The following is a 55,843-nucleotide window of genomic DNA, read 5'->3' on the forward strand; positions in this document are numbered from 1 at the left end:
CCTTCTCGACCAGGCGCTGGTGCGGCGCGAAGATCAGGTTGTAGCGCCCGTCCGCCAGGATCGCGTCGATCGTCCGGGGGCCCCAGCGCCACCAGGACGATCGATGCTTCTGCCAGTGCGGGGTGTAGAGGATCGTCGGTCGCCGCGTGCCAAAGGTGAGGCCAGCGCCGCGGCGCTGACGAAAGCTCGCCTTGACATAACCGGTCACGCGGATGCGGGCCGGGTCGACGCCGTGCGCGGCCAGCGCGTCGCGCTCCCGCTCGGCGGCGACCAGGGTCAGCCACGGCGCGCGGCGACGGCGATCGTCGCGGTTCATCATCGACCCCGCGCCGTGGAGCTGGTTGACGAAGCGCGTGCGCATCGGAAGCAGCGTCGGCAGCCACAGGCTGGTCTGCTCGGCGCTGACCACAACGGGTCGCCGCGCGAGAAGCGGGGCGAGGCGCGCGAGAAGCGGCAGCTTCGGCGGTAGCGGCGGATTGCGGCCATCGGCGTGATCGGGGCCGAGCCGGCGAAAGCCGGGGGCACGGCGAATCCGCACGCCGGGCGCGTCGAGCGCGGCCAGCCATTCGCCCAGCAGCGCCTCGTGTACCGAGGTCGCGACCCATAGCTCGATCGGCTGGCCCGGTGCCTGCGCGATCACGGCCTCGACGATCGGCCACAGATGCGGGATCAGCAGCGTTTCGCCCAGGAACAGGAACGCGATCGGGCGGCGCGTCCGTGCGTCAGGTGCAGCCATGGCCTGCGTCCCAGCGCGCGATATCCTCCGGCCGGTCGATTTCCTGCCAGCATCCCGCCGTCCGCTCGATCGCGCCGACCCGGTCGTCGCGCGCCAGCCGGTCGACGATCGCGTGGTGAAAGGCCCCGGTGCCGCCGGGCGCGCAAATCACTGAATCAAGCGCATCGGCATAATGCCGGTCGGGCGCGGGGGCGATGACGACGCCCAGCGAGCGGTGCGTCGCGGCCTGCGGCGCCAGCGTCTTGGCCACCGCACGCACCCGCCCGCCGGCCGCAGTGACGAGCATGTCGTCCAGCTCGGGCGCGGCGATCGGTTCGACGAGCAGGTCGATGCTCTCCGCGCGGGCGATCGCGTCGGCGATGACGTCGGCATCGAACACCGTGTCACCGTTCATCAGGCAGAACGGGCGGTCGACCAGGTCGCGCGCGGCCCAGACGCTGCCGATGCTGCTCGCCACCGCCCAGAACGGATTGTGGCGCAGCTCGACCGCCAGCGGCGGCGGCGATGCGGCAAGATGCGCGGCCAGTTGCTCGTGGCGATAGCCGCCGATGACGACCGCCTCGCGCACCCCGGCCTGCGCGAGCGCGGCAAGCTGGAGGTCGATGATCGCGCGCCCGCCCAGTTCGACCAGGCATTTGGGCACGCGTTCGGTCAGCGGCAGCAGTCGCGAGCCGCTGCCCGCGCTCAACAGGATGCCGCGCATCACCGCGCCTGCCAGTCGAGCTGCGGCCAGCCCCGCGCGGTCGCCAGCGCGGCGAGGGGCGGGTGCGCGTTGACCGCATAGGCCTCGTCCGCCCAGGCCAGCGTCGGCGCATCGGAAACATGGTCGGAATAAAAGCGGATATGCGCCGCGTCGCGCGCGATGCCTTCACCGGCCAGCCACGCCTCGACCATGGCGAGCTTTGCCTCGCCATAACAATTGGCACCGAGGATTTTCGGCAGGATCGCGCCGCTTGCATCCACCACGGCTTCGGTGCCGATGACGTCGACAATGCCGAGCCGGCGCGCCAGCGCCTCGACATAGAAGCGATAGGACGCCGTCGCGATCACGATCCGATAGCCGGCGCGACGATCCGCCTCGATGCGCTGGACGGCGCGCGGGTGGATGCGGCCCGGCACCATCCAGCCGGCGAAGTCGCGCGCGATATCGTCAATCGTGGCGGGTGCCAGCCGGGTGCCCAGCATCAGCCTGTGCATCCGTTCCTTAAGCCGGCCGCGCGACATCAGGCGGAGCAGATACCCCGCCGCCAGCACCATGCCCAACGGCATCAGCGCCAGTCGCCACGGCGCCCGCGCCCGCGCGGTGTGGATCAGGAACGGAGTCCAGGTCGGTATCCGCGTGATCGTGCGGTCCAGATCATAGATGGCAAGCCGGTGCATCGCGCGCCCTTACGCGCGACGCTGCCGGTGATCCAGTGCGATCAGCCCTTCAGGTCTTCGAGGAAATAGCCCCAGTTGTCCGCATTGGTCAGCGCGCGGACGTCGTTGTTGGTTGCGAGTTGGGTGCATTTGGTTTCGCCATAGCAGCGCGGCTTGTCCGCTGGCGGATTCCAGCGTTCGTCGCGCGTGCCGAGCAGCAAATGGCTCAGTTCGTGCGCGATCGTCTGAAACGCGCTGTCGCGGTCGGTCAACGTCTTGTGCAGCGCGACCCCGATATTCCATCGCCCGTCGAGCTCAAGCGTCAGCTGGGGCTGCGTCGCCGGGTCGAAATTGATGATCGGTGCAAAGCCGCCTGCACCGTTGTTGTGATAGGCCGCACCGAAGGTATCGATGTCGCGCTCGTCGAGCGGCGAACAGGTGATCGTGACCGTGCACAGGTTCATGCACGACCGGAACTTGCGCAGGACCCGCGGCATGGCGGTACGAAACGCCGCAGCGCAGGCGGTGCCGAACCACCGATCGATGTGCTGCTGCAGGTTCTTCTGCTTGTCCAGCGTCTCCATCAACTCGCCCCAGACCTGCGTCACCGTCGTCTGGTCGCTTGGCGCAAGGCCACCGAACACGATCGTCATGATTTCCATCCCCCCGGCTGGCGACTCGGATGAGCCGCTGGCCGGTAGCGTAGGTGGGTGCCGGGACCGGGGTCAACGCGACCGCACGATCACCGCGCGCGGCCGGCCCGGATCCACTCGACGCGGCGCTCCGGCGTTCAACCGGATGTGTCGAGCGGCGCGGTTGCGAGGCCGTAACCTCGCACAACGATGCGCTGGCGCAGATGCGTTGCATCGAGTGCGGCCGCAATGACCCGTGCGGCGGCCTCGGCATCGCAGCGGTGACCGCAGACGAAGATGTCCACCGCCGCATGGCCATGCTCCGGCCAGCTGTGGATCGAGATGTGCGATTCAGCAAGCAGCGCGATGCCGGTGACGCCGTGCCCGGGCCCGAAATGATGCAGCCGCAGGTCGACCAATGTCGCGCCGGCGGCCGCCGTGGCGTCGCGCAGCGCCGTCTCGATCCGCGCCGCGTCGTCGAGCCCGCTGCAGCCATCAAGGTCGAGCAGCACGTGGCGACCGTCATAGGGCGGGGGCGCGACAACGCTCATGCCAGCGCCACGTGCGGATGGCCCAGCTGCGCCATCACCTGCTCGGCGGCACGGGTGCCGTGATAATGCGCCTCCTCGAACAGCGATGCGCCGCTCAGGTCGGCATGGGCGAGGTAGAGCGGCGGATCGACGCGGAAGCCCGGCGCCGTCGTCCAGATATAGCCCGGCACGGGCCGTACCATCGCATGGCCCCAGCGCCACAGCTCGATCGCGCGGATGTCGGGCGCCAGGTCCGGGTGCATCGCCAGCAGGTCGTCGCGGACGATGCGCTTCCAGTCGTCGGCGGGCCGTTCGATCAGCAGCCGGCGGGCATTGGCGGGCGACTGGGTCGACAGCGGCAGGTACCAGGTGAGCACGCTGGGCCCGCCCGCCGAGCGCGATTGATGCGTCGCGACGACATAGCCGAGCGAGTCGCTGGTCGTCGACACATTGTCCCAGGCGATCGGCACGCCCTCCCCGCCGGGCAGCCGGTCGACGGTCACATTGGCGACCAGCCACGGCGCGTAGCTCGCCTGCCGGACGTCGCCGATTTCGGGGCAAAGCCGCGCGGCGACGAACATCGGCACGGCAAGGATGACCGTCGCCGCCTCGACGCGCGTCGTGATGTCGGTCGCCGGGTCGTAGACATCGACGCTGACTCCGCGGCCCGTGCGCTCGACGCGGTGCGCGACCACGCCGGCGGTGAAGCGGTCGCCGATCGGCTGGGCCAGCGCCCGGACCAGGCGATGGTTCCCCTCGGGCCAGGTCAGCACATTGTCGCCGGCGTCGTCGGCGGCAAAGGCGCGGCGGCCGGCGAAATAGTGAATGCCGGCCCAGGCGGAGACGTGATCGGGCTCGGTCCCGTAATCGTCGCGCATCGCATAGCGGACATGCGCGCGCAGGATCTGCGACGCAAAGCCCTGCGCCGCCAGCCAGTCGGTGAAGGTCAGGCGGTCGAGCGCGCGCAGGTCGGGATCGGCCGAGCTGTAGGCGATCGGCACCGCAAAGGCAGGGCGGCCGTCGCGTCCCGTCATCGCGGAATAGTCAGTCATCCGCGCCGCGAAGCGCGCCAGATCGTCGCTGTCCCGATCGCCGAGCCCGATGCGCGGCACCAGCCCTTCCTGCCAGCGGCCACGCCAGAACAACCGCTCCTGAAGGTCGGCGCACAGCTGGGCGGGATCATAGACGGGCAGGCCGTCACGCTCGCCCGTGATGATCCCCGAACGCGTCAGGAAATGGCGCAACGCCACCGCCTCGCGGTTGGCGAGCGGCAAATAATGCGCGCCGAGCGGGTAGGCGGTGACGGCGTTGCGCCCGGAACGCGCGTTGCCGCCGACCGCGTCCTCCAGCTCGAACAGCCGGAAGTCGTCATAGCCTGCCTCCGCAAGCGTCCAGCCCGCCGTCAGGCCGGCGACGCCGCCGCCGATGATCGCTACACCGACCTGTTTGGTGCGGCTGGGCTTCGGGAAATTGCCCCGGCGCAACAAATGACCGCGGCCGAGATCGGCACCACGCAACGCGCCGGGCGGCGGGGGCGGGGGCATCAGCGCGGCGGCGGCACCGGCACTGGCGATCGCCGCGCCACCGAGCCCCAGCACCACGCGCCGATCAACCTTCATAACGGCTCCACGCGCGATCGAACTCGCGCACCAGCACCTGGTTGTCGAGCCGGTTCACCAGCGTCGGCCGCCGCGCCATGTCGGGCGGAAAATCGAACAGCAGCCGCTCGGTCGCGGGGGTCAGGAAGCGGCCGGCGGGAAACTGCGCGCGCCCGGGAATGGGGCGGCCGGCGGCGAGGATAAAGCCCCATTCGCCGAAACTCGGCACATAGGCATGATAGCCACGCGTCGCGAAACCGGCGGCTTCCAGCGTGGTCGCGACGGTCCAATAGGCTGCGGGGGCGATCAGCGGCGACGTGCTCTGCACGACCATCATTCCGCCGGGCGCGAGCAGGCGACGCAGCTCGGCATAGAAGCTCTGGGTGTAAAGCTTGCCGATCGAATAATCGACCGGGTCGGGCAGGTCGACGATGATCGCGTCATAGCGCCCGCGCGCGCTGCGTGCCCACAGGAACGCGTCGGTATTGACGATGGCCAGCCGCGGGTCGGACAGCGATCCCCGATTGAGGCGCGCGAGCGCGGCGGTGTTGCGGAACAGGCCAGTGACCGCCCCGTCCAGGTCGACCAGCGTCACGCGCTCGACGCTGGGATGGCGGAACACTTCGCGCGCAGCCAGCCCGTCGCCGCCGCCCAGGATCAGTACCTCGCGCGGATGAGCGACCCGGCCGAGCGCGGGATGCACGAGGGCTTCGTGATAGCGATATTCGTCGCGCGCGGCGAATTGCAGGTTGCCGTTGAGGTAGAGGCGCAGATCGTCGCCCGACTGGGTCAGCACGATGCGCTGATAGCGGCTCGACCTGGCATAGATCACCGGTTCGCCATAGCCGGCTACTTCGCCGATGCGCTGCAGCCGCTCGGCCGCGACGAAGCCGGCGGCGAGGGCGACCAGGATCGCGACCGCCGTCACCTTCTCCATCGTCATCCGCGCCGCGCGCGGCAGCCATAGCAGGAGCGCGAGCGCCACCGCCGCATTGGCGAAGCCGAACAGGAATCCGGTGCGGATCATCCCCAGCTGCGGCATCAGCACCAGCGGGAACAGGATCGATGCCGCGAGCGCGCCGACATAGTCGAAGGTCAGCACGCTCGACACCGTCTCGCGAAAGTCGAAGTCGCGCAGGATGCGGATCAGCAGCGGGATCTCCAGCCCCACCAGAAAACCGATCGCCAGCACGATGCCATAGAGCACGATGCGGAAATGATCGGTCAGCGGGAACAGCATGAACAGCGCCGCCGCCGAACAGCCGCCGATCATCGCGATCAACAGCTCGACCCGTACGAACAGCCGCAACTCGCCGCGCGTGACATAGCGCGAGCACCAGCTGCCGATGCCCATCGCGAACAGATAGCTGCCGATGACGGTCGAAAACTGGGTGACGCTGTCCCCCAGCAGGTAGCTGGCGATGGTGCTGGCCAGCAGTTCGTAGATCAGCCCGCAGGTCGCGACCACGAACGCCGACACGAGCAGCGCACCGGCGGGCGCGCTGACATGCCGGACCGCCGTGGCCGGATCGGCGTCAGCCATGAATGGCGGCGGCGATGATGATCGACAGGCCGATCGCAACCGCGCCGGCAAAGATCGCCACGGCGCTGTTCTGCTTCTTCTCGATCTCGTCCCACAATTTGCCGGGCGTCAGCACGTCGAGGATGACGAAGCCAACCACGAAGACGACGATGCCGATCACTGCATAGAGCACGGTGTTGAGCACCACCGGGAGTGTCGTGACCATGTGAATTCCCCTTATTTGTGTGTCGGACCGGAAAAGACGACGGGGCGCGGTCCCGCGCGGCCACCATCGGCGAAGGGCGACCAAGCATAGCCGGTCGCGAGCATGAACAGGCCGATCACGGCCATGCACCAAAGGGCGAAGATGAAAGTGCCCGCGCGCATCAGTCGTCGTCCTCCTCGTCATCGCCGGTCGGCGCGAAGTCGCTTTCGGCGCGGCGGCGGGTCTCGAACGACGCGTGACGCAGCACGCCGATCAGCACGGGTATTGCGATCAGGATCAGTGCCAGGATGACGTTGCCGACCGACCCCGACTGCCTGCTCACGACAAACTCGATCTGCGGGTCCTGGGAATCGAGCCGCCAGTCGCCCGCGGACTGCGCGCCCAGCCAGCGTTCGGCGCGATAGTCGACGATCAGGTCATAGGTGCCCGCCGGAACGGCGGCGAAGCTGGCCGATTTGCGCCGGGAGCCTTCGCTCCAGTCGCCGTCGGAATCGCGGCCGGAATAACGCTCCGCGGTCTTGCTGGCCCCATAGCCGCGCTGATCGGCGCGGTTGACCAGCGCAAAGTCCAGCTCGACCCAGCCGTTCGACAGATCAGGCACGATTGCGCGCACGTTCACGCGCTGGCGCGCGCGGGTCAGGACGATCGGGCCGATCACCGCTTGTTGATCGGACCCGTCCGACGCGATCGGCGCGCGCTGTGCCGCCAGCCGGCTGCTGCCGCTGGTAAACAGCGCAGCCGCCACGATCACCCCGATCGCGAGCGCGGCGACCACCAATGCCTGTTTGAGCCAGGGCAGGACGGGCGACGGCTGGTGCGGCAGCGGCGGCCAGATGCGGCCGCTGCGCTCGACGCCGAACGCGTCGGGCACTTCGTCGCGATCGAGCAGTTCGGACAGCGACCAATTGACTTCGCTGGCATCGGCTTCGCGCGACAGCATGAAGCCGGGTGCGACCCAGTCGTCGGTGCGCACCGTATCGCCGCGCTTCACTCGCCAGTAGAATTCGCCGACCACGTCGTCGACCTGCGCCTCGCCATCGGCGAAGAACGGCTCCATCGGACGGCCATCGATCTCGGGCGCGCGGTAGCCGGTCGGCGCGACGTTCAGCTGGCGCCCCAGGCTCCAGCCCCCGCGATTGTAGATCAGCCAGCGATAGCCGTGATACGGGTTGAACAGCAGATATTCTTCCCACGGATAGGCGCCGCGCTCGCTGCGCCGCATATAGCCGATCATTTCCCACTCGACGCCGCGCAGCGTGCCGCGCGTGCCGATCGGGATGCGCAGGCGTTCGCTGGCGCGCTTCCACTCGGTAACCAGCTTTACCTGCGGCTGCGACACATCGAGGATGCTGCCGCAATATTGGCAGGCCACCGTCACGGTATAGCCTGCCGCGCGCAAGGTGACGGTGCCGCCGCAGGAGGGACATGTCAGCGCGGCGGCGGCGGGGGCCGGCGCGTCAGTCATAGCGCGGCATCGTCCAGCCCTGAATGGCGCGCAGGTTGCGTGGCGACAGTTCGGCCAGCGTCACATAGCGCCCGTCATAGAAGGAGGTCGTGTCGCCATCGCGCTGGAGCGTGACGAGCCGCCCTGTGGCGGATTTGAGGTCGATCGACAGGATGCGCCAGCCCGGCGGCGCGCGGAACGGCAGCTCGCCTTCGGCCGCGATGCACTGCACGTCGCGCACGTCGGCGATCGTCATTTCCTCGCCATCGATCTCGGCTGACCCGCCGACGATTGGCGCCGCTCCTGAAACGACGCTGCGCAGCATGGGCGAGCGCAGGTCACCGACCGGGCGCTCGAAGGTCATCATGAAATCGCCCATCGCTTCGCCCAGCCATCCGGTGCGACCGTCGCCGAACAGGCAAAGCCACTCGTTCCACGATCCGTCGCTCCACGCCCAGCGCACCCGGCCGATCACGTCGAAGGACCGGCCTTCGAACCGGCCGGCGGTGCCGATCCGGATCGGGCTGACGTCGAAGGGCAACGCGGCCTGCAAGCCCGCGATCGCCACGCCGTCGTCGCTGCGCACCAGCATCGACTTGCAATTGTCGCATACCCGCGACGGCAACGCCGCCGACCGAAAGGTCACCGGCGCGCCGCAATTGGGGCAATCGATCGTCAGCACTGCGGCAGGATCAGCGGATGCGGCCCAGCAGCTCGGCCTTCTTCGTGTCGAACTCCGCCTGGGTGATCGCGCCCGCGGTCATCAACCGGTGGAGCTTTTCGATCTGGGCATAGGGGTCGTCGCTGGCCGATCCGCCCGCGCCAGCCGCCGCGCCGCCGCCCAGCGCGCCCGCCATCGCCTGGCCCAGCGCCATACCGGCACCCGCGCCGACGCCCAGCCCGGCAATGCCGCCTTCCTGCGCCGCCGCCGTGCCGATCGCATCGGCCGACTGGAACTTCACGAAGCGGTCGAGATCGCCGACCACCCGCATCGACGACGCCTTGTCGAGATATTTCTGCACTTCCTCGGGCAGCGACAGGCTTTCGACGAAGAAGGTCTGGCACGACAGACCCCATTGCGCGAACGCGGGCTGGACGAGATCGCGCAGCCGCGCCGACATCGCTGCCTGGTCCGCCGCCATGTCGACGAAGGCGAATTCCGACTGGCCGAGCGCGCTGGCGAGCTGGGTCGAGATCGCCGAGCGCAGCTGATCCTCGATGTCCTCGACGCGGACCTGCGCCAGCGTGCCCATCAGCTTGGCCTGAAAGGTCGGCACGTCCTCGATCCGGAACGAATAGCCGCCGAACGCGCGGATGCGCAGCGGGCCGAATTCCTTGTCGCGCACCGTCACCGGCTGGGCGGTGCCCCATTTCAGCCCGGTCTGCTCCTTCTGGGTAAAGAACAGCACATCGGCCTTGAACGGCGATTTGAAGCCCTTGTCCCAGTTGAGCAGGGCGGTGAGCAGCGGCAGGTTGGCGGTTTCCAGCGTGTGCTGGCCCGGCCCGAACGCATCGGCGATCTGCCCCTCGTTATAGAAAAACGCGACCTGCCCCTCGCGCACCGTCAGCTGGCCGCCATTCTGGATCTCGCGATCCTGCATCGGATAGCGGATCGCCAGGACGCCGGGCTCCTCGACCCAGTCGATGACGTCGACAAACTGCTTCGACAGGAAATCGAAAATACCCATCACACCCCTCCCGGATCGGAATATGCAGGGTAGCGGCATCGTCACGCCGTTCAAAGTCGAAAGCGCGCCGCATGGCGCGATTTCGGCGGGCGCCCCGGCTGTACGGTATGTCGTCGGGTTGTCGACGCCGCGATGATCCGTGCGCGGCCACCCCGGCGCGCGTCCGGTGCCCAAAGGCGGCGTTGAAAACGCCTGCCGGCAGGAACAGGCGTTCAGCGCGCTTGTCGGTGGAATGGTGGAGCCGAGGGGGATCGAACCCCTGACCTTCGCAATGCCATTGCGACGCTCTCCCAGCTGAGCTACGGCCCCATCGTCCCGGCTGGTGCAGCCCGGGAAGGCGTCGCCCACTAATCGAGCGACGCGGTTTTGGCAAGCGCCTGCTGACGCCTGCAATTCAGTCCCGATCAGCTTTCGTCGTCGTCCTCGGGTGCCTCGACCCCCAGATCGTCGTCGCCGCCCAGGTCGACATCGTCGTCTGCGGGCGTGTCGTCGTCGGCCTCGATGTCCAGTTCGTCGTCACCCAGGTCCGCATCCTCGGTCTTCGCGACCGCGGCCGGGTTCTTCGCCGCTTCATAGGGCAGCGGCTGCTTCGACTTCAGGATCGGCTCGGGTTCCCAGGCATAGCCGCAATTGATGCAGGTGACCGGATCGTCCTTCGTCAGATCATAGAAACGCGTCGCACATTTCGGGCACGTGCGCTTCGTGCCCCATTCCGGCTTCACCATGTGTCGCCTCTACCTTTCAAGAATGCGATGATCGCAGGGCGGGCCCCGCAAAGTGGGGCGCGCCTTGCCATAGCGCAACGCCGCTGTCAAAAGCCCGCTGCCCATGTCCGCTTCCCCCCATTCCCGCCCGATGACGATCGCCGCGCGCGGCGCGCTGAAGGGCGCGTTCCATGTGCCGGGCGACAAGTCGATCAGCCACCGTGCCCTGATGTTTTCCGCGCTCGCGGTGGGCACCAGTCGCATCCGCGGCCTGCTGGAGGGCGAGGACGTGCTGGCGACCGCCGCGGCGCTGCGCGCGATGGGCGCGCGGATCGAACGCCGCGACGACGGCGAATGGGTGGTCGATGGCGTCGGTGTCGGCGGGCTGCTCCAGCCGGCCGGTGCGCTCGACATGGGCAATTCGGGAACGTCGACCCGGCTGCTGATGGGGCTGGTCGCCGCGCACCCGATCACCGCGACCTTTATCGGCGACGCATCGCTGTCGGCGCGGCCGATGGCGCGCGTCATCGATCCGCTGACCCGAATGGGCGCCGACATCGCCGCATCGCCGGGCGGCCGGCTGCCGCTGATGGTGCGGGGCATCTGTCCCGCGGTGCCGATCGAATACCGGCTGCCCGTCGCCTCCGCCCAGGTCAAGTCGGCGGTGCTGCTTGCCGGGCTCAACACGCCGGGCATCACGCGCGTGATCGAACCCGTGGCGACGCGTGACCATAGCGAGCGGATGCTCGCCGGCTTCGGCGCGCAGGTGACGATCGAGCCGGGTCCGGCGGGCCGAATCATCTCGATCACCGGCGAGGCCGAACTGGCCCCCCAGACAATCACCGTGCCGGGCGATCCGTCCTCGGCGGCATTCTGGCTGGTCGCGGGTTCGATCGTGCCCGGGTCCGACATCGTCATCGGCAATGTCGGCATGAACGCGACGCGCACCGGCATCGTGACCGCGCTCCGCGCGATGGGGGCGTCGATCGACGCGCAGGACGCGCGGGTCGTCGGTGGCGAGCCGGTCGCGGACCTGCGCGTCCGCCATGCGCCGCTGCGCGCGATCGAGGTGCCGCCCGAACTCGCGCCCAGCATGATCGACGAATATCCGGTGCTGTTCGTCGCCGCCGCCCTTGCCGCGGGGCGGACGGTCGCGCGCGGGGCGGAGGAGCTGCGCGTCAAGGAATCGGATCGCATTGCCGCCATGGCGACGGCGCTGACCGCGGCGGGCGCGCGAATCGAGGAGTTTCCCGATGGCCTGGCGATCACCGGCACGGGTGGCGATCCGCTGCCCGGGGGCGGTACGATCGAATCGAAACTGGATCATCGCATCGCGATGGCGATGACGGTCGCGGGGCTGGCGTGCCGCGCGCCGCTGACGATCGACGACGTGGCACCCGTCGCCACCAGCTATCCGGCGTTTTTCGACACGCTTGACCTGCTGGCCGGTTGAGTGTTCGCTGCCGTCGACATGACAACCGGACCTATCGTCGCATGATCATCGCCGTCGATGGCCCGGCTGCGTCGGGCAAGGGGACGATCGCCCGCGCGCTCGCGCGGCACTATGGCTTGCCGCATCTCGACACCGGGCTGCTGTATCGCGCGGTCGCGGCCACCGTTTTGCGTGAGGAGCTCGACCCGGAGAAGGAGGCCGACGCGGTCGCCGCCTGCGATTTCGACGATCGGCTGTTCGACGACCCGGCGCTGCGCGGTGAGGAGGTCGGACGCGCGGCCTCGATCGTGTCGGCGCATCCGCTGGTGCGCTCGGCACTGCTCCAGCGCCAGCGGCGGTTTGCCGCGCAACCGGGCGGCGCGGTGCTCGACGGGCGCGACATCGGAACGGTGATCGCGCCGGATGCCGACGCCAAGCTGTTCGTGCGGGCGACGCCGATGATCCGCGCCCAGCGTCGCCTGGGCGACCTGCGCGCTATGGGATCGAGCGTCAGCCTGGACCGCGTGCTCGCCGACATCCGCGCGCGCGACGAACGTGACAGCCGCCGTGCGACCGCCCCGCTGGTCGCGGCCGCGGACGCGGTCGTCCTCGACACCAGCTTTCTAGCGATCGATGCGGCGATCCAGCGCGCCATCGCCATCGTCGAGGCGAAGCGGGTCGGCGCCAGCGTCGCGCCCACCGGGTCAGGGCAGCGGCCGGCGTCCTGAAGCGGCGTTCAGTAGGGCGAACGCAGGTCGGCCACCCATCCCGTACGGACCGCCGGGGTGGCATTGCGCGGTTTGCGCGCTTGTTCGATATCGACCTGCTGATCGAACTGGACGCCCGCCTGGCGTGCATTGGCCCACATCACCGTGGCGGTAAGGCCGGTCACCTGTCCCATGTCGATCGCTAGGCGATCGCCCGGCTTCAAAGCGTCCTCATGGTCAAGGCAGGCACCGTGCGCGGACAGGTTGCGCACCCGCAGATCGCCGATCATTCCGCGCCCCGCGACCACGGTCACGGCACGCAGGATCACCGAGGCACGCGGTTCCCGCTCGCTAGGCTCATCTACGCTCGCCATGCGGGAAGCTTAGCGACTTAGGGTTAACCGGCCGTTTCCATCCGTGACATTTTCGTTATGTTTCGGCAGGATGGATGGCGCGCAGCGGGAGTTGCCCGCATCACCTTGCCTTTGCGCGGCGGTTGCGTTATGCGCCGCGCGTCTGACGAGCGGGTGCTCGCGGTCGGGGAGGCGCGGAGAACATGATTCTCTCGCGCCCTTTTTCGCTTTTTCGGGCGCAAATCTCCTTCGGCACGCCCGGTCGCGCGGATGCCGTATCGGCATGGGGCCGGTGGGGCAAATCGGCCACCAAGACCGCCGGAGACAACCGGCCGGCCGGAAACGAACGAACAGGATCTCACGCTCTATGGCCACTTCGGCAAATCCCAGCCGCGATGATTTCGCAGCACTTCTCGAACAGACGCTCGGCACCGCCGACAGCTTTGAAGGCCGCGTCGTCATCGGCACCGTCACCGGCATCGAAAACGACCTGGCGGTCATCGACGTCGGGCTGAAGTCCGAAGGCCGCGTGCCGCTGCGCGAATTCGCCGCGCCCGGCCAGAAGGCCGAACTGAAGGTCGGCGACGAAGTCGAGGTCTATGTCGACCGCGTCGAGAATGCGAACGGCGAAGCGATGCTGAGCCGCGACCGCGCCCGCCGCGAAGCCGCGTGGGACAAGCTGGAAACCGAATTCGCCAAGACCGCCCGCGTCGAGGGTGTCATCTTCGGCCGCGTCAAGGGCGGCTTCACCGTCGACCTGAACGGCGCCGTCGCCTTCCTGCCCGGCAGCCAGGTCGACATCCGCCCCGTGCGCGACGTCACCCCGCTGATGGACATTCCGCAGCCGTTCCAGATCCTGAAGATGGATCGCAAGCGCGGCAACATCGTCGTCTCGCGCCGCGCGGTGCTCGAGGAAACCCGCGCCGAGCAGCGTTCGGGCCTGATCCTCAGCCTGACCGAAGGCCAGGTGATCGATGGCGTGGTCAAGAACATCACCGATTACGGTGCGTTCGTCGACCTGGGTGGCATCGACGGCCTGCTGCACGTCACCGACCTGTCCTACAAGCGCGTCAACCACCCCTCCGAGGCCCTGGAAATCGGCCAGACCGTCCGTGTCCAGATCATCCGCATCAACCGCGACACCCAGCGCATCTCGCTGGGCATGAAGCAGCTGGAAAGCGATCCCTGGGACGGCGCGATCGCCAAGTATCCGGTCGGCGCCAAGCTGTCGGGCCGCGTCACCAACATCACCGAATATGGTGCGTTCGTCGAGCTGGAGGCCGGCATCGAGGGCCTGGTCCATGTCAGCGAAATGAGCTGGACCAAGAAGAACGTCCATCCCGGCAAGATCGTGTCGACCAGCCAGGAAGTCGATGTCGTCGTGCTCGAGGTCGACGAGGACAAGCGCCGCATCTCGCTGGGCCTCAAGCAGGCTCAGGCGAATCCGTGGGAAAAGTTCGCGGAGGAGCATCCGGTCGGTTCGACCGTCGAGGGCGAAGTCAAAAACGCGACCGAATTCGGCCTGTTCATCGGCCTGGACGGCGACGTCGACGGCATGGTGCACATGTCGGACATCGCCTGGGGCATCTCGGGCGAGGACGCGCTCAACCTGCATCGCAAGGGCGAGACCGTCCAGGCGGTCGTGCTGGCGATCGAGCCCGACAAGGAGCGCATCTCGCTTGGCATGAAGCAGCTCGAGCGCGGCGGTCCGTCGGTCGGCGGCGCGGCGGCGACCGGCGAGCGGCTCAACAAGAACGCCATCGTCACCGTCACCGTACTTGAAGTCCGCGACGCCGGGCTTGAGGTTCAGGCGGGCGAAGACGGCGCGACCGGCTTCATCAAGCGCACCGATCTGGGCCGCGACCGTGACGAGCAGCGCCCCGAGCGCTTCCAAGTTGGCCAGAAGTTCGACGCGATGGTCACCGGGGTCGATCGCTCGAAGAAGCCGACCTTCTCGATCAAGGCGATGCAGATCGCCGAAGAGAAGCAGGCGGTCGCCCAGTACGGCTCGTCCGACTCGGGCGCGTCGCTCGGCGACATTCTGGGCGAGGCCCTGAAGGCGCGCAACGAACAGCGTTGATTCGAGACCGCGGCGGGGCCTTCGGGTCCCGCCGCGCCTCGATTTTGGTCACCTGCCCCGAAAGCCAGCTTGATTCAGATCAAGAAACCAGCTTATCATGCGACAGCCCGAGAAGAATGACGGCGATGTTGTTTTCGCGTACATTTTTTCACCGCATGGCCGTGGGGCATAACATGATCCGTTCGGAACTCGTTCAGATGCTCGCCAACGACAATCCTGAATTGTCGTTGCGTGAGGTCGAGCAGGTCGTCACGATCTTTTTCGATGAAATCACCAGCCGGCTGACCGCCGAAGGGCGCGTCGAACTGCGCGGCTTCGGCGCGTTCTCCACCCGCGCGCGCGATGCGCGGGTCGGCCGCAATCCGCGCACCGGTGAGACGGTGTCGGTCGACGCCAAGCGCGTCCCCTATTTCAAGCCCGGCAAGGAAATGCGCCTGCGCCTCAACATGTGAGGCGCCGACCGTTTCGCGTGACCGCGAAACCCGCTCGCGCAACGCCGCCCGCTATGGCATCGCAGCGCGCGCGGCACGCGGACGTGGCGAAATCGGTAGACGCAGCGGACTTAAAATCCGCTTGGGCAACCAGTGCGGGTTCAAGTCCCGCCGTCCGCACCAGTCGCCTGATCGAGCTGTCGCGGCGCGGCAGGCACAGCGGATGATGGCAAATCATCGAACGCGCACCCCGAGCGACTGACCGGCATGGATACCGGCGCAAAATACAGCCAGCGTGCCACCGCCACCCCGGCCTTGTGCCGGGGTTTCGCTGCCTCATGCGGTGCGCGAAGAAACGTGACCCCGGATCAGACCCGGGGCGACGGCAAATCGGGGGCCAAGGTCGGTCGATCGCTCCGGTCAGGCCCCGCGTAGCGCGTGGACGCGCGTGAGACTATTCCGCGGCCACCAGATCGACGTCGGCGCGATCGGCCAGCGGATATTCCAGCCGGGTCAGCATTTCCTTCGGCACCACCTGCCAGAACTGGCCGATCACCCGGTCCCAGTCCTCGAGCAGTCCGCCCGACCATTTGCTGTCCGTCGCGCGATGATGCTGCTCGATCAGGTCGCGCAATATCCCTGCCCAGTGCGCCGACGCGATGCGTTGCCACGTGATGCTTTCGGGATTGGCGAGACGCGCAAAGCTGTCGTCGCTGTCGAGGACGAACGCCATGCCGCCGGTCATCCCCGCGCCGAAATTGACGCCGACCCGTCCGAGCACGACCGCGATCCCGCCGGTCATGTACTCGCAGCCATTGGCGCCGCACCCTTCGACCACGACCTGGGCACCCGAATTGCGCACGGCGAAACGCTCGCCCGCCTGACCGGCGGCGAACAGCCGGCCGGTGGTCGCGCCATAAAGCACGGTGTTGCCGACGATCGTGTTGTCCTGGCTAGCGAGCGGCGAGGACACCATCGGCCGCACCACGATCGTGCCGCCCGACAGCCCCTTGCCGACATAATCATTGGCATCGCCGAACACCTCGAGCGTGATGCCGCGGCACAGGAACGCGCCGAGCGACTGGCCAGCGCTGCCGCGCAGCCGGACATGGATGTGCCCGTCGGCAAGCTTGTCCATGCCGAAGGTGCGCGTCACCTCGCTCGACAGTCGCGTGCCGACCGCGCGATGCGTGTTGCGCACCGAATAGGTGAGCTGCATCTTTTCCCCGCGCGAGAACACCGCGGCGGCATCGCGGATCATCTGCGCGTCCAGGCTGTCGGGCACCTCGTTCCGGAAGGTCGACAGGCTGAACTTGCGCTCGACATCGGGTGCGTCGACCTTGGCCAGGATCGGGTTGAGATCGAGATCGTCGAGATGCTCGGCCCCGCGCGAGACTTGCTTCAACAGCTCGGTCCGCCCGATCACCTCGTCGAGCGAGCGCACGCCCAGCCGCGCGAGGATCTCACGCACTTCCTCGGCGATGAAGGTCATCAGGTTGATTACCTTTTCGGGCGTGCCGACGAATTTCTGGCGGAGCTTGTCGTCCTGCGTGCACACGCCGACCGGGCAGGTGTTGGAATGGCACTGGCGCACCATGATACAGCCCATCGCCACCAGGCTGAGCGTGCCGATGCCGAACTCCTCCGCGCCCAGGATCGCGGCGATGACGATGTCGCGCCCGGTCTTCAAGCCGCCATCGGTGCGCAGCTTCACCCGCCCGCGCAGGCCGTTGAGCGTCAGCGTCTGATTGACTTCGCTCAGCCCCATTTCCCACGGCGTGCCGGCATATTTGATGCTCGTCTGGGGGCTGGCCCCGGTACCGCCGACATGGCCGGAGACCAGGATGACGTCGGCATGCGCCTTGGCGACGCCCGCCGCGACCGTGCCGATGCCCGCCGAGCTGACCAGCTTCACGCACACCCGTGCGCGCGGGTTGATCTGCTTCAGATCGTAGATGAGCTGCGCCAGGTCCTCGATCGAATAGATGTCGTGATGGGGCGGGGGGGAGATCAGCGTGACGCCCGGCGTCGAATGCCTCAGTCGCGCGATGAACTCGGTGACCTTGAACCCGGGCAGCTGCCCGCCTTCGCCGGGCTTCGCGCCCTGCGCCACCTTGATCTCGATCTCCTCGCACGCGTTGAGATATTCGGCGGTGACGCCGAACCGCCCCGATGCGACCTGCTTGATGACCGAATTGGCGTTGTCGCCGTTTTCGTACGGCTGGTAACGGATGCGGTCCTCGCCGCCCTCGCCCGACACCGCCTTCGCCCCGATCCGGTTCATTGCGATCGCCAGCGTCTCGTGCGCCTCCGGGCTCAGCGCGCCCAGGCTCATGCCCGGCGTCACGAAACGCTTGCGGATCTCGGTGATCGCCTCGACCTGGTCGATCGCCATCCCCTCCGCGGGGAAGTTGAACTCAAGCAGATCGCGCAGATAGATGGGCGGCAGCTCGCGCACCCCGCGCGAAAACTGCAGATAGGTCGAATAGCTGTCGGTGCCGACCGCGGTCTGCAGCAGGTGCATCAGCTGTGCCGAATAGGCGTGCGCCTCCCCGCCCGCGCGCTGGCGATAGAAGCCGCCGATCGGCAACGTCACCACCGATTTGTCGAACGCCGCCTCGTGGCGCTCGCTGGCATTGACGTAGAGCGAGGCATAGCCCTCGCCCGAGATCTTTGCCGGCATGCCGGGAAACAGGTCGTTGACCAGGGCGCGGCTGAGGCCCACCGCCTCAAAATTATAGCCGCCGCGATAGCTGGAGATCACCGCGATCCCCATCTTCGACATGATCTTGAGCAGCCCTTCCTTGATCGCGGTGCGATGCCGTTCCAGGCATTGTTCGATCGACAGGTCGCCGAACAGCCCGCGTGCCTGGCGGTCGACGATCGCGGCTTCGGACAGATAGGCGTTGACCGTCGTCGCGCCGACCCCGATCAGCACCGCATAGTAATGCGTGTCGAGGCATTCGGCGGCGCGAACGTTGACGCTGGCATAGGAGCGCAGCCCCTTGCGCACGAGGTGCGTGTGCACCGCCGCCGCGGCGAGCACGCCGGGAATGCCGACCTGCTCCGCACAGATCGCCTCGTCGGTCAGGAACAGCTCGCTGCGGCCCTCGCGCACCGCCTGTTCGGCCTGGGCGCGGATGCGGGCGATCGCGGCGCGCAGCCCTTCGGGTCCGCTGCCGGCGGGGAAGGTGCAGTCGATGTCAGCGGCGGTCGCGCCGAAATAGCCTTTCAACCGATGCCATTCCCGGTTGGTCAGCACCGGGCTGTCGAGCACCAGCACCGGATTGGCGCGCGGTTCGTCGTCCAGGATGTTGGCCAGATTGCCGAAGCGGGTCTTGAGCGACATGACGTGGCGCTCGCGCAGGCTGTCGATCGGCGGGTTCGTCACCTGGCTGAAATTCTGGCGAAAGAACTGGCTGATGATCCGCGGCTTGTCGCTGATGACGGCGAGCGGCGTGTCGTCGCCCATCGAGCCCACCGCTTCCTTGGCGCTTTCGACCATCGGCGAGAGGATCAGCTCCATGTCCTCCAGCGTCTGGCCCGCCGCGACCTGCCGCCGCGCCAGGTCGGCACGGTCATAGCCGCCATCAGCGTCGCCCGCCACATCGGGCAGGTCAGCGATCGTCAGGAACTTTCCGATCATGGCCGGATAATCGGCCTCGCCCGCCAGCTTGTCCTTGATCGCGCGATCGGCGAACAGCACGCCCTGATCCAGATCGACCGCGATCATCTGGCCGGGGCCGAGCCTGCCCTTCTCGATCACGCTCGCCTCGGGCACGACGACCATGCCGGCTTCCGAACCGACGATCAGCAGCCCGTCGCTCGTCCGCGTGTAGCGCAGCGGGCGCAGCGCGTTGCGGTCGGTGCCGGCGACCGCCCAGCGGCCATCGGTCATCGCAAGCGCGGCCGGGCCGTCCCATGGCTCCATCACGCTCGCCAGATATTCGTACATCGCGCGATGATCGGGCGGCAGGTCGCTGCGCCCCTGCCATGCTTCGGGCACCAGCATCAGCTTGGCGGTCGGCGCGTCGCGACCCGAACGACAGATCGCCTCGAACACCGCGTCCAGCGCGGCGGTGTCGCTCGCGCCCGCGGGAATCACCGGCTTGATGTCCTCGCTGCGTTCACCGAACGCGATCGAGGCCATCTTGATCTCGTGGCTCTTCATCCAGTTCTTGTTGCCGCGGATCGTATTGATTTCGCCATTATGCGCCAGGCATCGGAACGGCTGGGCCAGCCACCATTGCGGAAAGGTGTTGGTCGAATAACGCTGGTGAAAGATCGCGACGCGGCTTTCGAAACGGTCGTCGTTCAGGTCGGGATAGAAATCCGACAGGCTCTCGGCCAGGAACAGTCCCTTGTAGATGATCGAGCGGCACGACAGCGAGCAGACATAAAAGCCGCTGATCTGCGCGGCGATCACCTGGCGCTCGATGCGCCGGCGGACAAGGTAGAGGTTCTTCTCGAACTCCGCCGCGCTCACCTCGTCGGGCATCGGGCCGGCGATCATGATCTGCTCGATCTCGGGCCGGGTCGCCTGCGCCTTCTGGCCGATCACCGAGACATCGACCGGCACCTGGCGCCAGCCGTAGATGGTGTAGCCCGCGTCGATGATCTCGCTCTCGACGATCGTCCGGCACGTCTCCTGCGCGCCAAGGTCGGTGCGTGGCAGGAACACCATGCCGACTGCCAGCCGGTTGGGCAGCACCTTGTGCCCCGAATTGACGATCGCATCGTCGAAGAAGCGCAACGGCAGATCGACATGCAGCCCCGCGCCGTCGCCGGTGCGGCCGTCCGCGTCGACGGCGCCGCGATGCCACACCGCGCGCAACGCATCGATGGCGGATCGCACGACGCGCCGCGACGCCCGGCCATCGGTGGCCGCGACCAGGCCGACGCCGCACGCATCGCCTTCGAACTCGGGACGATACATGCCCTCGCGCGCCAGACGGGCACGTTCAAAGCCAAGATGATTGACTACTTCGGTCATAACTTCCTGCTGCTAAGCCGCTTCATGTAGTTCACTTTTTCGATCGCAATTTCGAAAGGTGCGCGTTCATTGCCGCTTGAACGACCGCTTTCAGTCTTGCGTCGGACTTGGCGATCAAAGCAGTGGCCCAGTCAGCTGACATTCTCTGCAGTGGCGGCCCAAGCACCGCGATCTTTTTGAACGCGCTGGTGCCTGCAAATTGAAGGAGCGCGGGTTGATCCTCAGGCCCCATCGCCGCGACGGCGCTCTGCTGCCCCGAGGTCGAAATCGCATCGAAGCTGCTGCCACGCGCCCCGGCGACCCCAGCGCGGATAAGCTTCTGGCCAGTCGGCGAGCCATAAAATCTGTTGGCGTCCCGCGCCTCTTGTGGGGTCAGGTTCTTCCTCAACTCGGCAAGGATGATCCCGCGAATTTCGGGGTATCCTTCGCGCAATATGGCGAGCGTTTCGTTCTTGCCCGCAGTCCCTACGACTTTCGTGATCCCAGGGAACCGTGCTTCGAGCGCTTCACCGCCATTAGCAGCCAAGCCCTTGTTGAAAGATGCCTCGAAATTGGCAGCCCCTGATGACAGGATGTCGGCCTCAGCGGCGATATAGCCGACGAGCTCACTATAGACGGCTTGATCCTCGCTCAATGAGCTTGCCGGCGCTGTCGAACTTTGAACGGGCGTCGAGGTGCTTTGGATCAAAGCAACCGTGATTAGCGTCGTTGGCCAAATCATGCCGCCACCTGCTCGGCTTCCGCCGTCCGTGCCTTCACCTTCAGAAAAGCGTGCATTTTGTCGCTGACGTCCCGCCCATCGCGGATCGCCCAGACGACCAGGCTGGCGCCGCGCACGATGTCGCCGGCGGCGAACACGCCGTCCAGGCTGGTCATCATCGTGCGCTGGTCGACGCGCACCGTGCCCCAGCGGGTGACGCCCAGCTCACCCGATCCGAACAGGCTCGGTAAATCCTCCGCATCATAGCCGAGCGCCTTGATGACCAGGTCGGCGTCCAGCGTGAACTGGCTGTCCGGCTCGGGCTCGGGTGCGCGGCGGCCGCTGGCGTCGGGTGCGCCCAGCCGCATCCGCGCGGCGCGCACGCCATTGACCTGGCCGCCGCCGGTGAAGCCTTCGGGCGCGGAGAGCCAGACGAACTCGACGCCTTCCTCTTCCGCATTGGCGACTTCGCGCTGGCTGCCGGGCATGTTGGCGCGGTCACGGCGGTACAGGCACTTGACCGACTTCGCGCCCTGGCGGACCGCGGTGCGCACGCAATCCATCGCGGTGTCGCCGCCGCCGATCACCACGACATGCTTGCCCGCGGCATTCAGGCTGCCGTCGTCGAACGCCGGCACCGCGTCGCCGAACCCCTTGCGATTGGACGCGGTCAGATAGTCGAGCGCCTCGACCACGCCGCCGGCCCCCACGCCGGGTGCCTTGATCTCGCGCGGCTTGTAGACCCCGGTCGCGATCAGCACCGCGTCGTGCTGCTGCCGCAGCGCCTCCAGGCTCGCGTCGCGCCCGACCTCGAAATCGGCATGGAAGACGATGCCGCCGGCGGCCAGCCGCTCGACCCGGCGAGTGACCACGTGCTTTTCCAGCTTGAAACCGGGAATGCCATAGGTCAGCAGCCCGCCGGCGCGATCATAGCGGTCATAGACATGGACGTCATAGCCCATGACGCGCAGATATTCCGCCGCGCTCAGTCCCGCTGGTCCCGCGCCGATGATGCCTACCGACTGCCCGCGCGGGCGACCGGGCACCAGCGGCTCGACCCAGCCCTGTTCCCAGGCGGTATCAGTGATGAACTTTTCCACCGACCCGATCGTCACCGCGCCGTGGCCGGTGAATTCGATCACGCAATTGCCTTCGCACAGCCGGTCCTGCGGACAGATGCGCCCGCAAATCTCGGGCATGGTCGAGGTCGAATTGCTCAGCGCATAGGCCTCGCGCAGCCGACCCTCCGCGGTCAGGCGCAACCAGTCGGGGATATGGTTCTGCAGCGGGCAGTGGACCGAGCAATAGGGCACGCCGCATTGCGAACAGCGTCCCGCCTGCTCCTCCGCGCTGGGCGGCGCGTAGCGTTCGGCAATCTCGCGGAAATCGCTCGCGCGGTGCCCTGCGTCGCGCTTGGGCGGATAGGCCTGTGCCCGATCGACGAACTGGAGGAGCTTTTCACTGGCCATGACTTGATCCCGGGTTTCGCGCGCCATTTAGCTTCACAATGCGCGGGAGTCACGCAAAAAACGACCAATATATCAGCTATACTTACCTATATCTTGCGGTATCTCCTTAATCTCGGGATCGTTGTCATTCCATATTCGACAACAAAGGCCCGAAACGGACCTTTAACGTTGGAGCAGCCAGACCAATGCGGTTGCGCCCACCACGATGCGGTACCAGGCAAAGGGCGCGAACCCGTAACGCCCGACAATGGCGACGAATATTCTAACCACGATCAGGGCGGTCACGAACGCCGCGCCGAAGCCGATCGCAATCGCGCCCAGATCGTCGAGACTGAGCAGCGCGCGGTCTTTCCACAGCGCATAAGCGGTCGCCGCCGCCATCGTCGGTACCGCCAGAAAGAAGCTGAACTCGGCCGCGGTGCGCCGCTCGACCCCCATCAGCAGCGCGCCCATGATCGTCGCGCCCGAACGGCTGACGCCGGGCAGCATCGCCAGGCACTGCACGATGCCGATCGACAGCGCGGTGCCGAACGGCATTGCTTCGACGGCCTCGAACCGCACCCGTTTGACCATGCGCTCGATGGCCAGGATCAGCACCCCGCCGACGATCAGCGCGACGGCGACGATGACCGGCCTTTCCAGCGCCGCACGCACCGCGTCATAGACCAGCACGCCGATCACGAGCGCGGGGGCGAAACCGAGCAGGATGTTGCGCGTGAACATCACATCGGGTCGCCGCCATGCGATCAGGCCCGTGCCGACATCCCAGAATCGCCGCCAGTAAACGACGATCACCGCCAGGATCGCGCCGAGCTGGATCGCGATCTTGAACGTCGCCGAACCTTCGCCGGTAAATCCCAGCAATTCGCCCGCCAGGATCAGGTGCCCGGTCGACGATACCGGCAGAAATTCGGTCAGCCCCTCCAGAATGCCGAGCAGGATGACGGTCAGCAGGTCGTGCATTCAGTGGCTCCGGTCGGTGCGGCAACGACCCCCGCACCGATCGGCGGCGGGTCGAACGGGCAGGGGGCGGGGTCAGTTGCCGACGCGCGGGGCGAACCGGCCATGCTTGCGATACTGCACCAGATAGGCGGGCGCCACCGCCGACATCGGCGTGGGGTCGATGCCGAACGCCCGGATGCCCTCGGCCTGCGGCGAAACGACATTGTCGGCCTGCAGCATCCGCCACTGGTCCTTCGTGATCGGTGCGCCCGGCAGGAAGCCCAGCGACGCGATCGCCGCGCCGGCCGCGTCGGGCAGATCGACGATCACACGCCCGCGCCCCGTTTCGTCGTTGATCCATCGCACCAGCGCGCCCATCGTGATCACGTCGGGACCGCCCAGCTCGAACGTCTTGCCGCCATAGGCGCCGGGATCGGCCAGCGCCGCGACCGCAGCGGCGGCGACATCGCCGACATAGACCGGCTGAAAGCGCGTGTCCGGCTTCAGCACCGGCACGACCGGCGCGGTCGCGATCAGCCCCGCGAACCGGTTGATGAACTGGTCTTCACGTCCGAACACGATCGACGGGCGCAGGATCGTGGCGGCGGGGAAAGCCGCACGCACTGCGGCCTCGCCCTCGCCCTTCGACCGGCCATAGGCCGACGCCGATCGTGCATCCGCCCCGATCGCGGAGATATGGACCAGCGCGCCGCATCCGGCCGCCGCCGCAGCGCGCGCGACATTCTCCGCGCCCTGGCGCTGAACCGCGTCGAACCGGCCGTTCAGGATGCCGACCAGGTTGACGACGCCGTCCGCCCCGGCGAGCGCGCGCGCGACGCTGTCCGCACGGGTCAGGTCGGTCGCGACGAACTGGGTCTGGCCGACTGCGCCCTGCGTTTTCAGGAACAGCGCGGATCGCGGGTCGCGCTGGGCGACGCGCACGCGATGCCCGGCGCGCAACAGGTCCTGCGCGACATAGCGGCCCAGAAATCCGCCGCCACCGAACAGCGTGATGAGTTGGTCGGTCATTCCTGTCCTCGGTCCCCGCAATGGGCTGATGGCTTTACCGCATCGCCCTTGCCGTCTGTCGCGCCAAACGGCAAGTCGCGACGCGCCGCAGGCGCTACGTAGGCGCGCCGCAAAGGCCGGGGGGCAGGGCAGGGCAGGCGCACGCCTCGCCCGAGCGACCCCGCAGGCCTGGCGGCGTTTTTCCATACCGACCCCCAATCAAGCCGGTTGACATCCGTATTCGCCCCCCCTAGGTCGCGCCTCCTACCCCGTGCCCAGATGGCGGAATTGGTAGACGCACCAGCTTCAGGTGCTGGCGCTCGCAAGGGCGTGGAGGTTCGAGTCCTCTTCTGGGCACCAATACTGGCTTTGGATACGTCCAGTAAGCGGCTGATTTCATAGCATCTTTAGACTGAGAATCGCCAGACACCGTCTGGCGAAATCCGGCTAAGGGCATGTGCAGCGGCAACAAATGTTGCTCTACTGTTGCCCTCGGATTGACCCGGCCTTGCTGGGAAAACGACCATGCTGAACTACATCCAGATCAACGCTGCTAAGCCGAGGGAAAAGGCTTGGCGACGCCTTTTTGACGCTTGGCTACGGATGGTTTCCCGATGTGGTGGGAGGCGCATGGAACGGGCAGGGCAAGCTCATGGCTCTGGCCGCGACCATCGCCATCGCTGGGCATCCGCACTTCGGGCTGCGCCGGATCGGCCTGACCCTCTCGCCCGCCGCGGGCAGTCTGAAGGCCGCGGCAATCGTTGCTGCGGCCTATTGCGGCTTCTTTGTCGTGATCGCCATGCTCTTCCCTGCCGACCCGCCCAGTACGGAAGATGTCGCATTCCAGACGACGATGCCCGGTCTGGACGAAGAACTATTCTATCGGGGACTCCTGCTGTTCGCGCTCGACCAGGCGTTCCGGGGGCGCAAGCAGTTGCTGGGGGTCGATTGGGGCTGGGGGGCGGTGCTGTCATGCCTGCTGTTCGGCATGACGCATGCGTTCGGCTATTCCGATGGGGCCTTCGCATTCGATCCCCTACCATGGCGCTCACCGCCATTCCTTCCTTCATCGCGGTATGGCTGCGCCTGCGCACCGGCAGACTGCTGCTCCCCGTTGTGCTGCGCAATTTCGGCAACACGCTTTACTTCATCATCTGAAGTGAAGCGTCAGCCACGGCTTGATCGGGCCTGGGTATCGTTGGAGAGTTTGGGCGTGACCACCAACTCATTTTCAGTCCGGGGAGGCGGCCGGCAGCGGGTGACCGCCGTCAAAGCGTGTTCTGCCCTGAGTTTTGCGCGCCATTCTCACGATGAATATGGCGTCGGCCTGATGCTGGCTGGCGCTCAACGGTCCTGGAGCGGCAGGGGGCATGTCGAGGCCTTTGCTGGCGACCTCATCACGGTGAACCCCGGTGAAGTGCATGACGGCATGGCGATCGGCGACAGCCGCAAATGGGCCATGCTCTATCTCGATACGGACAAGGTGAGCGCCATCGCGGCCGATATCCACGAAGGCAAGCGCAGCGAAACAGAGTTTACCCGTCCGGTGCTTCAGAACGTGGTGGCTGCCCATAGGTTTGCCGCCGCTTACGCAGCCCATGAGCGCGGCAATGAAGATGCCATGGATGAGCAGCTCATCCTGCTTCTGGCCGGAATGCTGGGCGATCCGAGAACATCCCGGGCAAGGGCGCCGCAGTCGATTGACCAGGTCAAGGAACGGATCGACGCTGATCCAGCCGCCGATCATCCGCTCGACGAGTTGGCGCAGATATCAGGGACCAGCAGGTTCAAAACGCTGCGTGGTTTTGCCGCTCTGACGGGCCTCACCCCGCACGCTTATATCATTCAGCGGCGGCTCGACCTCGCCAAAGCCTTGATCCGCAGCGGTGTTGGCCTCGCCCAAGCTGGCAGCGAAGCGGGCTTTGCCGACCAGAGCCATTTTCACCGCACATTCGTTCGGCGCTTTGGCATGACCCCCGGTGCCTATGCTGCTGCCATGCGTTGAGCGTCTGCAATTTCCTTCAAGATCGCGCTGCACCTCCCGAATAAATCGACTCCATTGCAACTGCGGGGAGCAGATCATTGGAGCATCGTGCAGAAGCGATGGGATCGGGCGCCATCAGGCCATGTGCCGAGCATGAAAATCAGGCGATCATGGCCATCATCAACGAAGCGGCGATGGCGTATAAGGGCGTGATCCCGGCCGATCGCTGGCATGATCCGTATATGCCCCTGGATGCGTTAGAGGCCGAGATCGCTGCCGGTGTGCGCTTCACGGGCTACGCCATCGATGGTCTGCTCGTCGGCGTGATGGGCATTCAGAGCGTTCGCAATGTCCGCCTGATCAGGCATGCCTATGTCCTGTCGAACCACCAGGGTCACGGCATCGGCTCGGCATTGATCAATCACCTGCGGGGCAACGGCAACTCTCCCATTCTGATCGGAACCTGGGCTGCTGCAGTCTGGGCCATAGGCTTCTATCGGAGGCATGGCTTCGCGCTCGTCCCCGAAACGGTGACAGCGCAACTCCTGAAGACATATTGGGATGTGCCGGAGCGGCAGATCGCGACATCCGTGGTGCTGGCAGCGCCTGCACTGACGGTTGACAGCGCTCAGCAGCTTATCGCTGCGGCTTGCAATGATCCGGAGCTTCCGAATGATCTGCGATAACGGAGAAGTGGGACGTCACGTCCCGGAAACCCGTCGCCACGACGGCCTGCGTGGTCGCTTACGGGCACTGCGAGATGTTTACGACAGCGCCGGCGGACGCTTGCCGTGCCGTCTTCAGGCATGATTCCCTACGACAATGAGGGTCGCGCCACCTCCGACGGCCGCTCCACCTCCGTCGGCACCCTCGCCATCGACCGCTTCCTCCGCCCCGTCTGCTATCAGTCAGTCCCCGATGCGCTCTACCAGAGGCTCGGGTGATGAACTTTTAGTCAGGCGCTGTCAGACGAACGAGGCCGTTGCCCGGGGTGTGGCTGCAACGCTGCACGACGCGCTGGGCATCTGGAACCCCGACGCCATCGAGAAGCAACACGCCGCCTGGCTGCGCCCGACGAATCGTCGCCGTGCGAATTCGTTCAAGCACGTTACAACCGACAGCGTTCTTGCGCAGATTTTCCGTCCGGCTGCTGCCAAGCTCGCTAAAAACTGGCGCACCCGACAGGATTCGAACCTGTGACCTCTGCCTTCGGAGGGCAGCGCTCTATCCAGCTGAGCTACGGGTGCCGGCGCGAGGGCGTGCCTAGCAAAGCGTTGCGGCGTGCGCCAGCCCCGAGTGAGGGCGGGTCGCGATGCGATCTGCGGGGCTATTTACTGGCTGGCGGCTTCGCCAGCTCGACCGGCTGGAATTCGCCGAGCGCGCAGCCCGCGCCGGCCTGAAGCCCCGGTCCCTGGTTGAGCAGCACGGTGATGATGTCGACCGAGCACAGCTGCGAAATCGTCGTCGAATAGGAAAAGCGCCGCTCGAATCCGAGCTGCGGGCACGACTGGGGCAGGGTGTTGCGATACACCTTGCGGTTCGTCGTCGTGAAATCGATCACCCGGTCGTTGCGGACGATGCTCTGGCGGATCTGGCGCAGCGGGATGCAGCTCACCGGCTTGCCGACCGGCGTCGCCTCGGGCACCTGGTTGCGGTCCTTGGCCATGCCCGGCACGGCAATGGTCATCAGCATGGCGGCGGCGATCGGGTGGCGCATCGGTCCTGCTCCTTCATCGCCCGGCACGGTCGACGGCCGGTTCGGGCGTCTTGGCCTTGAACGCGCACAGCTCGACCACGCTGCATCGCCAGCATTCGGGCCTGCGCGCCTTGCAGATATATCGTCCGTGCAGGATTAACCAGTGATGAGCGTGCAGGCGGAACGGCGCCGGCGTCGCCTTGTCCAGCTTCAGCTCGACCGCGAGCGGCGTCTTGCCGCGCGCCAGGCCGGTGCGGTTGCACACGCGGAACAAATGGGTGTCGACGGCAAAGGTCTCGGCACCGAACGCGACGTTCATCACGACATTGGCGGTCTTGCGGCCGACGCCGGGCAGCCGCTCCAGCGCGTCGCGGTCGGCGGGCACCTGGCTCGCATGATCGCGGATCAGCGCCTGGCTCAGCGCGATCACGTTCTTCGCCTTGGCATTGAACAGGCCGATCGTCCTGATATGCGTCTTCAGGCCATCCTCGCCCAGTTCGACCATCTGCTCGGGCGTCGTCACTTCGGCGAACAGGCGGCTTGTGGCGCGGTTGACCCCGGCGTCGGTCGCCTGCGCCGACAGCACGACCGCGACGAGCAGCTGATAGACATTGCCATAGGCCAGCTCGGTTTCCGGATGCGGGTTCGCTGCCGCCAGCCGGGCGTAGAATTCGATGACGTCGGCTTTCTTCAAGGGCCCGGCTCTTCCTTCAAAGGCCCAGCACCGCGTCCATGGCAAAGCGCCCCGGCGGCTGGTCGATCAGCCAAAGGGCAGCGCGCACCGCGCCCTGGGCAAAGATCGCGCGGTCGTCGGCGCGGTGGGCGAGTTCGATCCGCTCGCCATTGCCCGCGAACAGTACGACATGGTCGCCGACGATGGTGCCGCCGCGCATGCTGGCGAAACCGATCGTCCCCGGCGTGCGCGCACCGGTCAGCCCGGCGCGTCCGGTGACCGCGGTCTCGGCGAGCGTGCTGCCGATCCCGCGCGCGGCGGCTTCGCCCAGCATCAGCGCGGTGCCCGATGGTGCGTCGCGCTTCTCGCGGTGATGCGCCTCGACGATCTCGATGTCCCAGTCGGGGCCGAGCCGCGCGGCGGCTTCGGCGACCAGCCGCGACAGCAGCGCGACGCCGAGCGAGGTGTTGCCGGTCTGCAGCACCGCGACCTCGCCCGCCGCCGCGTCGATCAGCGCATGATGCTGGGCGTTGAGGCCGGTGGTGCCGACCAGGATCGGCCGCCGGTGTGCGCGCGCCGCATCGAGATGCGCCTCCAGCGCCCCGGGGGCGGAAAAATCGACCAGGACATCGCTGTCGCGGGCCAGTGCGACCGGATCGTCGCCGGCGTCGGCGCCGCTGGCGGTCACGGTGCCCATCTCGCCGACCACCGCGGCGATCGCCCGGCCCATGCGCCCATGGCTGCCGTAGATGCCGATCCGGGTCATGCTGCTCTCCTGCGCGTTCGACGTTGCCCGCGCCTTTGGCAGAAAGCGGCAGGCGCGCCCAGCCTGTTCGCGGGGCGCGGCGCGGGATAAGGACGGGGAATGACGGAAATTCGCAACATCGTCGTGCTGACCGGCGCGGGCATTTCGGCGGAAAGCGGCATCGCCACCTTTCGCGGGCCGGGCGGGCTGTGGGAGGGGCACCGGGTCGAGGACGTGTGCACGCCCGAGGCGCTGGCGCGCGATCCGGTGCTGGTCCACCGCTTCTATGACGAACGCCGTGCCGCGCTGGCGCGGGTCGCGCCCAACGCCGCGCATGTCGCACTCGCGCGGCTCGATGCCGAATGGCCGGGCGGGCTGTTGATCGTGACCCAGAATGTCGACGACCTGCACGAGCGCGCGGGGGCGAAACGACTGATCCACATGCATGGCGAGCTGAAATCGGCGCTGTGCGCGCATTGCGGCGATCGGCGGGCGTGGGAAGGGGCGTTGCCGCCCGCCACCGAATGCGGCCGCTGCCGCCTGCCGTCGCTGCGTCCCGACATCGTGTTCTTCGGCGAGATTCCCTATCGGATGGACGCAATCGACACCGCGATTGCCGGTTGCGACCTGTTCGTGTCGATCGGCACGTCGGGCGCGGTCTATCCCGCCGCCGGTTTCGTCCGCACCGCCCGCCACTGGGGCGCACACACGCTGGAGATGAATCTCGATCCCTCGGAGGGCAGCTTGTTCTTCGACGAAACCCGGCTGGGGCGGGCGGGGGAGCTGGTCCCCGCCTGGGTGGATGCGGTGCTCGCGGGCTGACCGCTCACCCCCGCTCGACCAGCCCAGCCTTTTCGCGCCGGTCGACATGCAGTTCGAACACGTCGGGGCGGGCATAATGGCCGTCGGTGTCGAGCGCGGTCAGCGCGCGGCCGATCTGGCTGAGGTCGAGGTCGGCGACGAGCAACTCCGCTTGCGCGCCAGCCTGCGCTGCGACCGTTCCTTCGGGGGTGATGATTGCGCTGCCGCCCATCTGGAGCTGGCCATCGGCCATCCCCATCAGCAGCGCGCGCGCGTCCGTATCGCCGCCGACCCGCGCGAGCCCGTCGAGCACCTCGTCGCGGTGCTGGATCGTGCCTGCGGCCAGCACGAAGCAGCGGCCCTCGAACGCATAGTGGCGGCTGGCGACCGCATACATCTCGCGCACCGTGGGCCAGGCGGCGACGTGCACCGCTTCGCCGGCATGGTGCATGGCCGCGCGCGCCAGCGGCATCCAGTGTTCCCAGCAGATCAGCGACCCGATCGCGCCCCAGTCCGCCGCATGCACGTCCAGCGTCGACCCGTCGCCGCGCGCCCAGATCAGCCGCTCGCCATGCGTCGGCACCAGCTTGCGGTGGGGCAGCGGCGGCTGGCCAGGACGGAACAGATATTGCGTGTTGGTCAGGCTGGACCGCACGCGGGCGTGCGCACCGACGCTGACCAGCACGCCCGCCTTGTCGACCAGCGCCTGAAGCGGCTCCAGCCGCGGGTCGTCGTCACGCACCGCCTGGTCGAGCAGGATGGCGTGCAGCGCGCGCGTGCCGGGATGGTCCCACATCGCCGCGTCGGGGGCTTCGTCGAGCCAGAGCGGATAGCCGCCCAGAAACGTCTCGCCAAACGCAATCACCTGCGCGCCCGCGTCGATCGCGCGTTTGACATGGCCGATCAGTTCGCGGATGCCCTCGCCGATCGCCAGCGGCAACGGCGCCGCCTGAACGATTGCTGCGCGTATCTGTTTCGTCATTCCACCCAGTCCAGCCCCATGTCGCGATAGAGGGTGCGATCCTCCATCCATTCGGGCCGGACCTTGACGTGGAGATACAGGTGCACGCGCACCCCCATGATCCGCGACAGCTCGGCCCGCGCCCGCGCGCCGATCTCCTTAATGCGGCTGCCGCCCTTGCCTAGGACAATAGCGCGCTGTGTTTCGCGCGCGACCAGGATCTGCTGGTGGATTTCGACCGATCCGTCCTCGCGCTCCTTGTACAGCTCGGTATCGACCGCGCTGGCATAGGGCAGCTCGGCGTGGAGCTGGAGGTAAAGCTGCTCGCGGGTCACCTCGGCGGCCAGCATCCGGTCGGTCGCGTCGGACACCTGGTCCTCGGGGAAATGCCACGGCGCTTCGGGCATCCGCGCCGCCAGCGCCGTCTTCAGCTCGGCCACCCCGTCGCCGGTGGTGGCCGACACGAAATAGGTCTCGGCGAACCCCACCCGTTCGTTCAACTTTGCGGCGAGGGTCAGCAGGCGCGGCTTGTCGGCGATGTCGACCTTGTTGAGCACCAGGAACTTGGGCTCGTGCCGCGCCGCCAGCCCCTCGGCGATGTCGGCGACGCGCTGGGGCAGCCCGCCCTTGGCATCGACGACCAGCGCGATGACGTCTGCGCCCTCGGTCCCGCCCCACGCGGCGGCGACCATCGCGCGGTCGAGCCTGCGTTCGGGGGTAAAGATGCCCGGCGTGTCGACCAGCAACAGCTGGGTCGCACCCTCGATCGCCAGGCCCATCAGCCGCGCGCGCGTCGTCTGCGCCTTGGGACTGACGATCGCCACCTTCTGGCCGACCAGCGCGTTGACCAGGGTCGACTTGCCGGCATTGGGTGCGCCGACGATCGCGACCAAGCCGCAATGCTGTAATTGGATTTCGGGGGTTTCGGTCATCGTCCGGTCACTTTGTCAGTTGCGCAAGCAGCGCGGCGGCGGCGGCGGTTTCGGCTTCCTGCTTCGATGCGCCTTCGGCTTCGGCCTCGGCCAGTTTGCCGATCGAGGCACGCACGCGAAAACGCGGCGCATGGTGCGGCCCGGCGCGCTCGACGACCTCGTACACCGGCGCGCGGCGCTGATGCGCGGCCGCCCACTCCTGCAACGCCGACTTGGGGTGGCGCGGCGCGTGCGTCTGGGTGTCGATCCGGTCCGCCCAGACGCGGCGGACGAAATCGCGCGCGGCACCCATGCCCTGGTCGAGATAGAGCGCGCCGATCAGCGCCTCCATGACATCGCCCAGCACATTGTCGCTTTGTGCCGCACCGTCGTCGCGCGCCTGCTTGCCCAGCCGCAGCAGCGCGGGCAGGCCCAGCTGCCGGGCGACCGCGGCACAGACGGGTCCGGTCACCAGCGCGTTGAGGCGCCTGGACAGCGCGCCCTCCGGCTCGCCGCCGAACCGCTCATACAGCCATTCGGCGATCAGCAACCCCAGCACCCGGTCGCCCAGAAACTCCAGCCGCTCGTAGTTCTCGGCGCGCTGACTGCCATGGGTCACGGCGCGCAGATAAGGGGCCAGGTCGGCGGGCGTGTGGCGGAAATGGGTCGCAACCCATCCCGCCACGTCCGTGTCGCTCAAAAGCCTTCCCCGATGCGCCCCCAGCGTGCGGCGGTGAACCACGTCCAGGGCAGCAGCCACTGGGCGCTGCCGTCGGTCGACCAGAAATTGACCACCGCCTTGCCCTCAAGATTCTGCATCGGGACATATTCCAGCCCGCCCGCCTCGCGCGCGAAGCGGCTGTCGGTCGAATCGTCGCGATTGTCGCCCATCATGAACACATGGCCGGCCGGCACGGTGAAGACGGGGGTATCGTCGCCGGGGCTGAACCCCTGGTCGAGCACCAGATAGCTCTTGCCGTTGGGCAGCGTCTCGCGGAACTGCGGATAGCGACAGATCGGGGTGCCGTCGGCGGCCTGGTCCTGGAACGCGCCGCGGCATCCGAAATTGGGGGTGACCGGCAGCACGAAATCGGCGACGCGCTGGCGCGGCACCTGCTTGCCGTTCAGATACAGGACGCCGCCCTGCACCTGCACCGTATCGCCGGGCAGGCCGATGACCCGCTTGATCCAGTCCTGCTCGTCCGCCGGCGGTGCCTTGAACACCACCACGTCGCCGCGCGCGGGGTCCGACGCCAGGATGCGGCCCGGGATCAGCGGCAGGCTCCACGGCAGCGAATGGCGCGAATAGCCGTAATTCCACTTGGTGATGAACAGATAGTCGCCGATCAGCAGGCGCGGCAGCATCGACCCGGACGGGATGTTGAAGGGCGAGAAGATGAAGCTTCTGACCACGAACATCAGGATCGCGAGCTTGAGCAGAAAGGAGAGGGTTTCGCGCCACTCGGAACGGGGCGGTTGCGCGGCTGCGCGGATCGATCTGGCCATGACCGCCCGCGTAGCGCCAATTTTTGCGCCGCGCCAGCTTTGCGGGTGGCGGATTGCGGGACGGGCGGTTAGGGCAACGCCAACCAGGCTCGCCCGCGCTTCTGATGGTTTGGTTCAGGGAGGGCGTCACCCCGGACTTGATCCGGGGTCCCGCTTTCTCGCGACCGGTCCGGCAGCGGGCCCCGGCGCAAGGCCGGGGTGACGGTGGAGCCGGGGCGTGGGGAGCGGTCCGATGTTCCGAGTCACGCGATTGATTAAGACCGGGTGGTGAGCCCGCAGAGGAGTCGCAATATGAGTGAAGCCGACTGGAGCGCCATTGACGCGCTGAAGCCTACGCCGATCGCAAGCCTGTTCGACGGCGATCCCGACCGGCTGGCACGCCTCACGCTAGATATCGCCGGCATCCATTTCGACTGGTCGAAGACCCATCTCGACGCCGCCGCGCTTGACGCATTTCAGGCGCTCGCCACCTCGGCGGGTCTTGTGGCCAAGCGTGACCAGCTGTTCGCCGGCGCCGCGATCAATGTGACCGAAGGCCGCGCCGCCGAACACAGCGCCGAACGCGGCGAGGGCGCGCCTGACAGCGTCGAGCGCGCACGTGGCTTTCAATCCCGGATGCGCGCGCTGATCGACGCAATCGAGGCCGAGGCGCTCGGCCCCGTCCGCCACATCCTGCACATCGGCATCGGCGGCTCCGCGCTCGGCCCCGACCTGATCGTCGACGCGCTCGGTCGCGATGCCGACCGCTACGACGTCGCGATCGTTTCGAATGTCGACGGCCTGGCGCTCGAGGAGGCGATTCGCGACTTCGATCCCGCCGCGACCCTCATCGCAATCGCGTCGAAGACGTTCACCACCACCGAAACGCTGCTCAACGCGGAAAGCGCGATCGCGTGGCTCGCCGAAAGCGGGGTCGCCGATCCCTATGGCCGCATCGTCGCGCTGACCGCCGCGCCCGACAAGGCGATGGCGTGGGGCGTGGACGAAACCCGTATCCTGCCGTTCGCCGAAAGCGTCGGCGGGCGCTATTCGCTGTGGTCGTCGATCGGCTTTCCCGCCGCGCTCGGGCTCGGCTGGGACCAGTTCGAGGAGTTGCTGGAGGGCGCGGCCGAAATGGACCGCCATTTCCGCCTCGCCCCGCTCGATCGCAACGCGCCGGTGCTCGCCGCGTTCGCCGACCTGTTGTATACTCAGGTGATGGGCTGCGCGACCCGCGCGACCTTCGCCTATGACGAGCGGCTGCGGCTGCTGCCCAGCTATCTCCAGCAGCTCGAAATGGAATCGAACGGCAAGCGCGTGACCGCCGATGGCCAGCCGGTGACCCGCGCGACCGCGCCGATCACCTGGGGCGGGGTCGGCACCGATGCCCAGCATGCGGTGTTCCAACTGCTCCATCAGGGTACGCATGTCGTCCCCGTCGAGTTCGTGGCCGTGGTGGAGCCCGAGGACGCGCTCGCCGACGCGCACCACCGCCAGTTGCTGCTCAACGCCTTCGCCCAGGGCGCCGCGCTGATGAAGGGCCGCGCCAACGACGATGCGGCGCGCGCCTATCCCGGCGACCGGCCGTCGTCGACGCTGCTGCTCGACCGGCTCGACGCGCGCACGCTCGGCGCGCTCATCGCCTTCTACGAACAGCGCACCTTCGTGAATGCGGCGCTGCTCGGCATCAACCCGTTCGACCAGTTCGGGGTCGAGCTCGGCAAGGAAATGGCCAAGGCCGCCGACCAGGGCGGGCTCGACTTCGATCCCTCGACCCAGGACCTGATCGCCCGCGCGTTTGGCTAGACCCTGCAACTGAGAACCTTGTCACCCCGGCCTCGTGCCGGGGGCCCGCTGCTTCTCGCGCCGGATCAGGCAGCAGGACTCCGGCTACAACACCGGGTGACGGGGCGTCATGGGCGAATTGGCCTTCGTCCTTGCGCCGGTCAGGCTGCCACCCTATGTGTATAGAGTTGCCCGAGGATACACATCATGCGTACCAATATCGACATCGACGATGACTTGATGGCGGAGGCCATCAAGGCAACCGGAGCGAAGACCAAGAAGGAAGCCGTGGAGATCGCGCTCCGCAAGACCGTGCAGATCGGTCGCCAGCGCGAAATCCTCAAATATTTCGGCAAGATCGACTGGCAAGGTGATCTCGATGCCATGCGGCGCGACGATTGATCGTCGTTGACTCGAGCGTTTGGATCGACGCGCTGCGGGGCAACCACACCCGAGCGGTCGCGGCGTTCCAGGCAATGACGATGAGTGACGAGGTGCTCGTCGGTGATCTTGTTTTGATGGAGGTCCTCCAGGGGATTCGCGAGGACAAGCTGTTTGAAGCGTTTCGACGCGACATGCAGGTATTCCCGGTGATCGAGGTCGGCGGCGAGGAAATCGCCATCGCCGCCGCGCGCAATTATCGCATCTTGCGCGCAAAGGGTGTCACGGTCCGCAAGACGATCGACACGCTGATCGCGACGCGCTGTATTCGCGACGGGCTGGCGCTGCTCTACAGCGACCGTGATTTCGACCCCTTTGTCGAGCATCTGGGGCTGATCCCCGTGCTCGACCCCGCATCCGGAGTGAATTGATGGCATTCGACTACGACCTCTTCGTGATCGGCGCGGGATCGGGCGGCGTGCGCGCCTCGCGCGTCGCCGCCGCGCATGGCGCGCGCGTCGCCGTGGCGGAGGAGCACAAGGTCGGCGGCACCTGCGTCGTGCGCGGCTGCGTGCCCAAGAAGCTGCTCGTCTACGGCGCGCATTTTGCCGAGGATCTGAGCGACGCGCGCAATTTCGGCTGGGACGTGCCGACCTGCGGCTTCAACTGGCCACGGTTGCAGGCGAACGTGCTGGCCGCGGTCGACCGCATCATCGATTCCTACACCTCGACCCTGGAGCATCATCAGGTCGAGATCTTCCGCGAGCGCGCGACGGTCAGCGGCCCGCAGGAGGTGACCCTGGCCAGCGGGCGGACGGTTACTGCCGAACGCATCCTGATCGCCACCGGCGCGCGCCCGCACATTCCCGATTTCCCGGGGTGCGAGCACGGCATTACCTCGAACGACGTGTTTCATCTGGAAACCCTGCCCAAGCGGGTGCTGATCGCGGGCGCGGGCTATATCGCCAACGAATTTGCCGGCATCTTCAACGAATTCGGCGCGCAAGTGACGCTGATCAACCGCAGCGACGTGATCCTGCGCGGTTATGACGAATCGATCCGAGACCGGTTGCTCCAGATCTCGATGACCAAGGGCATCGATTTCCGCTTCAACACCAGCTTCAAGTCGATCGAGAAGCGCGACGACGGCACATTGCGCGTCGATCTCGACGGATCGGACGCGATGGAGGTCGACACCGTGCTGTTCGCCACCGGCCGCGTCCCCAATACCCGCGGCCTCGGCCTCGAAGCTGCCGGGGTCGAACTCGACAAGGGCGCGGTCAAGGTCGATGCCGACAACCAGTCGCGCTGCCCCAGCATCTATGCGGTCGGCGACGTCACCAACCGGGTCCAGCTCACGCCCGTCGCGATCCGCGAGGGCCAGGCCTTTGCCGATACCATCTATGGCAACAAGCCGACGCGGGTCGACTATAGCTGCATCCCCAGCGCGGTGTTCAGCCATCCGCCGATGGCGGGTGTCGGCATGACCGAGGGCGAGGCGCGCAACCGGCTCGGCTCGATCAAGGTCTATCAGTCCGATTTCCGGCCGATGAAGAACGTGCTCGCCGACCGCAACGAGCGCGCGCTCTACAAGATGATCTGCGAAAGCGACACCGGCCGCATCGTCGGGCTGCACATGATCGGCCCCGACGCGCCCGAGATCCTTCAGGTCGCCGCAATCGCGATCAAGGCACGGCTGACCAAGGATGCGTTCGACCAGACGGTCGCGCTCCACCCGACCATGTCGGAGGAACTGGTGCTGATGCGCTGACGGGCGTCGGGCGCGGACGCCCGAAACCGACCCCCGTCACCCCCGACCTGATCCGGGAGCCGGAATCACGTCGGCTTCGCGCGGGTCGTCGCCGTCCCCGCGGTCGGCGATCGTGGCCGTCACCGCGACGTCCATCGTCACATTGCCGAGCGTGCGCATGATGTCGGGCAGGGTTTCGACCGCGACCAGCAGCGCGAGCGGCTCGATCGGGACGCCGATGGCCGAGTTGATCGGGGCGATCGAGGTCACGAAGCTGATCGTACCGGGCAAGCCGACCGACCCCATCGTCGTGATCGCCGCCGCGGCAATGCCGATCGCGACGCTGTAGGGGGTCAGCTCGATCCCGTACCAATGCGCGATGTAGAAGGCGACGGCGACGTTCATCGTCGGGCTCGTCGCGCGAAAGATCGCCACCGCCATCGGCAGGATGACACTCGACTGCGCATGGGCTGCGCCCAGCGCATCCGCGCCGCGCAGCATTGCGGGCAGGCTGGCCAGCGAGGACTGCGTGCTGATCGCCACCGCCCATGCGGGCAGCATCGCGCGGACGAACGCACCCGGCGATCGCTTGCCCGCCAGCGCAACGAAAAAGGCGAGCAGAAAAATCATCAGCCCCACCGACGAGACGATCAGCACATAATGGGCCAGTGCCCCCAGCGCCGCGCTGCCCGTCCGCGCGCCCAGCCCGAATGCGAGCGCGGTAACGCCGACCGGGGCCAGCCACAGCACCCAGTTGATGATGATGATCATCGCCTCACCGATCGCATCGAACAGCCCGACCAGCGTGCCGCGATGCGGTTCGGGCAGGCGCACGACCGCAAAGGCGAAGATCAGCGTGAACACGATCAGCGGCAATAGCTGATCCGTCGCCGCCGCGTTGATCGGGTTGGTCGGCACCATGCCCTTGATGAACTCGACGAAGGGCGGCACCTCGCCCACGTCGCCGGCCCTGCTCAGCGCGCTTTTCAGCGCATCGGCCGATGCCCGCGGCATCGGGAACAGGGCCAGCAGTCCCAGCGTCATCAGCCCGCCCAGCGCCGAGAACACCCATAGCAGCGCGACGAAGCGCGCCAGTACCTTGGCCGCGAAAGCGGTGGCGCTCGCCGCGCGTGCCGCCCTGGCGATGCCGACCACCAGCAACGCGACGACCAGCGGCACGATCGTCATGCGCAGCCCGTTCAGCCACAACGTCCCGATGGGGTCGGTCCAGCCCGCGATCCGGCTCGTCGCGTCGGGGGCCCATTCGCCCATGGCGATGCCGGCCACCAGCCCCAGGATCAGCGCGGCCAGGATGCGGGTTGCCTGTGACATGCTCGCCCTTCTTGAAAACGGGCGCTATCACACCGGCCCAACAGACTGCGCAAGGTGAAGACAGGCAGCGTAATGGCAAGAAAATATTTCGGAACCGACGGAATTCGCGGACCCACCAACGCATCGGCGATGACGGCTGCGACGGCGATGAAGGTCGGTATGGCGGCCGGCGCGCATTTCCAGCGCGGCGATCATCGCCACCGCGTGGTCATCGGCAAGGATACGCGGCTATCGGGCTATATGCTCGAAAACGCGCTGACCGCGGGCTTCACCTCGGTCGGCATGGACGTGGTGCTCGTCGGGCCGATGCCCACCCCGGCGGTGGCAATGCTGACCCAGTCGATGCGCGCCGATATCGGCGTGATGATCTCGGCCAGCCACAATCCCTATGCCGATAACGGGATCAAGCTGTTCGGGCCCGATGGCTACAAGCTGTCGGACGCGGACGAGGAAGCGATCGAGGCGCTGATCGACGGCGACGTGCCGCTCGCGCCCTCGGCCGAAATCGGACGCGCCCGCCGGATCGAGGATGCGCGCGGCCGCTATATCCACTTCGCCAAGTCGACCTTTCCCGCCGACCTCCGCCTCGACGGGCTCAAGCTGGTGGTCGATTGCGCCAATGGCGCCGCCTATCAGGTCGCACCGTCGGCGCTGTGGGAGCTGGGGGCCGAAGTCATCACCATCGGCGTCACCCCAAATGGCAAGAACATCAATGCCAGCGTCGGCTCGACCGCACCGGAAACGCTCTGCGAAACCGTGGTCGCCAGCGGGGCGGCGATCGGCATCGCGCTCGACGGCGACGCCGACCGGCTGATCGTGGTCGATGAACAGGGGCATATCGTCGACGGCGACCAGCTGATGGCGACGATCGCGACCGGCTGGGCGCGCCAGGGCCGGCTCGCCGGCGGCGGCCTGGTGACGACGGTGATGTCCAATCTGGGGCTGGAACGGCACCTGTCCGCCCAGGGGCTGGGCATGGTCCGCACCAAGGTCGGCGACCGTCATGTCCTCGAAAAAATGCGCAGCTCCGGCTACAATGTCGGCGGGGAGCAGTCGGGGCACATCATCCTCGCGGATTATGCAACCACCGGCGACGGCCTGGTCGCCGCGCTCCAGGTGCTCGCCGAACTGGTCCGCGCCGGCGCGCCGGCCAGCGAAGTGCTCCACCGCTTCGATCCCTTGCCCCAGCTCCTCCGCAACGTCCGCTTCACCGGCGGCAAGCCGCTCGACGACCCGCGCGTTCAGGACGTGATCGCCGCCGCCGAAGCCGAACTCGACGGCCGCGGCCGCCTCGTCATCCGCCCGTCGGGCACGGAACCGGTGATCCGCGTGATGGCCGAAGGCGACGATGCCGATCAGGTCGAGGCGGTAGTCGACCGCATCTGCGACGCGGTCAGGGTAGCGGCGGGGTAGGGGTCCGGGGACCATAACGCGCGAGCGTCACCTTGGCCCCGGCCCGGTTGACGTTGGTCACTTTTCCTGGCTCGTCACCCCGGCCCACGTGCCGGGGTCCACCGCGCCGCCAGACGCAACGCTTGCCGAGCCGGGCGGAGGTCGCGCTCCTTCCGCCCTATTGCCGACGTCGCACATCGTAACGCAGCCAGCCCCGGCGGCACGGTGGACCCCGGAACACGTCCGGCGTGACAAGCCTGGTAACGCGACAATCGTCACCCCGGCCTCGTGCCGGGGTCCATCGTGCCGCCGGGCATCACCTTCAACGGCTCAAGCCCGAACCCCACCGCCAGGTCGTTCCACGCCGGGTTCTGCGCCTCGATCAGGTTGCGCTTCCACTCGCGCCGATACCGCTTGAGTTGCTTCTCCCGCGAGATCGCCGCTTCCATCGTCGCGGCGAACTCGAAATAGACCAGCCGATGGACGCTGAACTGCGCGGTAAAGCCGCCGAATGTCCCGTCGCGGTGCTGCACGATCCGCGCGAGCAGGTTCGATGTTACGCCGACATAAAGCGTGCCATTGTACCCGCTGGCGAGCATGTAGACGCAAGGGTTCCGCTCAATCGTCACGAGGCCGAACGTGCCGCCCGGTGGACCCCGGAACAAGTCCGGGGTGACGACTTTGTGCGCATCGCGCTCGTCACCCCGGCCCCGTGCCGGGGTCCACCCGGCCACTGCGCGCAAAGCGCGGCCGTCTTTCCAACCGCGCCCGCCACCGCTACCACCGCCGCCATGCTCGACATGCGCCCCGATTGCGAACGCTGCGGCGTCGACCTGCCCGCCGCCGCGCCGGGGGCGTTCATCTGTTCGTTCGAATGCACCTTCTGCGCCGAATGCGCCGACGCGCTCGACGATCGCTGCCCCAATTGCGGCGGCGAGCTGATGGACCGGCCGACCCGCACCGGCGCGGCGTTGAAGCGCCATCCCGCCAGCAGCGAGCGCAGGCACAAGGGCTGATCGGCACGCCACGACCCTGTCCTACATCCACCCCATCGTGGCACACCCACCGCCGATGTCGCGGCACCTTCGCCTTCGCCAGAACCCCGGCTTGACACCCCCGCCGCGCCGGTGGGACAGACATCGCGCCATGCCCGCAACTTCCGCAACTTCGCCGTCATGACGCCGCGCATCCTGATCATCGCCGGGTCCGATTCGGGCGGGGGCGCGGGCATTCAGGCCGACATCAAGACGGTGACGATGCTGGGCGGCCATGCGATGACCGCGATCACCGCGATCACTGCCCAGAACACGCAGGGGGTCGACGCCGTCCACGCGGTGCCCGCCGACATGGTGCTGGCCCAGATCGACGCGGTGGTCGGCGATATCGGCGTCGACGCGGTCAAGATCGGCATGATCGGATCGGCGCGCACCGCGCTCGCCGTCGCCGAGCGGCTGGCCGAGCTGAAGGGCGTACCGATCGTCTTCGATCCCGTCATGGTCGCAACCTCCGGCGCGGCGCTGGCCGACGATGCGACGATCGGCGCGTTCGAGCGGCTGATGCGCGTCGCTACGCTCACCACGCCCAACCTGCCCGAATTGAAGGCGCTGTCGGGCATGTCGATCCTCGACCGCGAGGCGCAGCGGGCGAGCGCGCGCTCGCTCGCCGATCGCCGCCAGTGCGCGGTGCTGGTCAAGGGCGGGCATGGCAAGGGCCGCCAGGTCACCGACCGGCTGTTCCAGGTCGCGCCCGATGCGCCGCCCGAGATGGAATGGAGCGCGCCGCGCATCGACGGCGACGCGACCCATGGCACCGGCTGCACGCTGTCGGCCGCGATCGCCACCGAACTCGCCAAGGACTGGACCCTGGCCGAAGCGATCGCGCGCGCGCGCAGCTTCGTGCGGATCGCGATGCAGGATGCGGCCGGGCTCGGCCATGGCCATGGCCCGATGGCGCAGCAATCGGTGCGGCTCGACCTCAACCTCAGCCGCTTCGCGCCGATGTTCAACCAGGTGACCGTCCCCGCCGACGACTATGCCGCCAGCGAGCATTTCTATCGCCTGCTCGGCCTCAAGCAGATCGTCCGCGCCAAGCCGCGCTATGCGCGCTTCGAGAGCGAGGGCGGGGCGACCTTCTCGATCGCCCAGCGCGACGCGGGCGCGCATGCCCGCCCGATGGTCTATTTCGAATGCGGCGACCTCGACGTCACCTTGTCCTATCTGCGCGCGCAGGGGGTGACGATCGACGACGGGCCGGTCGACCAGGACTGGGGCTGGCGCGAGGCGCGGCTGACCGATCCCGCCGGCAATGCGATCTGCTTGTATCAGGCGGGCGAGATGCGCCGCTATCCGCCGTGGCGGATCGACGACGATGCCTGATTTCGCGCATGAGCTGGAACACGGGCCTCCGGTCGCCGGCGTGGACGAGGCCGGGCGCGGTCCGCTCGCCGGTCCGGTGGTGGCCGCCGCCGTCATCCTCGACCCCGATTGCATTCCCGACGGTATCGATGATTCCAAGGCGTTGAGCGCCATCGCCCGCGCGCGGCTGGCGGGCGAGCTGCTGGGGTGCGCGCGCATCGGCATCGGCGTCGCCAGTGTCGAGGAAATCGACCGGCTCAACATCCTGTGGGCAACGATGCTGGCGATGCGCCGCGCGGTCGATGCGCTGGCGGTCGCCCCGCGCATGGTGCTGGTCGACGGCAATCGCTGTCCCGACTGGCCCTGGCCCAGCCGTGCGCTGGTCGGCGGCGACGCCATCTGCCTGTCGATCGCCGCGGCGTCGATCGTGGCGAAGCATCACCGCGATACCCTGATGGCGGAGGCCGATCGCGCGCATCCCGGCTATGGCTGGGCGTCGAACAAAGGCTATGGCAGCCGTCAGCATCTCGCCGCGCTGCGCGACCTCGGCCCGACCCCGCTCCACCGCCGCAGCTTCGCCCCCGTCGCTCAGGCGCTGCTGCCGTTGTAAGGCCGCTTACTGCCAATGTCCGTCACCCCGCACTTGTTGCGGGGTCCACCCGCCGCCTGTGGCTGTCCAAGCCGATCCGGGCGTCATCGGCGCCATTGGCGAATTTTCGCCGCGCTATCCAACCACAGCGCGATTGGCTCGGTGGACCCCGGCACGAGGCCGGGGTGACGCGCGTGCGGGCGAACAATTCCACGGCCAGAGTCTTTTCGGCCACACCCCCATTACTGGGTGAGGTCGTTTCGGCGCGGACTCAATATCTGGTGGCCGGGCCGCCTTTCCTTCGGCGTTAACGATTTGCTCAGTCTTTTCGTTAACCAATGTTTGCTTGACGCGGCGGGCCATTTGCCGACCTTCGCGCTCCGGTTTGAGGGGGGAAGAGCATGACCGTGCTGACCAGGGTTCGACAAAGATCGGTCGCCACGCCGGCCCCCGTGCTGCCGCTCGGCCAGATCCTGATGGACGACTGCATCGCCGCGATGCGCGCGCTGCCGGCGGCGTCGGTCGACATGATCTTCGCCGATCCGCCCTACAACCTCCAGCTCGGCGGCGACTTGAACCGCCCCGACGGCAGCCATGTCGACGCGGTGACCGACGACTGGGACAAGTTCGACAGCCTGGCGGTGTATGACCGCTTCACCCGCGACTGGCTGGCGCAGGCGCGCCGCATCCTCAAGCCCGACGGCACGATCTGGGTGATCGGCAGCTATCACAACATCTTCAAGGTCGGCGCGGCGATCCAGGATCTCGGCTTTTGGATCCTCAACGACATCATCTGGCGCAAAGCCAATCCGATGCCCAATTTCAAGGGCACGCGGTTCACCAACGCGCACGAGACGCTGATCTGGGCGTCGATGGGCGAAAAGGCGCGCTACACCTTCAACTATCGCCAGATGAAGACGCTCAATGACGAGCTTCAGATGCGCTCCGACTGGGAATTTCCGATCTGCGGTGGACAGGAGCGGCTGAAGCAGGACGGGCACAAGGTCCACCCGACCCAGAAGCCCGAAGCCCTGCTCTATCGCATCCTGCTGGCGTGCACCAAGCCGGGCGACGTGGTGCTCGACCCGTTCTTCGGCACTGGCACGACCGGCGCGGTTGCCCGGCGTCTGCGCCGCGAATGGATCGGCATCGAGCGCGAGCCCGCCTATGTCGCCGCCGCGCGCGCGCGCATCGACGCCGCGCTGCCGCTGGATGAATCGGCGGTGACGACGATGAAGTCTGCAGTGAAGGCGCCGCGCGTCGCCTTCGGCCTGCTCGTCGAAAACGGCCTGATCGCCCCCGGCACGGTGCTGAGCGATGCGAAGCGGCGCTGGCATGCGACCGTGCTCGCCGACGGGTCGCTCGCCTGTGGCGATACGACCGGCTCGATCCACAAGGTCGGCGCGACGCTGCAGGATGCGCCGTCGTGCAACGGCTGGACCTTCTGGCATGTCGAGGGCGACCGCGGCCTCGAACCGATCGATGCGCTGCGTCAACGCTATCTGCTCGCCACCCAGCCTTGAGGGGGGATGGTTGCTTAATCGACCTTTTTTTCGGACCCGCTCATCCTGAGTAGTCGCTGAGCTTGCCGAAGCGGCGCATCGAAGGACGAACGCGCGGGTGCCTCCTTCGATACGGGCCTTCGGCTTCGCTCAGTCCCTACTCAGGATGAGCGGGTTGAGTTTGGACGGCGTACGGTGACATCCCGTTGCGTCATGCATGGAGCCCGGCCTTGACCCCACCCGCCATTCCTGCGGCCTCCCGCCTCTATCTCCGCCCGGTCCAGTTCGTCGATACGCCGGTCGGTCGTGACGGCCAGGTCGCGCGGCTGGCCGGCGGGATGAGCTGGTTTGCCGGCTGGCACGTCATCGCCGTCGATGGCGGGGCGCGAGTGGCCGAACGCCATGTCGCCGTCGCCGATTTCGATGCCTTCGCCGCCACGCTGGCTGAACCCCAGGCGCAGCGCCTGCAATCGCTCGCCACCGCGATCCAGCGCCCGCGCGCGCCGCTAAAGCTGGGCGAGCGCACGCTGCGGCTCGACCAGCCGCAGGTGATGGGTATCCTCAACCTTACGCCCGACAGCTTTTCCGATGGCGGCAAGCATCTCGGCGACGTCGACGCGTCGGTGCGCGCGGCGGTCGAAATGACCGAGCAGGGCGCGGCGCTGATCGATGTCGGCGGCGAATCGACCCGCCCCGGTGCGGCGACGGTGTGGGAGGGTGATGAGGTCGCTCGCGTCGTCCCCGTCATCGAACGCCTCGCGCGCACCGGCACGCCGGTGTCGATCGACACGCGCAAGGCGGCGGTGATGGAGGCCGCGCTCGCCGCCGGCGCGCACCTGATCAACGATGTCGCGGCGCTCGCCTTCGATCCGCGCGCGGTCGAGGTCGCGGCCGGCGCCGGCTGCCCGGTCGTGTTGATGCACTCGCCCGATCCCGCAAAGGGCCCGCACGGCGACCCCGGTTACGCCGACCCGCTGATCGAGGTGTTCGACTGGCTGGCGGCGCGGGTGGATGCGGTCGTGGCGCGCGGCGTCGATCGCGCCAATATCGTCGTCGATCCGGGTATCGGCTTCGGCAAGTCGGTTGCGGACAATCTCGCGCTTCTGAACGGCCTGGCGCTGTTCCACGGGCTCGGCTGCCCGATCCTGCTGGGCGCGAGCCGCAAGCGGCTGATCGGCGCGCTGGCGAACGAAGCGCCGGTGGACCGGCGTCTCGGCGGTTCGCTCGCGCTGGCGCTGACCGGTGCGGCGCAGGGCGCGCAGCTGATCCGCGTCCACGATGTGGCGGAAACGGTGCAGGCGCTGCGCGTGCGGCGCGGCATGATCGACGCCGCGCTGACCGCGCGCGTGCCGGGGGCTTAGGGACGCAGCTACTTCACGACGTGACGACGTCATCCCAGCGAAACCCGGGATCTCAAGCCAATCGAAGCGCCAAGCATGGCTTGAGGCCCCAGCCTGCGCTGGGGCGACGTCCAACGATATTCACGCCGCGCTCTGGTCGATCCCCAGCTCGCCCAGCTTGCGGTAGAGCGTAGAGCGGCCGATCCCCAGCCGGCGCGCGACTTCGGTCATCCGCCCGCGATAATGGCCGATCGCCAACCGTATCACATCGGCCTCGATCTCCTCGAGCGCGCGCAGATTGCCGTCGGACCGGAACAAGGTGACCCCGGCATTGCCCCCATGGCTGGCCGCCGGCGGCCCGCCGCCGGTCGCGCGCAGCGTCGACAACTGGGCGATCTGGGGGAAATCGGATTCGGTCAGCGCCAGCCCGTCGCACAGCACCGCGGCGCGGAACAGCGCATTCTGAAGCTGGCGGACATTGCCCGGCCAGTCATAGGCGTTGAGCAGCGCCAGCGCCTCGTCGGTGATGCCCAGCGGGCGCAAGCCCGGCTGCTGGGCGATCCGCGCCAGCAGGTGGCGGGCGAGCGGCGCGATGTCGCCGGCGCGCTCGCGCAGCGGCGGGATCGTCACCTGGACGACGTTCAACCGGTAATACAGGTCCTCGCGGAAATTGCCGGCCTCGACCTCGGTCAGCAGCGTCTTGTTGGTCGCTGCGATCACGCGGACGTCGACTTCGCGGACATGGCGCGCGCCCAGCGGCTGGATTTCGCCCGACTGGAGCACGCGCAGCAGCTTCACCTGCGCGTCCAGCGGCATTTCGCCGACTTCATCGAGGAAGATCGTGCCGCCATCGGCCTCGGCGAAACGGCCCAGCTTGCGCTCGAACGCGCCGGTGAATGCGCCGCGTTCGTGCCCGAACAGCTCGCTTTCGACCAGGTTGGCGGGAATCGCGCCGCAATTGACGCGGATCATCGGCTTCTTCGCGCGCGGCGATGCGGCGTGGATCGCCTCCGCCACCACTTCCTTGCCGACCCCGCTTTCGCCTTCGATCAGCACGGGGACGCGCGCACGCGCCGCCTTTGCCGCGATCGCCAGCGCGGCGCGGAATTGCGGGGCGGAGCCGACAATCTCGTCAAAGGCCAGCGGCATCGACAGTTTCTCCGTCAGCGGGCGCAGCTCGCCCGCGGTGCGTGCGCCGACCGCCGAATCGAGCGCGGCGAGCAGCCGTTCGGCGGCGAGCGGCTTGACCAGGAAGTCGCTGGCCCCCGCACGCATCGCGCCGACCGCGGTCGCGACCGAATCGTCGGCGGTCAGGATCAGGATGGGCAGCGCCGGGCGGTTGACGCGCAGCTCCGCGATCAATTCCGCCGCATCCAGATCGGGCGACCAATGGTCGAGGATGATCGCCTCCAGCGCCATCCCGTCGGGCGTCCCCAGCATCGCCAGCGCCATTTCCGCGCCGGTCGCAAAGACAGTGCGCCAGCCACGCCGCGCCGCGATCGCCGCGATCAGGCGGCGCTGCGCCGGTTCATCGTCGATCAGCATCAGCAGGCGCTGGCGATCTCGCGTCATCAAACCGTCCTTATTGTCCCGATTCCGGTCACTGCCTTAACCGTCAGCGGTAAAGGGGGGCTTAAATGCCCCGCACTTCGTTGCGCCGTCGCGGCTCTTGAGGGGCGGGCGGCTCGCAGCTAAAGCGGGGGACAGGCAATGATGCAGGGGAATGGCAAATGGCCGGAAACGGCGACATCAAGGACCATCAGGCGACGTTCGACTTCTTCATGTCGCTGCTGAAGGTCAGCACGGTGATCACGATCGTGGTTGCCGCGTTCGTGATCTGGCTGATCGCGGCTTAAAGGTGCGGATCGCCGTCCTTCGCGAACAGGCTGCGGGCGAAACCCGCGTCGCGGCCACCCCCGAAACCGTCAAGAAGTTCATCGCGCTCGGTGCGACCGTCGCGGTCGAAGCGGGGGCGGGTGAACAGGCGATGGTCCCCGACCAGGGCTATGTCGACGCCGGCGCGACGACCGGCGCGCGCGCCGACATCGTGAAGGATGCCGACATCCTGCTGGGCGTGCAGGGCCCCGATCCCGCCAGCCTGGCGGGGGTAAAACCGGGCGCATGGCTGGTCGCCGGGCTCAATCCGTTCGGTGAGCGGGCGCGGGTCGATGCCTATGCCGCGCTGGGCGTCGAGGCGCTGGCGATGGAATTCATGCCGCGCATCACGCGCGCGCAGTCGATGGACATCCTGTCGTCGCAGTCGAACCTGGCGGGGTACAAGGCGGTGCTCGATGCCGCGGCGGAATATGGCCGCGCCTTTCCGATGATGATGACCGCGGCCGGCACCGTTTCGGCGGCCAAGCTGTTCGTCATGGGTGTCGGCGTCGCCGGGCTTCAGGCGATCGCCACCGCCCGGCGGCTGGGCGCGCAGGTGTCCGCGACCGATGTTCGCGCCGCGACCAAGGAGCAGATCCTGTCGCTGGGTGCCAAGCCGATCTTCGTCGAGAATGTGAAGGGCATCGAGGGCGAGGGCACCGGCGGTTACGCGACCGAGATGTCGGACGAATACAAGGCAGCTCAGGCCGAGCTGGTCTCAAGCCACATCGCCAAGCAGGACATCGTCATCACCACCGCGCTGATCCCCGGCCGCCCCGCGCCACGGCTGATCACCGACGCGCAGATCGCGACGATGAAGCCGGGCAGCGTCATCGTCGATCTGGCGGTTGAAAGCGGCGGCAATGTCGAGGGATCGGTCGCGGGCGAAGTCGTGGTGCGCCACGGAGTCCGGATCGTCGGCCATCGCAACGTGCCCGCGCGGCTGGCGGCGGATGCCTCGGCACTGTTCGCGCGCAACCTGTTCAACTTCCTGTCGGCCTTCTGGGACAAGGAAGCGGGCAAGCCGGTGCTGGATGCGGAGATCGGCGACGCGATCCGCGTGACCCAGGGCGGGCAGGTGGTCAATCCACGGCTGCTGGCCGCCTGATGGGCCTGCTCAACGCGACCGAGGCGAGTGTCGACGCGGTCGCGCGCGAATATGGCCCGATCCTGCTGCCCGACGAACGCATCCTGATTGCGTTCAAGACGATCCGCGACCTCGTCTTCCTCACCGACCGCCGCGTGGTGACGACCAACGTCCAGGGGCTGACCGGGCGCAAGGTCGATATCCTGACCATCCCCTATCGCTCGATCATCCGTTATTCGATCGAGCGCGCCGGCACCTTCGACCTCGATTCCGACATGAAGATCTGGATGACCGGCACCGCCGAGCCGCTGCTGGTCAAGGTGAGCGCCGGCGCAAACATCGTCGCGGTCCAGCAGGTGCTGGCCCGTTATGTGCTCGGCGGGGGGAAGTGACGGGGATGCGCGCGCCTTTTGCCTTCGAGCCGGAGACGGCGACCTTTGTCCGGTCGGTCGAGCAGGGGCCGCCGACCGAGGGGCTGGCGATCTCGGCACTTCGCGACGGCTATCGCGCCACCGTGATCGCGAACTCGGTCGAACCGGACTCCGGCGTGACGACCCGCGATCTGGCGATCCCCGGCGAAGCGGGCGAAGTCGCCGCGCGGCTCTATGTGCCGGAGTCGAGCCGCAAGGGCGGTGGCCTGCTGATCTATGTCCATGGCGGCGGGTTCGCGGTCGGCGATCTCGATTCGCACGATCGACTGGTGCGACTGATCGCTGCGGCATCCGGTCTGCGGGTGTTGTGCCTCGATTATCCGCTTGCTCCCGAGCATCCGTTTCCGGCGGCGCGCGATGCGGTGGTCGCCGCGTTTGAATGGGCGCGGGCGAATGCCGCCAGTTTGGGCGTCGACGCGGCACGTATCGCGCTGGGTGGGGAAAGCGCGGGCGCAACCCACGTGATCATGGCGACGCTGGCGCTGGTTCGGTCGGGCGGCGAGATGCCTGCGCTCGTCTGGGCACTGGTCCCGGCAACCGATCCGGCGGGCAGCACCGCCAGCCATCGCGATTTCGCCAACGGGGCCGGTCGCACCGCCCAGGAATTTGCGTATCTGTGGAGCCTTTATCTGCCGGATGAAGCCCAGCGCAGCGATCCGGCGATCGTCCCGGCTCTGGCCGACCTGGCCGGGATGCGTGCCCTGTTGATCCACACCGCCGAGTACGACCCCGCCCGTGATGACGGTGAGCAGCTTGCCCAACGCGCACACGCCGCCGGCGTTTCGGTCACGCTCACCCGACACGCCGGTCTGGTCCACCAATTTCCCGAAATCACCGGCATCTCGTCAGCAAGCCGCGAGGCCATCGTTCAGGCCGCGCGCGAACTTGCCGACGCGCTTACGAAAGGCTGATCTTCCATGGACTTCATCTCGATCCTGTCGATCTTCGTCATGGCCTGTTTCGTCGGCTATTATGTCGTCTGGTCGGTGACGCCCGCGCTGCACACGCCATTGATGGCGGTGACCAACGCAATCTCGTCGGTCATCATCGTCGGCGCGCTGGTCGCCAGCGCCGCGGCGGGGTCGCTGGTCGCGAAGTGGCTCGGCCTGCTGGCGGTGGTGCTGGCCAGCATCAACATCTTCGGCGGCTTCGCGGTCACTGAACGGATGCTGGGCATGTACAAGAAGAAGGAGCGGCCCGCGGCCAAACATTAATCGTCATCCCGGCGAAGGCCGGGACCTGTTGCCAATAGCGGCGCGGAAAATGGCCTAAGGCCCCAGCCTTCGCTGGGGCGACGTTTTGGGGGGAATGAGTTCGATGCATGAAGCCGCACCCGTCAATCCCTGGGTAGCCCTGGCCTACCTGGTCGCGGGCGTCCTGTTCATCCTGGCGCTGCGTGGTTTGTCGAGCCCCCAGACGAGCCGGACGGGCAACCGCTTCGGCATGATCGGCATGGCGATCGCGGTGGTGACGACGCTGGTCACGCACAGCATCGCCAGCCTGCCCGAAATCCTCGGCGCCATCGCCGTCGGTGGCGCGATCGGCATCGCCGCCGCACGCCGCATCCAGATGACCGACATGCCCCAGCTGGTCGCCGGCTTCCACAGCCTGGTCGGCCTGGCCGCGGTGCTGGTCGGTGCCGCCGCCTATCTGAACCCGGACGCCTTCGGCATTGTCGATGCCAATGGCGACATCCTGGCGGTCAGCCGCATCGAGTTGGGCCTCGGCGTTGCGATCGGCGCGATCACCTTCTCGGGCTCGGTCATCGCCTTCCTCAAATTGAACGGCAACATGAGCGGCAAGCCGATCCTGCTGCCCGCGCGCCACGCGATCAACCTGGGCACGCTCGCCGCGATCCTGGGCCTCATCGCCTGGTTCACCCAGGACCAGAGCCCCTGGGTGTTCTGGACGGTGATGTTCCTGTCCTTTGCGATCGGCTTCCTGCTGATCATCCCGATCGGCGGCGCGGACATGCCGGTGGTCGTGTCGATGCTCAACAGCTATTCGGGCTGGGCGGCGGCAGCGATGGGCTTCACGCTCGGCAACACCGCGATGATCATCACCGGCGCGCTGGTCGGATCGTCGGGCGCGATCCTGTCCTACATCATGTGCACCGCGATGAACCGCAGCTTCATCAGCGTCATCGCCGGCGGCTTCGGTGCGACCGACAGCGGCGGGGGCGCGGCCGCGGCGGTCGACCGGCCGTGGAAGCGCGGATCGGCGGAGGATGCCGCCTTCCTGATGAGCCAGGCCGAACAGGTCATCATCGTCCCCGGCTATGGCATGGCGGTGGCGCAGGCGCAGCATACGCTGCGCGAGATGACCGACAAGCTCAAGGAGCATGGCGTCCGCGTCAAATACGCGATTCACCCGGTCGCCGGCCGCATGCCGGGCCACATGAACGTGCTGCTCGCCGAGGCCAATGTGCCCTATGACGAGGTGTTCGAGCTGGAGGACATCAATTCGGAGTTCAGCCAGACCGACATCGCATTCGTCATCGGCGCCAACGATGTGACCAACCCGGCGGCCAAGACCGACAAGTCCTCGCCGATCTACGGGATGCCGATCCTCGATGTCGAGAAGGCGAAGACCGTGCTGTTCATCAAGCGCAGCATGGGCGGCGTCGGCTATGCCGGCGTCGACAACGAGGTTTTCTATCGCGACAACACGATGATGCTGCTGGCGGATGCCAAGAAGATGGTCGAGGAAATCGTGAAGTCGCTCGACTGATGCGGATCGTGCCCGGCCGATGAACCCGTTCGATCAACGTCTCGACCCGGTCGGTCCGCTGCCGTTCGCGCTGATCGCCGTGCCGGCGCGCGCGGCCCTGCTCGGCACGCAGTTCGGCGCGGCCGGGCGCGCGCCCGCCACGATGATCGGTCCGGGCGAACAGGTCCCCGACGACGCGCGGCTGGTCGTCGCCGATGTCGCGGGATGCGTCCGCGATGAGGTCGACGCGCTGCTCGCCACTGTCGACGCGATCGACCCCGCAGTTCCGGTGCTCGTCCTGCTGACTTTCGACCAGGTCGACGCGGTCGTCGCGGGCGTGACCCGCGATGACGTCCGCTTCCTGTGCGATCCGACCGAAGCGGAGTTCCTGCGCGCGACCTCGGGCGGTGACGGCCATGTCCGCGAACAGGGCGACGACAGCGAAGCCGAACGCCTGCGCCGTATCGACGAGGAAGTGGCGCGGATCGCCCAGGTGCTGGCGCGGCTGACCGCGGGCCGCGAGGCGCCGGGGGCGCTCGGCGACCGGGAACTCGCTTACGATCCGGGGCCGCTCCGGACGGGCGCCGGCGCGCCGGTCACCGTCAATTCCGCGCTTGTCCGCCGCATCATCCGCGCGCGCCGGCTGCGCGACCAGCATTTCGACGCGACGCTGTTCGCCGACCCTGCCTGGGACATGCTGCTCGATCTCTATGCCGCCGAACTCGATCGCGGCCAGGTGTCGGTGTCCAGCCTGTGCATCGCCGCCGCCGTGCCGCCGACCACCGCGCTGCGCTGGATCACGTCGATGACCGCGCGCGGCCTGTTCGTGCGCACCGCCGATCCCTTTGACAAGCGCCGCATCTTCATCGCGCTCGGCACGTCGGCCAGCGCGGCGATGCGCAGCTATTTCGCCGCGCTGATCCGCCAGGGCCTGCCGTTGGTCGGTTAGCGCGCGCGTGGACTTGCTCCGCCCGATCCACTCGCCTATCGCCACCGTCGCCGGGCGCTTAGCTCAGTTGGTAGAGCATCTCGTTTACACCGAGAGGGTCGGCGGTTCGAGCCCGTCAGCGCCCACCATTCCGGACGTTAGCACGCAACGTGCATTGCTGTCCTAGCCGCCGCTTTTCTGCGATCCTCCGCCCCATGCGTTGTCCTGCCGCCCTTCCTGTTTCCGCGCGCGCCATGCGCTGGCGCGGGGGTCGATGCGAAGGCGTGCACAGTCGGCAACTTCCGCACCTTCGCTCGCCCGCATGAGCGCCGACCTGCCGATTTTCGCGGTGCTGCCGCAGCTGCTCGGCGCCTTGCGCGAGCGGTCGAGCGCAGTGCTCGTCGCCCCGCCGGGCGCGGGCAAGACGACGGCGGTTGCCCCCGCGCTGCTCGATCAGCCCTGGTGCGACGGCGAAGTTCTGTTGCTCTCACCCCGCCGCATCGCCGCGCGCGCGGCGGCCGAGCGCATGGCCGCGCTGGCGGGCGAGCCGGTCGGGCGGACCTATGGCTATGCGACACGGCTCGACAGCAAGCGGTCGGCGGCAACGCGCGTGACCGTGATGACCGAGGGCATTTTCGTCCGCCGTATCCAGGCTGACCCCGATCTGCCCGGCGTAGCGGCGGTGCTGTTCGACGAGGTGCACGAACGCAGCCTCGACAGCGATTTCGGCCTGGCGCTCGCGCTCGATGCGCAATCGGGGCTGCGGCCCGAGCTGCGGATCGTCGCGATGTCGGCGACGCTCGATGGGGCGCGCTTCGCCCGGTTGATGGACGATGCCCCCGTCATCGAAAGCGAGGGGCGCAGCCATCCGCTCGACCTGCGCCACATGGGCCGCGACGCGGAAACCCGGATCGACCAGTCGGTCGCCGCCGCGATTCGTCAGGCGCTGGGGGAGGGCGAGGGCGGGGTGCTTGCCTTCCTGCCCGGCGTGGCGGAGATCGAACGGACGGCGGAACGGCTCGAGCCGATCGGCCCCGGCCTGATCCTCCACCGCCTGCATGGCCAGGTCGATCCCGCCGCCCAGCGCGCCGCGATCGCGCCCGACCCTGATGGTCCGCGCAAGGTGGTGCTGGCGACGTCGATCGCGGAAACGTCGCTCACGCTCGACGGCATCCGTATCGTCGTCGATGCCGGGTTGGCGCGCCGCCCGCGCTATGACCGCGCGGCCGGAATGACGCGGCTGGTCACCGAACGCGCCAGCCAGGCCGCCGTCACTCAACGCGCAGGCCGCGCCGCCCGCCAGGGGCCGGGCATCGCCTATCGCTTGTGGGAGGCCGCGGCGACCGCCGGCCTGCCCGCCTATGACCCGCCCGAGATCCTTGAGGCCGACCTGTCGGCGCTCACGCTCGATTGCGCGATCTGGGGGGTCGGCGATCCGCGCGACCTGCGCTGGATCGATCCGCCGCCGGATGCCGCGATCGCGGAGGCGCGTGCGCGGCTGCTTGCGCTCGACGCCATCGACGATGATGGTCGCCCGACCGCGCTTGGCCGTGCGATCGCCGCGCTGCCGCTCAGCCCGCGTTTGGGCCATATGCTGGTGCGCGCCGCCGAGCTTGGTCTCGCGCAGACCGCGGCCGAGATTGCGGTGCTATTGGGCGAGCGCGGGCTGGGCGGCAACGACCCCGATCTCGACCTGCGCCTGAAACGCTGGCGCAGCGAACGCGGTGCGCGCGCCGAAAGCGCCCGCAAGCTTGCCCAACGCTGGGCCAAGCTCCCTCTCCCCCTTGTGGGAGAAGGCCGGGGAGGGGGGGGTAAGCGCAACCCTCGCCAGCCCCTCTCCCAACCCTCTCCCCAAATGGGGAGAGGGCTAGATGCGCCTGCCATCTGTGTCGCGCTCGCTTATCCAGACCGCGTCGCGCGACGCCGCGACGCGAGCGGCGAGCATTGGGCGTCGGTCGGCGGGCGCGGCTTCCGGCTCGATCCGGCCAGCAGCCTGGCGCGCAGCGAATGGCTGGCGGTGGCCGAAACGCAGGGGATGGCGGCGGGCGCGCGCATCCTGTCGGCCGCGCCGCTGACGATCGAGACGGTCGAGGCGATGTTCGGCGACCGGATCGAGGTGGTGCGCGAGGTGCGCTTCGATCCCGCGACCGGGGGCGTCACCGCGACGCGCGCCCGCCGGCTGGGCACGATCCGGCTGGCAAGCGGGCCCGACAGCGCGGCGACGCCCGCCGCGATCGCGGCGGCGTTGCTCGACGGCGTGCGCAACCATGGCCTCGACCTGCTGCCCTGGGACGACACGGCGCGCGCGCTGCGTATCCGTGCCGCTTTTGCCGCCGCGCATGGCGGTGCGGATGTCGCGCTCGACGACGCCGCGCTGCTTGCGCGGCTCGACGAATGGCTCGCGCCGTTGCTTGCGGGCAAGCGCCGGCTCGACGCGATCGACCCGGGTGCGCTCACCCAGGCGATCGAAGGGCTGCTCGGCTGGGACGCGGTTCAGGCAATTCAGCGCCTCGCCCCCGCGCGATTTGAAACGCCCGCCGGGTCGAGCCACGCGATCGACTATGCCGCTGAAGGGGGG

Annotated in this window: 55 protein-coding genes and 5 tRNA genes (2 of these 60 only partly in view); 29 read left to right on the forward strand and 31 right to left on the reverse strand. The window is 67.6% G+C overall.

The annotated features are described in order from the left end of the window. From AX676_RS13310 to AX676_RS13370, 14 genes are all read right to left on the reverse strand, one after another. Positions 1-736, reverse strand: the 5' portion of a protein-coding gene (locus AX676_RS13310; protein ID WP_066481537.1) for a hypothetical protein. Its footprint begins 407 nt before the window's first position; 736 of the gene's 1,143 nt are visible here — the first part of the coding sequence; the start codon lies at positions 734-736; its stop codon lies beyond the left edge, outside the window. Beyond that, positions 723-1,439 (reverse strand): phosphocholine cytidylyltransferase family protein, encoded by a 717-nt coding sequence (locus tag AX676_RS13315; RefSeq protein WP_066481539.1) that lies wholly within the window; start codon positions 1,437-1,439, stop codon positions 723-725. The genes AX676_RS13310 and AX676_RS13315 overlap by 14 nt, the downstream gene beginning before the upstream one ends. Then, positions 1,439-2,116: an HAD family hydrolase gene (locus AX676_RS13320; RefSeq protein WP_066481541.1), complete on the reverse strand. Its 678-nt coding sequence runs from the start codon at positions 2,114-2,116 to the stop codon at positions 1,439-1,441. The genes AX676_RS13315 and AX676_RS13320 overlap by 1 nt, the downstream gene beginning before the upstream one ends. A 41-nt stretch (positions 2,117-2,157) precedes the next feature. Beyond that, entirely contained in the window at positions 2,158-2,748 is a 591-nt protein-coding gene (locus tag AX676_RS13325) for a M35 family metallo-endopeptidase (RefSeq protein ID WP_197417214.1), read from the reverse strand. A 137-nt stretch (positions 2,749-2,885) separates the two neighbouring features. Continuing rightward, positions 2,886-3,278: an adenosylmethionine decarboxylase gene (gene speD, locus AX676_RS13330; protein ID WP_066481546.1), complete on the reverse strand. Its 393-nt coding sequence runs from the start codon at positions 3,276-3,278 to the stop codon at positions 2,886-2,888. Continuing rightward, positions 3,275-4,876 carry a flavin monoamine oxidase family protein gene (locus AX676_RS13335; RefSeq protein WP_066481553.1) on the reverse strand — a complete coding sequence of 534 codons (1,602 nt, stop codon included), beginning with the start codon at positions 4,874-4,876 and terminating at the stop codon, positions 3,275-3,277. The genes speD and AX676_RS13335 overlap by 4 nt, the downstream gene beginning before the upstream one ends. Further along, positions 4,866-6,398, reverse strand: coding sequence for a polyamine aminopropyltransferase (locus AX676_RS13340; RefSeq protein WP_066481554.1), 1,533 nt, complete (start codon positions 6,396-6,398; stop codon positions 4,866-4,868). Before AX676_RS13340 ends, AX676_RS13335 begins: the two co-directional genes overlap by 11 nt. After that, positions 6,391-6,603 (reverse strand): DUF350 domain-containing protein, encoded by a 213-nt coding sequence (locus AX676_RS13345; protein WP_066481555.1) that lies wholly within the window; start codon positions 6,601-6,603, stop codon positions 6,391-6,393. Before AX676_RS13345 ends, AX676_RS13340 begins: the two co-directional genes overlap by 8 nt. Positions 6,604-6,614: 11 nt before the next feature. Continuing rightward, complete coding sequence (locus AX676_RS18135; protein ID WP_197417213.1) at positions 6,615-6,764, reverse strand: hypothetical protein; 150 nt, start codon at positions 6,762-6,764, stop codon at positions 6,615-6,617. Next, entirely contained in the window at positions 6,764-8,068 is a 1,305-nt protein-coding gene (locus AX676_RS13350; protein ID WP_066481557.1) for a DUF4178 domain-containing protein, read from the reverse strand. The genes AX676_RS18135 and AX676_RS13350 overlap by 1 nt, the downstream gene beginning before the upstream one ends. Then, positions 8,061-8,729 (reverse strand): DUF4178 domain-containing protein, encoded by a 669-nt coding sequence (locus tag AX676_RS13355; protein ID WP_066481560.1) that lies wholly within the window; start codon positions 8,727-8,729, stop codon positions 8,061-8,063. The genes AX676_RS13350 and AX676_RS13355 overlap by 8 nt, the downstream gene beginning before the upstream one ends. Positions 8,730-8,739: 10 nt before the next feature. After that, entirely contained in the window at positions 8,740-9,735 is a 996-nt protein-coding gene (locus AX676_RS13360) for an SPFH domain-containing protein (RefSeq protein ID WP_066481563.1), read from the reverse strand. A gap of 233 nt (positions 9,736-9,968) precedes the next feature. Then, a tRNA-Ala gene (locus tag AX676_RS13365) sits at positions 9,969-10,044 on the reverse strand. Positions 10,045-10,139: 95 nt separating this feature from the next. After that, positions 10,140-10,460, reverse strand: a complete 321-nt coding sequence (locus AX676_RS13370; protein WP_066481564.1) for a TIGR02300 family protein — start codon at positions 10,458-10,460, stop codon at positions 10,140-10,142. A 103-nt stretch (positions 10,461-10,563) separates the two neighbouring features. Between AX676_RS13370 and aroA the strand changes: the two genes are divergently transcribed. Then, the gene (gene aroA / locus AX676_RS13375; RefSeq protein ID WP_066481566.1) at positions 10,564-11,892 is read left to right on the forward strand and encodes a 3-phosphoshikimate 1-carboxyvinyltransferase; all 1,329 of its coding nucleotides are present in this window, start codon (positions 10,564-10,566) and stop codon (positions 11,890-11,892) included. 41 nt (positions 11,893-11,933) lie between these two features. After that, entirely contained in the window at positions 11,934-12,599 is a 666-nt protein-coding gene (gene cmk / locus AX676_RS13380; RefSeq protein WP_066481568.1) for a (d)CMP kinase, read from the forward strand. An 8-nt stretch (positions 12,600-12,607) separates the two neighbouring features. Here the strand turns inward: cmk and AX676_RS13385 are convergent, their stop codons facing one another. Continuing rightward, positions 12,608-12,952 carry a PilZ domain-containing protein gene (locus AX676_RS13385; protein WP_082731264.1) on the reverse strand — a complete coding sequence of 115 codons (345 nt, stop codon included), beginning with the start codon at positions 12,950-12,952 and terminating at the stop codon, positions 12,608-12,610. Between the two features lie 346 nt (positions 12,953-13,298). On the opposite strand from AX676_RS13385, the gene rpsA reads away from it, so the two are divergent. The 3 genes from rpsA (at position 13,299) to AX676_RS13400 (ending at position 15,625) form a co-directional block, all read left to right on the forward strand. Beyond that, entirely contained in the window at positions 13,299-15,011 is a 1,713-nt protein-coding gene (gene rpsA, locus AX676_RS13390; RefSeq protein WP_066481579.1) for a 30S ribosomal protein S1, read from the forward strand. A 173-nt stretch (positions 15,012-15,184) separates the two neighbouring features. Next, on the forward strand, positions 15,185-15,463 hold the full coding sequence (locus AX676_RS13395; RefSeq protein WP_082731267.1) for an integration host factor subunit beta: 279 nt from the start codon (positions 15,185-15,187) through the stop codon (positions 15,461-15,463). A 77-nt stretch (positions 15,464-15,540) separates the two neighbouring features. After that, positions 15,541-15,625, forward strand: a tRNA-Leu gene (locus AX676_RS13400). Between the two features lie 271 nt (positions 15,626-15,896). On the opposite strand, the gene gltB is transcribed toward AX676_RS13400, so the two are convergent. The 5 genes from gltB to AX676_RS13425 all read right to left on the reverse strand — a co-directional run bounded on the left by gltB (position 15,897) and on the right by AX676_RS13425 (position 24,575). Next, entirely contained in the window at positions 15,897-20,435 is a 4,539-nt protein-coding gene (gltB, locus tag AX676_RS13405; protein ID WP_066481581.1) for a glutamate synthase large subunit, read from the reverse strand. Between the two features lie 31 nt (positions 20,436-20,466). After that, a complete protein-coding gene (locus AX676_RS13410) occupies positions 20,467-21,069 on the reverse strand; it encodes a DUF2059 domain-containing protein (RefSeq protein ID WP_066481585.1) in 603 nt (200 codons plus the stop codon). An 83-nt stretch (positions 21,070-21,152) separates the two neighbouring features. Further along, on the reverse strand, positions 21,153-22,604 hold the full coding sequence (locus AX676_RS13415; RefSeq protein ID WP_066481681.1) for an NAD(P)-dependent oxidoreductase: 1,452 nt from the start codon (positions 22,602-22,604) through the stop codon (positions 21,153-21,155). Positions 22,605-22,766: 162 nt separating this feature from the next. Beyond that, positions 22,767-23,567, reverse strand: a complete 801-nt coding sequence (locus tag AX676_RS13420; protein WP_066481586.1) for an undecaprenyl-diphosphate phosphatase — start codon at positions 23,565-23,567, stop codon at positions 22,767-22,769. 72 nt (positions 23,568-23,639) lie between these two features. After that, on the reverse strand, positions 23,640-24,575 hold the full coding sequence (locus AX676_RS13425; RefSeq protein ID WP_066481588.1) for a complex I NDUFA9 subunit family protein: 936 nt from the start codon (positions 24,573-24,575) through the stop codon (positions 23,640-23,642). A gap of 252 nt (positions 24,576-24,827) precedes the next feature. Here AX676_RS13425 and AX676_RS13430 point away from each other — a divergent pair. From AX676_RS13430 to AX676_RS17425, 4 genes are all read left to right on the forward strand, one after another. Beyond that, positions 24,828-24,914: transfer RNA gene (locus AX676_RS13430), tRNA-Leu, on the forward strand. 226 nt (positions 24,915-25,140) lie between these two features. Continuing rightward, positions 25,141-26,559 carry an AraC family transcriptional regulator gene (locus AX676_RS18140; protein WP_197417212.1) on the forward strand — a complete coding sequence of 473 codons (1,419 nt, stop codon included), beginning with the start codon at positions 25,141-25,143 and terminating at the stop codon, positions 26,557-26,559. 77 nt (positions 26,560-26,636) lie between these two features. Further along, positions 26,637-27,224, forward strand: coding sequence for a GNAT family N-acetyltransferase (locus AX676_RS13440; protein WP_231726233.1), 588 nt, complete (start codon positions 26,637-26,639; stop codon positions 27,222-27,224). 307 nt (positions 27,225-27,531) lie between these two features. Continuing rightward, complete coding sequence (locus AX676_RS17425) at positions 27,532-27,738, forward strand: hypothetical protein (protein ID WP_082730867.1); 207 nt, start codon at positions 27,532-27,534, stop codon at positions 27,736-27,738. Here AX676_RS17425 and AX676_RS13445 read toward each other — a convergent pair. The 4 genes from AX676_RS13445 to dapB form a co-directional block, all read right to left on the reverse strand. Beyond that, positions 27,709-27,785: transfer RNA gene (locus AX676_RS13445), tRNA-Arg, on the reverse strand. The genes AX676_RS17425 and AX676_RS13445 overlap by 30 nt on opposite strands. A gap of 80 nt (positions 27,786-27,865) precedes the next feature. Next, positions 27,866-28,255, reverse strand: a complete 390-nt coding sequence (locus AX676_RS13450) for a hypothetical protein (RefSeq protein ID WP_066481591.1) — start codon at positions 28,253-28,255, stop codon at positions 27,866-27,868. A gap of 13 nt (positions 28,256-28,268) precedes the next feature. Continuing rightward, entirely contained in the window at positions 28,269-28,928 is a 660-nt protein-coding gene (gene nth / locus AX676_RS13455; RefSeq protein WP_066481593.1) for an endonuclease III, read from the reverse strand. 16 nt (positions 28,929-28,944) lie between these two features. Next, on the reverse strand, positions 28,945-29,673 hold the full coding sequence (gene dapB, locus AX676_RS13460) for a 4-hydroxy-tetrahydrodipicolinate reductase (RefSeq protein ID WP_066481595.1): 729 nt from the start codon (positions 29,671-29,673) through the stop codon (positions 28,945-28,947). Positions 29,674-29,772: 99 nt separating this feature from the next. Between dapB and AX676_RS13465 the strand changes: the two genes are divergently transcribed. Continuing rightward, positions 29,773-30,474, forward strand: a complete 702-nt coding sequence (locus tag AX676_RS13465) for an NAD-dependent deacylase (protein ID WP_066481598.1) — start codon at positions 29,773-29,775, stop codon at positions 30,472-30,474. 4 nt (positions 30,475-30,478) lie between these two features. Here AX676_RS13465 and AX676_RS13470 read toward each other — a convergent pair whose 3' ends face one another. From AX676_RS13470 to lepB, 4 genes are read right to left on the reverse strand one after another with little or no spacing between them, the layout of a single operon-like run. Further along, positions 30,479-31,435: a carbon-nitrogen hydrolase family protein gene (locus AX676_RS13470; RefSeq protein ID WP_066481600.1), complete on the reverse strand. Its 957-nt coding sequence runs from the start codon at positions 31,433-31,435 to the stop codon at positions 30,479-30,481. Further along, the gene (gene era / locus AX676_RS13475; protein WP_066481602.1) at positions 31,432-32,346 is read right to left on the reverse strand and encodes a GTPase Era; all 915 of its coding nucleotides are present in this window, start codon (positions 32,344-32,346) and stop codon (positions 31,432-31,434) included. The genes AX676_RS13470 and era overlap by 4 nt, the downstream gene beginning before the upstream one ends. A gap of 7 nt (positions 32,347-32,353) precedes the next feature. Continuing rightward, on the reverse strand, positions 32,354-33,025 hold the full coding sequence (rnc, locus tag AX676_RS13480; protein ID WP_082730866.1) for a ribonuclease III: 672 nt from the start codon (positions 33,023-33,025) through the stop codon (positions 32,354-32,356). Next, positions 33,022-33,831, reverse strand: coding sequence for a signal peptidase I (lepB, locus tag AX676_RS13485; RefSeq protein WP_066481611.1), 810 nt, complete (start codon positions 33,829-33,831; stop codon positions 33,022-33,024). Before lepB ends, rnc begins: the two co-directional genes overlap by 4 nt. A gap of 291 nt (positions 33,832-34,122) precedes the next feature. Here lepB and pgi point away from each other — a divergent pair, with 291 nt between their 5' ends. The 4 genes from pgi (at position 34,123) to gorA (ending at position 37,747) form a co-directional block, all read left to right on the forward strand. Beyond that, on the forward strand, positions 34,123-35,616 hold the full coding sequence (gene pgi / locus AX676_RS13490; protein ID WP_066481613.1) for a glucose-6-phosphate isomerase: 1,494 nt from the start codon (positions 34,123-34,125) through the stop codon (positions 35,614-35,616). 186 nt (positions 35,617-35,802) lie between these two features. Further along, on the forward strand, positions 35,803-35,997 hold the full coding sequence (locus AX676_RS13495; protein WP_066481614.1) for a type II toxin-antitoxin system VapB family antitoxin: 195 nt from the start codon (positions 35,803-35,805) through the stop codon (positions 35,995-35,997). Beyond that, a complete protein-coding gene (gene vapC, locus AX676_RS13500) occupies positions 35,994-36,407 on the forward strand; it encodes a type II toxin-antitoxin system VapC family toxin (RefSeq protein WP_066481615.1) in 414 nt (137 codons plus the stop codon). The genes AX676_RS13495 and vapC overlap by 4 nt, the downstream gene beginning before the upstream one ends. Further along, positions 36,404-37,747, forward strand: a complete 1,344-nt coding sequence (gene gorA, locus AX676_RS13505) for a glutathione-disulfide reductase (RefSeq protein WP_156437796.1) — start codon at positions 36,404-36,406, stop codon at positions 37,745-37,747. Before vapC ends, gorA begins: the two co-directional genes overlap by 4 nt. A 36-nt stretch (positions 37,748-37,783) precedes the next feature. On the opposite strand, the gene AX676_RS13510 is transcribed toward gorA, so the two are convergent. Continuing rightward, positions 37,784-39,058, reverse strand: coding sequence for a dicarboxylate/amino acid:cation symporter (locus AX676_RS13510; protein ID WP_066481618.1), 1,275 nt, complete (start codon positions 39,056-39,058; stop codon positions 37,784-37,786). A gap of 72 nt (positions 39,059-39,130) precedes the next feature. Here AX676_RS13510 and glmM point away from each other — a divergent pair, with 72 nt between their 5' ends. Beyond that, positions 39,131-40,471, forward strand: a complete 1,341-nt coding sequence (gene glmM / locus AX676_RS13515; protein WP_066481620.1) for a phosphoglucosamine mutase — start codon at positions 39,131-39,133, stop codon at positions 40,469-40,471. A 254-nt stretch (positions 40,472-40,725) separates the two neighbouring features. Here the strand turns inward: glmM and AX676_RS13520 are convergent, their stop codons facing one another. Continuing rightward, positions 40,726-41,049: a GIY-YIG nuclease family protein gene (locus AX676_RS13520; RefSeq protein WP_066481621.1), complete on the reverse strand. Its 324-nt coding sequence runs from the start codon at positions 41,047-41,049 to the stop codon at positions 40,726-40,728. Between the two features lie 192 nt (positions 41,050-41,241). Here AX676_RS13520 and AX676_RS13525 point away from each other — a divergent pair, with 192 nt between their 5' ends. The 5 genes from AX676_RS13525 (at position 41,242) to folP (ending at position 46,256) form a co-directional block, all read left to right on the forward strand. Continuing rightward, positions 41,242-41,466, forward strand: a complete 225-nt coding sequence (locus AX676_RS13525) for a DUF1272 domain-containing protein (RefSeq protein WP_066481622.1) — start codon at positions 41,242-41,244, stop codon at positions 41,464-41,466. A 159-nt stretch (positions 41,467-41,625) separates the two neighbouring features. Then, entirely contained in the window at positions 41,626-42,825 is a 1,200-nt protein-coding gene (gene thiD / locus AX676_RS13530; protein WP_066481685.1) for a bifunctional hydroxymethylpyrimidine kinase/phosphomethylpyrimidine kinase, read from the forward strand. Then, on the forward strand, positions 42,818-43,414 hold the full coding sequence (locus AX676_RS13535) for a ribonuclease HII (RefSeq protein ID WP_066481623.1): 597 nt from the start codon (positions 42,818-42,820) through the stop codon (positions 43,412-43,414). The genes thiD and AX676_RS13535 overlap by 8 nt, the downstream gene beginning before the upstream one ends. A gap of 380 nt (positions 43,415-43,794) precedes the next feature. After that, positions 43,795-44,916 carry a site-specific DNA-methyltransferase gene (locus AX676_RS13540; RefSeq protein WP_066481633.1) on the forward strand — a complete coding sequence of 374 codons (1,122 nt, stop codon included), beginning with the start codon at positions 43,795-43,797 and terminating at the stop codon, positions 44,914-44,916. 209 nt (positions 44,917-45,125) lie between these two features. Further along, entirely contained in the window at positions 45,126-46,256 is a 1,131-nt protein-coding gene (folP, locus tag AX676_RS13545) for a dihydropteroate synthase (RefSeq protein ID WP_231726231.1), read from the forward strand. 120 nt (positions 46,257-46,376) lie between these two features. Here folP and AX676_RS13550 read toward each other — a convergent pair whose 3' ends face one another. Next, the gene (locus AX676_RS13550; RefSeq protein ID WP_066481635.1) at positions 46,377-47,807 is read right to left on the reverse strand and encodes a sigma-54-dependent transcriptional regulator; all 1,431 of its coding nucleotides are present in this window, start codon (positions 47,805-47,807) and stop codon (positions 46,377-46,379) included. Between the two features lie 158 nt (positions 47,808-47,965). On the opposite strand from AX676_RS13550, the gene AX676_RS17430 reads away from it, so the two are divergent. The 9 genes from AX676_RS17430 to hrpB form a co-directional block, all read left to right on the forward strand. Next, positions 47,966-48,091, forward strand: a complete 126-nt coding sequence (locus tag AX676_RS17430; RefSeq protein ID WP_082730865.1) for an aa3-type cytochrome c oxidase subunit IV — start codon at positions 47,966-47,968, stop codon at positions 48,089-48,091. A gap of 2 nt (positions 48,092-48,093) precedes the next feature. Continuing rightward, entirely contained in the window at positions 48,094-49,218 is a 1,125-nt protein-coding gene (locus AX676_RS13555) for an NAD(P) transhydrogenase subunit alpha (RefSeq protein WP_066481636.1), read from the forward strand. Further along, entirely contained in the window at positions 49,218-49,589 is a 372-nt protein-coding gene (locus tag AX676_RS13560; protein WP_066481639.1) for a PH domain-containing protein, read from the forward strand. The genes AX676_RS13555 and AX676_RS13560 overlap by 1 nt, the downstream gene beginning before the upstream one ends. A 5-nt stretch (positions 49,590-49,594) precedes the next feature. After that, the gene (locus AX676_RS13565; RefSeq protein WP_066481641.1) at positions 49,595-50,539 is read left to right on the forward strand and encodes an alpha/beta hydrolase; all 945 of its coding nucleotides are present in this window, start codon (positions 49,595-49,597) and stop codon (positions 50,537-50,539) included. 6 nt (positions 50,540-50,545) lie between these two features. Then, complete coding sequence (locus tag AX676_RS13570; protein ID WP_066481642.1) at positions 50,546-50,842, forward strand: NAD(P) transhydrogenase subunit alpha; 297 nt, start codon at positions 50,546-50,548, stop codon at positions 50,840-50,842. A gap of 103 nt (positions 50,843-50,945) precedes the next feature. Continuing rightward, on the forward strand, positions 50,946-52,358 hold the full coding sequence (locus AX676_RS13575; RefSeq protein WP_066481689.1) for an NAD(P)(+) transhydrogenase (Re/Si-specific) subunit beta: 1,413 nt from the start codon (positions 50,946-50,948) through the stop codon (positions 52,356-52,358). 19 nt (positions 52,359-52,377) lie between these two features. Next, positions 52,378-53,286: a MarR family winged helix-turn-helix transcriptional regulator gene (locus AX676_RS13580; protein WP_066481645.1), complete on the forward strand. Its 909-nt coding sequence runs from the start codon at positions 52,378-52,380 to the stop codon at positions 53,284-53,286. Positions 53,287-53,338: 52 nt separating this feature from the next. Beyond that, a tRNA-Val gene (locus tag AX676_RS13585) sits at positions 53,339-53,414 on the forward strand. A gap of 173 nt (positions 53,415-53,587) precedes the next feature. Next, positions 53,588-55,843: the 5' portion of an ATP-dependent helicase HrpB gene (gene hrpB, locus AX676_RS13590; protein WP_066481646.1), read on the forward strand. 279 nt of this gene lie beyond the right edge of the window; only the first 2,256 of its 2,535 coding nucleotides appear in the window; the start codon lies at positions 53,588-53,590; the stop codon falls past the right edge of the window.

Source organism: Sphingomonas sp. CCH21-G11, assembly GCF_001555965.1.
GTDB lineage: Bacteria > Pseudomonadota > Alphaproteobacteria > Sphingomonadales > Sphingomonadaceae > Sphingomonas.

What these genes read in the sequence shown, in the direction of transcription:
- AX676_RS13560 (WP_066481639.1), top strand. Translation starts at nt 49,218, where the DNA reads ATGGGCCTGCTCAACGCGACCGAGGCGAGTGTCGACGCGGTCGCGCGC.
- AX676_RS13550 (WP_066481635.1), bottom strand. Translation starts at nt 47,807, where the DNA reads ATGACGCGAGATCGCCAGCGCCTGCTGATGCTGATCGACGATGAACCG.
- AX676_RS13470 (WP_066481600.1), bottom strand. Translation starts at nt 31,435, where the DNA reads ATGACGAAACAGATACGCGCAGCAATCGTTCAGGCGGCGCCGTTGCCG.
- AX676_RS13325 (WP_197417214.1), bottom strand. Translation starts at nt 2,748, where the DNA reads ATGACGATCGTGTTCGGTGGCCTTGCGCCAAGCGACCAGACGACGGTG.
- AX676_RS18135 (WP_197417213.1), bottom strand. Translation starts at nt 6,764, where the DNA reads ATGCGCGCGGGCACTTTCATCTTCGCCCTTTGGTGCATGGCCGTGATC.
- pgi (WP_066481613.1), top strand. Translation starts at nt 34,123, where the DNA reads ATGAGTGAAGCCGACTGGAGCGCCATTGACGCGCTGAAGCCTACGCCG.
- aroA (WP_066481566.1), top strand. Translation starts at nt 10,564, where the DNA reads ATGTCCGCTTCCCCCCATTCCCGCCCGATGACGATCGCCGCGCGCGGC.
- AX676_RS13385 (WP_082731264.1), bottom strand. Translation starts at nt 12,952, where the DNA reads ATGGCGAGCGTAGATGAGCCTAGCGAGCGGGAACCGCGTGCCTCGGTG.
- AX676_RS13320 (WP_066481541.1), bottom strand. Translation starts at nt 2,116, where the DNA reads ATGCACCGGCTTGCCATCTATGATCTGGACCGCACGATCACGCGGATA.
- AX676_RS13420 (WP_066481586.1), bottom strand. Translation starts at nt 23,567, where the DNA reads ATGCACGACCTGCTGACCGTCATCCTGCTCGGCATTCTGGAGGGGCTG.
- AX676_RS13315 (WP_066481539.1), bottom strand. Translation starts at nt 1,439, where the DNA reads ATGCGCGGCATCCTGTTGAGCGCGGGCAGCGGCTCGCGACTGCTGCCG.
- AX676_RS13520 (WP_066481621.1), bottom strand. Translation starts at nt 41,049, where the DNA reads ATGCTCGCCAGCGGGTACAATGGCACGCTTTATGTCGGCGTAACATCG.
- AX676_RS13360 (WP_066481563.1), bottom strand. Translation starts at nt 9,735, where the DNA reads ATGGGTATTTTCGATTTCCTGTCGAAGCAGTTTGTCGACGTCATCGAC.
- AX676_RS13415 (WP_066481681.1), bottom strand. Translation starts at nt 22,604, where the DNA reads ATGGCCAGTGAAAAGCTCCTCCAGTTCGTCGATCGGGCACAGGCCTAT.
- AX676_RS13370 (WP_066481564.1), bottom strand. Translation starts at nt 10,460, where the DNA reads ATGGTGAAGCCGGAATGGGGCACGAAGCGCACGTGCCCGAAATGTGCG.
- AX676_RS13340 (WP_066481554.1), bottom strand. Translation starts at nt 6,398, where the DNA reads ATGGCTGACGCCGATCCGGCCACGGCGGTCCGGCATGTCAGCGCGCCC.
- AX676_RS13450 (WP_066481591.1), bottom strand. Translation starts at nt 28,255, where the DNA reads ATGCGCCACCCGATCGCCGCCGCCATGCTGATGACCATTGCCGTGCCG.
- AX676_RS13465 (WP_066481598.1), top strand. Translation starts at nt 29,773, where the DNA reads ATGACGGAAATTCGCAACATCGTCGTGCTGACCGGCGCGGGCATTTCG.
- AX676_RS17430 (WP_082730865.1), top strand. Translation starts at nt 47,966, where the DNA reads ATGGCCGGAAACGGCGACATCAAGGACCATCAGGCGACGTTCGACTTC.
- AX676_RS13495 (WP_066481614.1), top strand. Translation starts at nt 35,803, where the DNA reads ATGCGTACCAATATCGACATCGACGATGACTTGATGGCGGAGGCCATC.
- AX676_RS13335 (WP_066481553.1), bottom strand. Translation starts at nt 4,876, where the DNA reads ATGAAGGTTGATCGGCGCGTGGTGCTGGGGCTCGGTGGCGCGGCGATC.
- thiD (WP_066481685.1), top strand. Translation starts at nt 41,626, where the DNA reads ATGACGCCGCGCATCCTGATCATCGCCGGGTCCGATTCGGGCGGGGGC.
- AX676_RS13345 (WP_066481555.1), bottom strand. Translation starts at nt 6,603, where the DNA reads ATGGTCACGACACTCCCGGTGGTGCTCAACACCGTGCTCTATGCAGTG.
- AX676_RS13535 (WP_066481623.1), top strand. Translation starts at nt 42,818, where the DNA reads ATGCCTGATTTCGCGCATGAGCTGGAACACGGGCCTCCGGTCGCCGGC.
- AX676_RS13570 (WP_066481642.1), top strand. Translation starts at nt 50,546, where the DNA reads ATGGACTTCATCTCGATCCTGTCGATCTTCGTCATGGCCTGTTTCGTC.
- era (WP_066481602.1), bottom strand. Translation starts at nt 32,346, where the DNA reads ATGACCGAAACCCCCGAAATCCAATTACAGCATTGCGGCTTGGTCGCG.
- AX676_RS13395 (WP_082731267.1), top strand. Translation starts at nt 15,185, where the DNA reads ATGATCCGTTCGGAACTCGTTCAGATGCTCGCCAACGACAATCCTGAA.
- speD (WP_066481546.1), bottom strand. Translation starts at nt 3,278, where the DNA reads ATGAGCGTTGTCGCGCCCCCGCCCTATGACGGTCGCCACGTGCTGCTC.
- cmk (WP_066481568.1), top strand. Translation starts at nt 11,934, where the DNA reads ATGATCATCGCCGTCGATGGCCCGGCTGCGTCGGGCAAGGGGACGATC.
- AX676_RS13350 (WP_066481557.1), bottom strand. Translation starts at nt 8,068, where the DNA reads ATGACTGACGCGCCGGCCCCCGCCGCCGCCGCGCTGACATGTCCCTCC.
- AX676_RS13565 (WP_066481641.1), top strand. Translation starts at nt 49,595, where the DNA reads ATGCGCGCGCCTTTTGCCTTCGAGCCGGAGACGGCGACCTTTGTCCGG.
- rpsA (WP_066481579.1), top strand. Translation starts at nt 13,299, where the DNA reads ATGGCCACTTCGGCAAATCCCAGCCGCGATGATTTCGCAGCACTTCTC.
- dapB (WP_066481595.1), bottom strand. Translation starts at nt 29,673, where the DNA reads ATGACCCGGATCGGCATCTACGGCAGCCATGGGCGCATGGGCCGGGCG.
- AX676_RS13425 (WP_066481588.1), bottom strand. Translation starts at nt 24,575, where the DNA reads ATGACCGACCAACTCATCACGCTGTTCGGTGGCGGCGGATTTCTGGGC.
- glmM (WP_066481620.1), top strand. Translation starts at nt 39,131, where the DNA reads ATGGCAAGAAAATATTTCGGAACCGACGGAATTCGCGGACCCACCAAC.
- gltB (WP_066481581.1), bottom strand. Translation starts at nt 20,435, where the DNA reads ATGACCGAAGTAGTCAATCATCTTGGCTTTGAACGTGCCCGTCTGGCG.
- AX676_RS13510 (WP_066481618.1), bottom strand. Translation starts at nt 39,058, where the DNA reads ATGTCACAGGCAACCCGCATCCTGGCCGCGCTGATCCTGGGGCTGGTG.
- AX676_RS13580 (WP_066481645.1), top strand. Translation starts at nt 52,378, where the DNA reads ATGAACCCGTTCGATCAACGTCTCGACCCGGTCGGTCCGCTGCCGTTC.
- AX676_RS13575 (WP_066481689.1), top strand. Translation starts at nt 50,946, where the DNA reads ATGCATGAAGCCGCACCCGTCAATCCCTGGGTAGCCCTGGCCTACCTG.
- AX676_RS13540 (WP_066481633.1), top strand. Translation starts at nt 43,795, where the DNA reads ATGACCGTGCTGACCAGGGTTCGACAAAGATCGGTCGCCACGCCGGCC.
- lepB (WP_066481611.1), bottom strand. Translation starts at nt 33,831, where the DNA reads ATGGCCAGATCGATCCGCGCAGCCGCGCAACCGCCCCGTTCCGAGTGG.
- AX676_RS13525 (WP_066481622.1), top strand. Translation starts at nt 41,242, where the DNA reads ATGCTCGACATGCGCCCCGATTGCGAACGCTGCGGCGTCGACCTGCCC.